We start from the raw sequence: 57,671 nt of genomic DNA, 5'->3' as shown, positions 1-57,671 counted from the left end.
TACACGAATCATCTAAGCCGATGATTAGCAGTACAAAAGTAAGTTTTGTCAGCTTTTACTTATTTCCTCATTTTTTCAATTAAATACATAAAATCTGAACTAAACTTACCAAAAAGTAATTCTATCGTTTTGATTAAATATTTAAATAACTGAGAGATTTCATCGAAAAATAATAATACCAAAAATTAGCGTACGAACTTGTGTGGTTGCTTATATTATTGAAACTAAGGGTAAAGTCTTGTTTCTATATTATATAAGTACAGCAGCCACATACATGGCTTCTGTACTTAATCTTTAATAAGATGTCCCTTGAACAGTAATTGAACCTACTATGGAACCATCGAAGCGGCTATCGTCATTTGCGGATTGCCACCACAAATTCAGTTGTTCCTTACTCATTGGCTTACCAAATAAATAGCCTTGCATATAGTCACAGCGGTAGGCCGATAACCATTCATGCATCACATTGTGCTCAATACCTTCTGCGGTGACCGTTTTATTTTGAGCGTGGCATAGATCGATGATGGGTTTGATTACATGACCGTTGTTGGTTTTCATCAATGTAACGAGGAACTCTCGGTCAAACTTGATCTTTTGAACTGGATATTGAACAAGTTGAGTCAGCGATGTATAGCCAGAGCCAAAGTCATCAATGGCGAGACGATAGCCACGCTTCGACAGCTCATCAAGTAATGCTGTACCTTGTTGTTCTGTGGCAAAGGTTTCTGTTATTTCTAACTCAATACATTCTGGCTTCACACCGTTTTTGCTTGCTTGGTCATGAATATAATTCGCCATTTCGATGGAGTTAAGTTCTGCTGAAGAGAGGTTGATCGAAAGGACAATGTCTTTGCCAAAAATATTTCTTAATTGGTGATATTCCGCTGTCGCGTTGGCGAAAACCCAGCGATCAATTTTATCAAATAAGCCCGCCTGTTCCGCGATTGGGATAAACTCTTTCGGAGGCACGGGACCAATGCCTTCCGCTTCCCAGCGCAATAATACCTCTAGTCCTTCAATCTCGTTGTCCCGATTATTCATATAGGGTTGAAAAACGAGATGGAACTCTTCTTCCACGTTGCTTTTTCTGAGCGCTCGCTCAAGCTGACTGCGTCTTTGAGACTCAACATTGAGAGCTGCTGAGTAATAAGCGTACTGGTTTTTCCCGGCTCGTTTGGCTTGATACATTGCCGCATCGGCACTGGAGAGTAATTTCGCGACGTCTGTACCGTCTTGAGGGTACTGAGCGATACCTACGCTTGCAGTCACGGGGAATGAATTACTCCAAGATGGACTGAGATTGCTAATCGGTTTTAGCAACTCTGAGGCCAGCAAGTCGGGTAGGCGTTGTGCATCCTGATTTGAGCTCAATAAAATAGCAAATTCGTCACCAGACAATCTTGCTGCAAAACAGGGACTATCGTAGTCGTGCGAGAATTTTTGACAGACATTTTTGATGTGTGATGAAAACACCTTTAATAAGTTGTCTCCCAGTTCATGCCCGTATTTGTCATTAACGTACTTAAAGTTATCGAGATCGACATAAATGACCCACAAATGCAGCGAAGGGGAGACGAGTTCACGAGTTGCAAGTTCATGGAAACGATGACGATTAGCGAGTTGCGTTAGGTGATCCGTTTCAGCCAGGCGTTTTGTCTTCTTATATATGACGTTGAGCTCTTCATACATATCAAAAAAGCGTGAGGATAAGCGTCCTATTTCATCGTTTGTTTCTAGCTTTTCAATGTTGCCGCGTTGATTTGTTTCCAGCTCTTGTAGCTGTTTATCGAGGCGAGAAACGGGGTGTAATACATAACGATACAAAACCAAAACAATTAAGGTGATGGTGCAAAACGCCGCCACACCAAAGGAAAGGGCCAGTTCTAGCCACACTTTATCGACTTTATTCCACATCAAATATTCAGCAGGGGATAGTACCGCATAAAAGTGTGGCAATAGTTCAATCGTCTGAGCGAGAGGAATATCGAGATAAATAGGCTTGTCGGCAAAAGTTATCACGCTATGCGTGTCGAACTCGATTTCGTGCTTGATCTCATTGAAGGCTTCGAGCGATACCGATACCACCACGAAAAAGACATTTTGCGGATCAAAACTTAGAGGTTGTGTCCCTGTTCGTTTGTCGATGAGTTCGTATTGCAGAAGAATACTTTGCCCGCTGGAATTGTAAATAAAGCCAGTATGGTTAAACGCTTCTCTCGTACTAAAGCTTCGCGAGATGTAATCCAATACCTTAGGGTCGACTACACCTGATGATTCGTAGTATTTATTTTCTGTGTAATAAAGAAGGTTTTGTTTCCCGTCGAGAATCGCCATGCTTGCATCGCCTGTATAGCCATGGCTTAACACATCTGCGGTTTCATCGAGTCGGTTAAATAACACGCGCTCACGATACGGATTGTTATGATTCACCAAGTAGTCTTGCAATACATCACTTTTGCTTAATGTGTATGCATAACTATTGAGGAATATGTTGGCTTGTCGGAACTGCCCTGCGAGCTTTTCCATTTGCAATTGGATATAGCTGTCTTCTCGCTTGATGAGCGTTACTTTTTGAATGCTGTAAATAATATAACTTGATACCAGCGCGCTTAATAAGATCACTGGCGCGACAAGCAAGATGACTCGATTGCTTAACTTCATTATGGCTTTTAGTTTCCGTTTGTGTCCCTACAAACGTCGCATACCATATAAGGTACTGAACGGATGATGTGTTTTGCAAATTGTAACCAGATTGTAAGGTGAGCGTTCTCCAAAATCAGACAACCATCCAAGAACTGTGATGATGTGTAAGGTTTCCATCTCATTAACTAGAGTGTTTCTCAGTAATGGGACGTATCTCTTTTTCAACTGTCTTTAAAAACCTCACTTCAAGTGTAGATTAATCCAGTCATCGAAACGTTTCGATGATAAAGTGTGACTCATGTACCTTTTTACTATTCGATGACCCGCTAATTACGGATCATTCTCACACCTTATCGATCTCACTCTGGTCAAATTACCACAACGAATTATTATTTCATCGAAACGTTTCGATGAGTTTTCTGTTAATAACGAAAACACTTTAAACAGGCGCTCATGGTTGTATGAACGTGTAACCGAAAGGTCGATGAGATGAAAAAAAGTACCCTAATTAACTCAGATATTTCTTACTTGGTGGCGACGCTAGGCCACACCGATGAGATCACGATATGTGACGCTGGCCTGCCAATCCCTGAGCATGTACAGCGAATTGATTTGGCGCTAACGCATGGCGTACCAAGTTTTCTTGATACTGTTCGCGTGATTCTATCTGAGTCGCAAATCGAAGGGGTCATCATTGCGGAAGAGTTTTCTGATGTAAGCTCTGTTTTGCATCAAGCATTGCTTAACGAACTGAGCAAAGAGAGCGAAGAAACGGGTAAATCTATCGAGATCAGCTACGTGTCACATGAAGCATTTAAAGCACGCACAGCACAAAGCCGCGCTGTCGTTCGAACTGGCGAATGCTCGCCATACGCGAACGTTATCTTTCAAGCGGGCGTGGTTTTTTAAGCCAGAGATATTGAGGACAGATTATGACTCAAGCCATTCTACAACTGAGCGACATTGAGAAAGCGTTCCCGGGCGTAAAAGCACTGGACAAAGCGAGCCTGAATGTTTACCCAGGCCGTGTCATGGCGCTCATGGGAGAAAATGGAGCAGGCAAGTCAACATTGATGAAGGTGCTGACTGGCATCTATCACATGGATGCGGGTAGCATCCAATATCAAGGCCAACCTGCCGCGTTTAAAGGGCCGCGTGACTCACAGGAAGCGGGTATCAGCATTATTCACCAAGAATTGAACTTGATCCCTGAACTGACGATTGCTGAAAACATCTATCTAGGTCGTGAATTGACCGGCACGATGGGGCGTATTCAGTGGGGCAAGATGTATGAAGAAGCAGACAAGTTGCTTCAACGCCTTAACGTAAAACACTCATCGAAAAAGTTGCTTGGTGATTTGAGCCTTGGTGAGCAACAAATGGTGGAGATTGCGAAAGCGCTTTCGTTTGAATCAAAAGTCATCATTATGGATGAGCCAACCGACGCGCTGACCGATACCGAGACGGAGTCACTATTTAAAGTGATCAACGAACTTCGAGAGCAGGGCTGCGGCATCGTTTACATCTCACACCGTCTTAAAGAAATCTTTGAAATCTGTGACGACATTACCGTGCTTCGTGACGGTAAATTTATCGGTGAATGCAAAGTAGCAGACACTGATGAAGACGGCCTGATCGAAATGATGGTTGGTCGTAAGTTAGAAGAGCAATACCCACGTATTGATGTGCGACATGGCGAAACTTGCCTTGAAGTGATTGGCCTGACTGGATCTGGCGTTCACGATGTGAGCTTCACACTGAAACGCGGTGAGATTTTGGGTATTTCTGGTTTGATGGGGGCAGGCCGCACCGAACTGATGAAAGTGATTTACGGCGCGTTGCCAAGTGAGCATGGTGTTATCAACCTCGATAACAAAACCATTAACCCGGTTAGCCCACAAGATGGCTTAGCAAATGGCATCGCTTATATCTCTGAAGATCGCAAAGGCGATGGCTTGGTGTTAGGTCTCTCGGTTAAGGAGAATATGTCACTTTGTTCTCTCAATCATTTGACTAAAGGCTTCCAAATCCAACATAGCGACGAAGTGATTGCCGTGGAAGATTTTATCAAGCTATTTAATATCAAAACCCCTACGCGCGACCAAATCATTGGTAACTTATCCGGCGGTAACCAACAAAAAGTGGCGATCGCGAAAGGGTTAATGACCAAACCTAAAGTTCTGATTCTCGATGAGCCAACACGTGGCGTCGATGTCGGTGCGAAAAAAGAAATTTATCAACTCATCAACAAGTTCAAAGCCGAAGGCATGAGCATCATCTTGGTGTCTTCCGAGATGCCAGAAGTGCTCGGTATGAGTGACCGCATTCTGGTTATGCATGAAGGTCGTATTACTGGCGAATTCGATGCGAAAGACGCCGATCAAGAAAAATTACTCGCCTGTGCCGTAGGCAAAAAGATCAATGAGGAAGCAGCATGAGTACTAATACCATGAGCAAACCAACCGAAGCTAGCAACAAGAAGTTGTTCACAAAAGAGTGGTTGATTGAGCAAAAATCACTGATAGCACTGATTTTTTTGATTGTTGTTGTGTCATTTTTGAACCCGAACTTCTTTACGGTCGACAACATTCTCAACATTCTTCGTCAAACCTCAGTGAATGCCATTATCGCGGTAGGTATGACACTGGTTATTTTAACCGCAGGCATCGACTTGAGTGTTGGTTCCGTACTGGCGTTATGCGGTGCCTTTGCGGCAAGCATGATTGCGCTTGAAGTCCCGGTGCTGGTGGCGGTTCCGACTGCTTTAGTCGCAGGTGCAGCGTTAGGTGCAATTAGCGGCATCATTATTGCGAAGGGCAAAGTACAGGCTTTTATCGCTACGCTGGTTACCATGACGTTACTACGCGGTGTGACTATGGTGTACACCGAAGGTCGTCCAATCTCGACAGGTTTTACTGACACAGCTGATGCGTTTGCATGGTTTGGTACCGGCTACGCGCTAGGTATTCCAGTACCTGTTTGGTTGATGGTAGTTGTATTCGCTGCGGCTTGGTACCTACTTAACCACACTCGCTTTGGTCGCTACGTTTATGCACTAGGTGGCAACGAATCAGCGACTCGTCTATCTGGTATCAATGTAGACCGAGTGAAGATTGGTGTGTACGCCATCTGCGGTATGCTGGCAGCGCTTGCAGGTATCATCGTAACTTCTCGTCTATCTTCCGCTCAGCCAACTGCAGGTATGGGCTACGAGCTAGACGCTATCGCAGCGGTTGTTCTTGGCGGTACCAGCTTGATGGGCGGTAAAGGCCGTATCATGGGTACGCTAATTGGTGCGCTGATTATCGGTTTCTTAAACAACGCTCTTAACCTACTAGACGTTTCCTCATACTACCAAATGATTGCCAAAGCAGTGGTTATCTTGCTCGCAGTACTGGTAGACAACAAAAACAAATAATCCATAACCATTAAATCCTGAATACAAACCGAGCCAGTGGGCGTGTGCTGGCTCACCCTACACAAAGGACTAGAACGATGAAAAAACTTGCAACTCTTATCTCTGCTGCACTTCTTTCTTCCACTGTATCAGTAGCGGCACAAGCCCAAGATACGATGGCGATTGTGGTTTCGACGCTAAACAACCCGTTCTTCGTAACGATGAAAGACGGTGCGGAAGCTAAAGCGAAAGAATTGGGGTACGACTTAATTGTACTGGACTCGCAAAATGACCCGAGCAAAGAACTGTCGAACATCGAGGATTTAAGTATTCGCGGCGTAAAAGCAATTCTTATCAACCCAACGGATTCTGATGCTGTGTCTAATGCGATTCGTATGGCGAACCGTTCTAAGATCCCTGTATTGACACTAGACCGTGGCGCAAGCCGTGGTGAAGTCGTGAGTCACATCGCGTCCGACAACGTGATTGGTGGTGAAATGGCAGGTCACTACATTATGGAAAAAGTTGGCGAAAAAGCAAAAGTAATTCAGCTTGAAGGTATTGCGGGCACATCGGCGGCGCGCGAGCGTGGTGAAGGTTTCATGAATGCCGTGAAGGGCAGCGATATGGATCTTCTTGCCAGCCAACCAGCAGACTTTGACCGTACTAAAGGCCTAAACGTGATGGAAAACCTACTCGCGGCTAACCCTGATGTACAGGCGGTGTTCGCACAAAATGATGAAATGGCGCTGGGTGCACTTCGCGCCGTTCAAGCTTCTGGCAAAGACGTCGTTATCGTTGGTTTTGATGGCACGGAAGACGGCATTGCGGCAGTTAACCGTGGCAAACTAGCAGCAACCATCGCGCAGCAGCCAGATCTTATCGGTGCTTTGGGTGTTGAAACGGCTGACAAAGTCTTGAAAGGTGAAAAAGTAGAAGCATACATTCCGGTACCACTAAAAGTAGTGACTAAATAAGTTTGACGTTCAATAAAGCGTCCTAATTTTTGCTCTCTCCTCCGTTTATATCTGTCGTTTAGGAGGAGAGGGCAAACATACCCAAGAGACTTAAAAATGCAGGGTATAGATGCCTTTGGCTTTTTATCGTGACTCCTTCGTTAGGAAGAGAAGTTAAAGTCATCTAATGTATTTTCCAAAATAGTTTTTCAAAAAAAGGGTTCATTCAGAACCGAGGATAACCGTATGAATAAGTTAGTGGTGTTAGGTAGTGTAAACGCTGACCATGTTCTTCAAGTGCCTTCTTTCCCTCGCCCTGGCGAAACGCTACATGGTCGCAACTATCAAGTTATCCCAGGTGGCAAAGGTGCCAACCAAGCTGTTGCTGCAGCTCGACTCAAGGCTGATATTGGCTTTATTGCTTGTGTAGGCGATGACTCGTTCGGCATCAATATTCGTGAAAACTTCAATATGGACGGCATCGACATCACAGGTGTGAAGATGCAACCAAACTGCCCAACTGGCATTGCGATGATTCAAGTGTCGGATAGTGGTGAAAACAGCATTTGTATTTCAGCAGAAGCGAATGCCAAATTGACAGCAGAAGCGATTGAGCCAGATTTAGATCGCATTCGCCAAGCGGATTACCTGCTGATGCAATTAGAAACGCCGATGTGCGGCATTGAGAAAGCCGCGCGAATCGCGAAAGATACCAAAACCAATGTCATTCTGAACCCAGCGCCAGCTCGTGAACTGTCAGACGAACTGCTTGCTTGTATTGATGTCATTACACCAAATGAAACCGAAGCTGAAGTGTTGACGGGGGTAACGGTAACGGATAATGACAGCGCGCAAGAAGCGGCGAATGTGCTTCATAGCAAAGGTATCGAAATTGTCATGATCACTCTCGGTGCGAAGGGTGTTTGGTTAAGTCAAAATGGTAGAGGTGAGCTCATCCCGGGGTTCCGTGTTGACGCGACTGATACCACCGCAGCAGGGGATACGTTTAATGGGGCATTCGTCACTGGCCTGTTAGAGGATTTACCTTTAGAATCAGCAATTAAGTTTGCACATGCGGCGGCTGCAATTTCTGTGACCCGCTTTGGCGCGCAGACGTCGATCCCAACTCGCGAAGAGGTGGACGCGTTTCTCGCTGCACAATAGGGCTTAAACGCCTCATTAATTAGGAGTAATAACATGGCGACGATGAAAGACATCGCAAAACTGGCAGGGGTTTCCACTTCAACAGTGAGCCATGTTATTAACAAGACGCGTTTTGTGAGTGAAGAGATCTCCGAACGCGTCAATAATGCCGCAAAAGAACTCAACTACTATGCGCCATCAGCTTTGGCGCGTAGCCTCAAAGTCAATCGTACCAAAACCATTGGTATGCTAGTGACAACTTCAACCAACCCATTCTTTGGCGAAGTCGTAAAAGGCGTCGAACGCAGTTGCTATCACAAAGGCTATAGTCTCATTCTATGTAACACAGAAGGTGATAATGAACGCATGCGCCAATCCATTAATACGCTTTTGCAAAAGCGTGTCGATGGTTTGATCTTGATGTGCTCCTCGCTAGAAGGGGAGCGTATCGATGTATTTGAGCGTTATCCTGATATCCCAGTCGTGGTGATGGATTGGGGGCCAATGCTGTTTACGAGCGATAAAATTCAAGATAACTCGCTTCGTGGCGGTTACCTAGCGGCGAAATACCTGATTGATTGCGGCCACACAGAAATAGGATGTATCACCGGCCCTTTGATTAAACACCAAGCACAAATGCGATACGAAGGTTACAAACGTGCGATGAACGAAGCTGGCTTGGAATTTAATGCTAACTGGATAATTGAATCGGACTTCGAATGTGAAGGCGGATATCAAGCATTTATGAAAATGGCGCAGCGAGGCACCTTACCCAGCTCGATTTTCGTTTCCAATGATATGATGGCGATGGGTGTGATTAACGCCGCAAATGAGCTCAATATTAAAGTCCCGGAACAGATTTCAATCATCGGTTACGATGACATACATATCGCGAAGTTCATGTCGCCATCACTCACCACAATTCACCAGCCTAAATACCGTCTTGGGCAAGCTGCCGTGGAAACGCTTGTCCGAAAACTGGATGATAAATCAACAGAAGCGCAAGTCGTGCAATTAGAACCTACCTTAGTTGAACGAAAAAGTGTCAAGATATTAAAGTCAAGCAGCACTAGATGACCTGTGATGTTGAGCTAAAAAATCAAAAAAGTCGTTTCTCTTTATACTATAAAGCCTTACTATCACCATTGATTATAAATAAAAATATTAATTGTTGTCTGGCGGATTAGTTAAATGTTATCAAAAGGTTACGCTAAGTTCTCCGTAAAGCATCCTTGGTTTCACCGAGTTAATGTTATTGCGGTCATACTGATTTTTTTTGTGAGCTGTTATCAGCTCTTGGTGAATGAAGCATTCGAGTACGCAATTGGGTTTGTTATTACACTTTTGGCGTCAGCTTTATTTGCATCAGCTTCCGCATTCAAAAAGCGCTATTTAGGTTTGGATTCTTAGGCGTGTTAATTTCCAAGCGGTTCAATTGAGTCATTTATTGCTTTCAAGCAAATATTGAACTGAATTATGATCGAGTGCATCAAGAGGGGGACAAATGTCCTCCTTTTTGTTAGGTGTCACGCCCTAATATAGGCATATTCCCAAACAAAATAATAAAGGACATCGACATGGACCTACTTGCCTTACTCGATATAAACAACACACTGGTTAACATTCCAATTGGCGGCGGTTACGCAATGAGTTGGATCGAAGCTTTCGGTACGGTTTTTGGATTGCTTTGCATTTGGTTTGCTAGCCAAGAAAAAACCATCAACTACTTATTCGGTTTGCTGAATGTCACTCTTTTTGCCGTTATCTTTTTCCAAATTCAGTTATACGGATTATTACTTCTTCAACTGTTTTTCTTCTGTGCGAACATTTACGGTTGGTATGCGTGGACTCGTCCAAACGCGGAAGGTGAAACGCTGGAAGTACGCTGGTTAAACAAACAGAAACTCATCGCCACTGCTTCTATTAGCGTTGTGTCTATCGCGTTGTTAACCATCTACATCGACCCTTTTTTCTTTGCATTAGCAAACATTGCTGTTGATAGCTTGAATCTCTTTGGTGCAGGTTTGGCTGATCCGGTACTTGAACCTGATGCGTTCCCGTTTTGGGATGCAACCATGACAGTACTTTCTGTTGTTGCACAAATTCTGATGACACGTAAATATGTGGAAAACTGGATTCTTTGGGTTGTGATTAACATCATTAGTGTTGGCATCTACGCGACACAGGGTGTTTATGCGATGTCCGTTCAGTATGCGATTTTGATGTTCATTGCTGCCAATGGTACGCGTGAATGGGCCCGTAGCGCCAAGCGCAATGGCGATAAAACCTTAGCTCAAGCTGCAGCATAAGGAACGAAAAATGGCTAAACAACCTCATATTGGTGTTGATGAAACACAAGTCGCTCCTCTCGTCATTGTATGTGGTGAGCCAGACCGAGCTAATCGTATTGCCGCATTATTGGATGATGCAGAAATGATCTCGGAAAATCGCGAGTACCGTGTTTTTACTGGCAAATACAAGGACCAGCCTGTTTCAGTATGCAGCACAGGCATCGGCGCTCCATCGATGATCATTGCGGTAGAAGAGCTAAAACAGTGCGGCGTAACTCATGTGGTACGTGTTGGATCGGCCGGTGCGATGCAATCTGGGATTCAGCTTGGCGAGCTAATCATTGCCGAAGGTGCGGTAAGAGATGAAGGCGGCTCCAAAGCGTATGTGGATTCGGCTTATCCGGCGTACGCAAGCTTTTCCTTATTAAAGGAAGTTGAGCGTTACCTGTCAATACAAGAGGCGCGTTATCATTTCGGTGTGGTACGTTCTCACGACAGTTTCTATACCGATGACGAAGATGCGATATGCCAATACTGGAACAAGAAGGGCGTCTTAGGTGCCGATATGGAAACCTCAGCTCTGTTTGCCGTTGGCCGATTACGTGGCCTTCATGTGGCTTCGATCTTAAATAACGTCGTTTTGTATCAACAAGATGTGAAAGAAGGGGTTGGCCAGTACGTTGATGAAGCGAAAGTAATGATGCAAGGTGAGAAGCTTGCTGCAATGACGGCGTTAGAAGCGCTGATTGCTCAGAGATAGTCCGTACTAACTTCAGTAACTCTTATAAATCAATGAATGTAAAGCGACAGGCCACTGTCGCTTTTTTATTTGGTGTTACGGGGTACAATCCACCTGAGATAGTTATCAGTAACTTTTCCGAGAGAGCAGAGAATGAAAATCAGCCCGTATCCAACTGGCCGCTTCAAAACATACCTTGAAAAAAAGAGCGTTGCCTTTCGTGAGATGATCTATCAGTGTCAAATTAGTACGCGTTACTTTGATGCTGGGGAAGAAATTCTCCGCCAAGGTGAGCAACTTCAGTACTTATATGTTGTGCCGGTAGGTCGAGTGTCAATGAGTATATTGGCCGCGAATGGGCGACGCTTTCAATTAGGAGAGGCAAACTGCGACTACCATATCTATGGTGAAATGGAGTACTTCACTCAGACTCCTTGCCAATGGAATGTGATTGCAGATGAGCACATGCAGGTTGATGTCATCTGCATCCAAAAACTAACTGAAGCGCTACAAAAGCATCCAGAAATGATGGTGTTCTTTGCTTCAGCGTTGGCCGAAGATTATCAAGATTCTATGGATATCTATACCAATCGGTTATTGCATCCCATTACTTATAATATTGCGTATGATCTTTTCGTCCGTAATCAAACCAACACATTGCTCGGTGGCTTTGACAAAGTAAATCAAGAAGCTGAGCGATTTGGTACTTCTGGTCGTGTTTATCGACGTGCAGTTAAAGATTTGATTGAAAAGGGATTGATTGCAAAAACGGAAAACGGGTTGGAGATTATTGATGAGCTTGCACTTAAAGCATTTATCGAAGCGCATGAATGATACACCTAGATATTGCAATGAATGGTTTTTATAAGTCTTTGATATAGTTGAAGCTCGAATAAGCGTAACTAATGTAAAGTACCTTAAATTTTGTTGAATGCAGTAAAGAGTAACGTTATATTGCGAACGCGCATGATAATAGATCTCATTAAGGCTTAACAAAATGAAAAAATTCGTCGGTGCGGCTATGCTGTCGCTATTTACTGTTTCTCCTTCTTTCGCTGCTAAGGTTGTGATTGACCATTACATGGGGCAAACCGAGCTAGAACAATCACCAGAACGCGTGGTTGTGATTGGCTTTGGACCGCTAGATGCGCTGGACAACTTTGGTATCGATCCTGTTGCAGTCTCTAACTCTTCTAATCTGCCTAGCTACCTTTCAAAATACAGCAAAGATAACTACACCTCTGCGGGTAGTTTGTTTGAACCTGACTTTGAAACCATTTACATGCAAAAACCAGATTTGATATTGGTTGGTCCGCGAGCGTCTGCGAAATATGAAGAGCTGAGTGAAATTGCTCCTACGGTCGTTTTTGCTGCGAAAGAGAATCAAGGTTACTGGGAAGGTACGCAAGCACAGTGGCGCAATATTGGTAAAATCTTCAATATCGAAGAAAAAGTAGAGCAGAAAATTGAAGCGCTAGATGCTCAATTCAAAGCAATCCGTGACTACAACCAATCAAATAACAATGATGCGTTAACGATTTTAAGCATGGGTGACAACATCAGTGCGTTTGGATCTCAATCGCGATTTGGTGTGATTTATAACGATTTCGGTTTCTTGGAAACGGTTGAACACGTGAAAACGGGCACTCACGGAGATGTTATTTCTTATGAATTTATTCGTGAAGCTAACCCGAAAAATATACTCGTAGTTGACCGCAATTCGCTAAAAGGCACGCCAGATAACGATATTCGTAAGTCCATGGATAACGACTTAGTCAAAGCAACCGCCGCATATAAGAATCACAAAATCACTTATTTAGATGTGGACGCGTGGTACTTGTCGATGTCTGGTGTGACTGCAACAGAAAAAATGGTCAGTGAGATCAAGCAAACCGTTGAACTGTAATCCAAGATAGCAGAGGTTAACTTTGAAAAAGTTATTGCTAACCCTTGTGGTTTTAAGCACGGTTTCGTTGTTTGTTGGGGTGGCAAACATGACGCCCCAACAGTTATTTTCGGGTGATGAGAAAGCGTTGGAGCTTTTCTTTACCAGCCGTATACCACGTTTATTTGCCATATTACTCGCTGGTGCTGGCTTGAGTATTGCGGGTCTTGTCATGCAGCAAATCAGCCAGAACCGATTCGCGGCACCTTCTACAACTGGTACGATCGAATGTGCCATGCTGGGCTACGTACTGAGCGTGGTTTTCTTTGGTAACGACAATCACCTTTGGCTCGTATTCGGCATCTCGGTGTTTGGGACGCTAGCATTTATTTTCTTTATTCAACGCATTCAATTTAAGAGTGTGGTCTTTGTGCCACTTGTCGGAATTATTTTCGGCAATGTCATCCAATCAATGACTACATTTATTGCTTACAAATACGATGCGTTACAAAGTCTAAACGCGTGGACGGTAGCGAATTTTGCCAACATCTTACGTGGTGACTTTGAGCTACTGTACATCGCGGTACCAATGGCTATTCTCAGCTATCTTTTTGCCGCAAGGATTTCAGCCGTGGGTATCGGAAAAGATTTCGCGGTTAACTTGGGGTTAAATTATCAGCAGGTTGTCACGATTGGCGTGCTGTTGGTGTCCATCATGTCGGCAAGTGTCGTGATGATTGTTGGGCAGCTGCCATTCCTTGGTCTGATTGTGCCGAACCTCGTTAGTCACTTTTATGGTGATAACCTCAAAAAGAACATTCCGCTTACGGCCATGTATGGGGCGACTTTAGTGCTGTGTTGCGACTTGGTGAGTCGTTTGATTATCTTCCCTCATGAAATGCCAATCTCTATCGTGATCAGCATATTGGGTGGCGTGGTATTCATCGCGATGTTGTTGCGAGGTAAGCAACATGCGTGATTCAACGAAAATCCTACTGCTAGGTGGCATTGCGGTACTTTTTGCATGTTTGTTTATTGGTATTGGGCTAACGGCTGACAACTACCAGTATTTTTTATCTCGTAGAGTTCCTAAAGTATTGGCGATAGTGCTAGCGGGTGTGGCTATTGCTCAGTCTTCACTTGTATTTCAAACCATTACGCACAACCGAATTTTAACGCCAAGTATCATGGGGTTTGATGCGCTGTATGTGTTGACGCAAATTTTGATCGTGCTGATTTTTGGTGGTTTGAGTACTTTAGTTCTTAACTTGTATGTCAATTTCGCGATTGCCGTAATTGTAATGGTGTCGTTTTCGTTATTGTTGTTTGGTTTTTACTTTTCTAAAGGAAGCAAGAACTTGATTACGTTGCTATTGGTCGGCTTGATCTTTGGTCAGCTATTTTCCAATGCGGCGTCATTTTTCTCTTTGCTGATGGACCCAAATACGTTTGCAATCGTTCAATCGAAACTTTACGCCAGCTTTAATAATGTAAAAGTGAATTTGGTTTACTTTAGTGCACCAGCTTTGATGTTTGCATGTTGGTTGCTATTTAATATGCATCGCACTTTAGATGTGTTTTGGCTCGACCAAGACAATGCGAAAAGTTTGGGCGTCGACGTACCTAAGGTGACGCGAAATGTATTCATTATCTCGGCGGTTCTGATTGCTATTTCTACGGCTCTAGTGGGACCAATTATGTTCTTTGGTTTGCTGGTGACCAACTTAAGCCGAGAAATGTTCCGAAGTTACCAACACAAAACGCTACTGGTTGGTTGTTCGTTTCTCTCCATCAGCTCGTTACTGGCTGGGCAATGGATTATCGAGAACGTGTTCAGTTTTGAGACGACGTTGAGTGTCGTTATTAACTTTATTGGTGGTGCGTATTTCTTATACCTACTACTGAAAAACAAAGTTGTATAAATATGATAGTGATAGACAAATTAACGAAGGCCTTCGGTTCAAACAAAGTAGTTGATGAGGCCAATACTCAGTTTGAAAAGGGCAAGGTAACATCGATTATTGGCCCGAATGGCGCGGGAAAGAGCACGCTGTTATCTATGGCTTCGCGCTTAACGGAGCGGGATGGTGGTAGTGTTATCATTGATTGCAAGGAAATTGCGGAATGGGACACTAAAGAGTTAGCGAAAAAGCTGGCGGTACTTCGTCAAGCCAACTCTATTACCATGCGATTTACCGTGAAGGAGTTGGTCTCTTTTGGCCGTTTCCCATACTCCAAAGGAAATCTGACCAAAGAAGATCATGCGGTGATTGAACAAGCGATCGACTATCTAGATTTACAAGGTATCCAAGACAAATATTTGGATGAATTAAGTGGTGGTCAGCGACAGCTTGCGTTTATTGCCATGGTGATTGCACAAGATACAGACTACGTTTTTCTTGATGAACCACTTAACAATCTAGATATCAAACACTCTCTTCAGATCATGAAAGTCGTGCAGCGGTTAGCTCATGACATGAACAAAGCCATGGTGGTGGTAATTCATGATATTAATTTCGCAGCGTGCTACTCGGATGTCATATTGGCGCTTAAGCAAGGCAAAGTTGTGGCAAGTGGTGCGGTGGAAGAGGTGATTCAGGCGTCTACGCTAGAGGATATCTACGAAACGCCGTTTAACATTATCGAATTAAACGGCAAGCGCATGTGTACTTACCACTAATCGAATCTCTGGCTAATGAAAGCGATTCCTCAATGAGGATAGATAGGCGAGTTTACTTGGTGAGCTCGTCTATGATTGGGCATCGGCTTTCAGCGTCTCCCGGACAAGAAGAAACCCAACCTTCGAGTTGCGTTTTGATCTCCATGAGGTGCGCGATTTTTTCTTCAACCTCTCTCAGCTTATCCATGGTTCTTGCTTTTACTTCGCTGCTTTTTCGGTTGGGATTATGGGCAAGTTGCACAAACTCTTTGCATTCTTGCAATGAAAAGCCTGCGTTTTTTGCGCGTGATACTAAGTTAAGCTCTTGAATATGATTATCTGAATATTCGCGATAGCCAGAGTCACTGCGCGCTGGTGGAGATATGATCCCTTTGTCTTCATACAATCGAATCGACTTAGATGAAAGCCCAGTAAGCTTTGCGACAGCACCAATATTCATGTTTAACCTCCATAACGTTTAAGGCGAGTATATACCGATGTTGTGGATAAGACACTCCTAAATAACAGTCAGTTACCTGGGGCCTCTTTACTCTTTTATCACTTCATGCGGTGGTACACCAAATACCTTTTTGAAAGCGCAGGTGAAGTTGGAAGGGTGGTGGTATCCGGCTTCATAAGCCGCTTCCGTGATCGTCACTAGGCCACGTTCCAAGTGTTGCCTCGCAATCTCAAGGCGACGAAAGCGAATATAACCATTTACGGTCATATTCAGTGATTGTTTAAATCGGCGCTGCAGGTTTGAAACGCTCATTGAAAACACGCTTGCCAACTTTTCTAAGCCTAGTTCTTGCTCAAGGTGAGTTTCTATATAGCTAACAATATCCTCTATTCGACCATCTGTGTGCCGTTCAAGGTTATTTTTATTAGCACTGAAGTGCTTGGGGATTTGTTCAGTCGCTTGATGCAAAATTTGATAGATCAAGCTTTCAACTTCCAACTTATCTTGGAATTCTTGTGGTGTTTCTCGGCTTGTCAGCGTTTCAGCTAGTTCGCATAACGCCTGGTTAAGCTCTAGAGGATGAAACGCCTGATGAGAGTTAAAAAAGGACCGATGACGACAGGTTTGGTCAAGGCGAGCCTCTAGCCACTGGGGCTTAACCAATATGTTGATCTTATTAATGAGGTTATCTTTGAGCAGTGAACGACGAAAGTTTGCAGGTTTGAGTAGGTTCACCACGACACCTTTAGGGCCGTCGCTTGCGTCTAAATCAAATTGCAAATCGTCGTAGCCAAATGAGAGCTTACCTTCTAAAAGAATAGTGACCAACAGTGAGGCGTGGGCAGTAGAAACAATATGTGAATCAACAAGCTCTAGGCAACGTCCTCCATGAACAAAGATTTGATCATTGTACTGATATGATAGGAATTTGCCTTCTGCCAGTTGAGTTTGACAAGGTTGACCTTGAGTGACGATCCACTGCTTTTCTGTGGCTTCCAGTTTTTGGGTTAAAGCGATCTTGGCAATTCTAGTTCGTTTTGGTGTGACTTCCTGCATTTGACACTTCCTCATAACACTTGTGCGATTTCGCATAATCAAATCGCCTTTGTATTTATAAAACTCATGCTTATTATACCTGAGAATTATTATCATTAATATTTAGGAATGAAGTTATGGAAAGCCCTGCTTGTTCATCTATCAAGCTTTCAAGCCTTTGCCTTGCAGTGGGAATGGCGCTATCAAACCCTGTTTTAGCTCAAGATACCGAGTCACATTTTGAAGAAGTCGTTGTATGGGGAACAAAAGTTTCTAGCAATACTGAGTCGATGTTTGCGGACGACATGTCACTGAAGCAAGCGGATCATATGTCTGATTTACTGCGCGATATTCCCGGTGTGGATGTTGGTGGAACACACTCTGTGAATCAACGTATTACCATTCGTGGTTTGAGCGAAACCGATTTGGACATTCGTCTTGATGGTGCTTCTCAGCATGCGAGCATGTTCCATCACATTGGGAACTTAACTCTAAACCCTGACATTCTCAAATCTGCCGATATCCAGGTAGGTAATAACTCTGTGACTCAAAATGGCTTAGGCGGCTCGGTTTATTTTGAAACGAAAGACGCTCGTGATTTACTTCGTTACGATGAAAAGTTTGGCGCTCGTGTTTATGGCGGTTATGCATCCAACGACAACCAACAAGGCTCGTTGACACTGTACGGGCTTTTGTCCGAAAACATTGATGCGATGGTTTATGGCCATTACGTTACGCGCGATGACTTTGAAGATGGTGACGGCAACAAAACCTATGGCGCTGCAGGTGATGTTTACAACATTCTGGCTAAGTTGGGGTATGAACTAAACGACATCCATCGTTTTGAGCTCTCTTATGACATGTACCGAGACAGTGGTGATTACAGTCCGCGTCCTGATATGTCGGGTAGTGCGAACAATGGCTTATCGAGCACGTTACTTATTCCTACGGATTATGACCGAGATACCGTTACCTTGAGTTACGAGCTGCGAGGCGAACAGCATAAAGGTAACGTCACACTTTATAATACCGAGACAGAAATTAAACGGGATGAGAGCGTTATGGCTCCTCGCTGGCCTTCGAACCGTTTATCGAAGAACACCGCTAAAAACCAAAACTTTGGTTTGAATGGTAAGTTCCAGTCGGATGTTATGTTAGGTGAGTTTGATAATCGAATCACCTATGGTTTCGACTACATGGATAAGACATCTTCAAGTTACTACGGTAGTCGTAAGTTCATGGATGAATCGGCCATTTCAACCGCATTGTTTGTAGAAGACCAGTTCTTCTTCTCTGATGCTTTCTTTGTTACCGCAGGTATGCGTTTTGATGATTACAAACGTGAAGCTGAAACGGGGAAGAGTAACTATGATGATGTGACCTGGGCCCTAGCAGCAGAATGGGCAGTCACTCAGGATTGGACGTTGTTTGCGAGCGCACGCTCTCTATTCAAAGGCCCTGAGCTGATGGAAACCTTTATTGCCTACCAAGACGTTGCATTTTTAGAGGATGGACTAAAGCCTGAAACGGGATTGAACACGCAGGGTGGTGTCCGTTTTGATAAAACCTTTGATAAGCATTTCTTTGGAGCGAATATTACGGCATTCCAAACGGAAATTGATGATTACATTGCAGACCAGTACCAAAACGCGACTCAAACTTACCTGATTTACAACTTAGGTGATGTTGAGATTAAAGGCTTTGAGGCAAGTGCTTCTTATGGCTACGACAAGTTTAACAGCAAACTTTCTTACTCTAAGTCGGACACCAAAAACAAGAATACTGGTGGTCCTGTTGCTGGGGGCAATGGGCGTAGCATTGATATGGGTGATAGTATTGCTCTAACTTTGGATTACCAGTCAGACGCTTTAGAAACGATCTTCGGGTGGAACTCAATGTTTGTTCTAGAGGAAGGCAACGTCTTTGATGGTCAGCCAAAGAAAGCAAGCTATGATGTACATAATCTATATGCTCAATGGGTGCCGTCTAATATTGATGGACTGTCGGTGACCTTTGGTATTGATAACGTATTTGACGAGTTGTACAGCTCTCATGCGTCTCGTTCGGGTACGGCACGTGGCTTCACGCTTGATGACTACGAGCCGGGTCGCAACTTCAAACTTTCTGCTGCTTATCAATTCTAATAGAGCTCCCGAGAGGGGGCGCTTCAAAACACGAGTAAATTCATGATTAAAGAAAGCACCCGAATAGATAGCGAACACGCTGACAAATACTTAGTGACGCTTTGTCGGCATTTTGGACGAAAGGTTCCTTCTACTTGGAATGAACACAGCGGTTTGGTGACATTCCCGACGGGAAAAGCGGAGTTTGCTCTTTGCGAGTCTAGCTTGACCATTATTTGTGAGGCGGATTCCGAAGAGAAACTGAGCACAGTGAAGGCGATAATCTCATCGCATGTAGACATGTTCTCTCGTCGAGAAACATTAGCACTTAACTGGGTTCGCTAGAGCTATTGATGAATGTGCAGAAAATGAGAGCGCATTAAAAGCAAAAAGCCCGCGATCTTATCATTCGCGGGCTTTTATTGTTCGAATGCTATTGCTTTTTAGGCTCTAGATTCTAGGCTTTTTTTTTCCTGTTGCATTTTTGCTAGGAAGTAGATATTAACGCAAGCAATAAAGCCGTTAGTTAATACTACAGGCCAAGAATCAATCATTAGTCCGTAAGCAGTAAATAGCGCACAACCAATAAAGTTAAGGATACGAAGCTTAACAATATCTTTCATAGTTAGCGAAATTGCGACCATGATTGAAGCTGCATAACCTAAAATCTCAACCATATTCATGTCCATTTTTTGACCCTCTTAAAATCTGCCGAATTTTGTCGGTACCAATTCTTCTCATCTTGAGATTAATGAGGAAGCTCCATGCCTCGAATGGTCTTTTTTTGTTGTATGGACGCACTATATCAATGGAAAAACCGTGATAAAAGCCTCAAATCAAGGTTAAGAGAAGGTTAGCGATTACGCAAACGTTTAGGACGGGAATTACTGATAATTTTACTTATTGTGTTGATTGATAATAACGATGGTATTAATAGCTCTCACATCATTGAAAGTGGGGGAATATTTACATATGATTGAAAATGATAATTATTTTCAAGTGTGATGTTTATGTATTTTCTTATTAGCTTGCTCGTATTTTTTTTACTGTATATCAGGACAAAGCCGAATTCGTGGTGCTCGGGAATTCATATTGTGAGCCACATTTTCATGGTTATATTTTGTCCAACGATTTATGTCATTCAATATTTAATCGTCACGTTTTTCTCGTCACCAATATTGATTAAGTTGTCATCACGTTCAGGTGTATACAACATTCTTATTGCTTTTCTTCCATTATTGATCGCAACCGGCAGTCTGGCGTTTAGCTGAATGATTTCATCTCTCTTCTTTTCTTAAAACAACTACACTTAATCAGAATAAGGTATCAATTTCATATAATTATTCGATATCTACGCGTCAGCACATGTGTCACATTTCTGTGACTACGAGTAAGTTTTACTTATGTTGCTTGGTAGTAGGGTATTTATCGATTGTTTAATGATTCAATACTTAGTTTAATCGTATAAAGGTGTGCAGTATGCCGCACTAAATTAATAAGAAATTATCTAAAAAGGTTAATGGGAAACGTAAGCCATTAGCGGAGGTCAGATGAGTACGCACACGGTACCGCAGAGCGCGATTGTAAATGCTGTCAAAGGTGAAGTTTTGGTTTTGGGCCTGGATGGAAACGTTAAGGTCATAAAAGCGGGGGATGAGTTAAGACCTGGCGAGATTATTATCACAGAAAATAATGCTTCTCTCGACGTACAGATACATAATGAGCTGTATCTGGTTGATGCTAATTGTGTCGCGTGCCTTCCAGAACCTTCTTTTGAACAACCAGAAACCTTGCTGCAATCTCCAGTTAATGGCCAGGTTACTTTCGATCCAACAGCTATCGAAGGTGCTAACTTTGACGCTAATGATGTCGCGGCTATCCAACAGGCCATTTTAGATGGTGCTGACCCGACTGCTATTTTGGAAGCAACGGCTGCTGGTGCTGGCGCTGAAGGCTCAGCCAATGCTGGCTATGTGACCGTTGAATATAATAATCCGGAAGTACTTGCCTCCACCTTTTTTGAGACGTCAGCGACTCGTAGCGGTGTAGAAGAACGCGATGAAGCTGATGATTTGGATGTCACTATTTTTGCCGATGGCGGACAATCATTGCAATCTAGCGTAACAGAAGGCTCAATTTCTCTATCAAGCTATCCGCAAACCATTTCTTCTAGTGTGCTGGTTGAAGCAGGGGATCTCGCACTTGATACCGCTTCATTTGTACCTGAAACGTCCTCATTAGAGTCTTTGTTAACCGAGTTAAATAGTGATATTACCTCTGCTGGTCAGCCAGTGGCGTTCGTTTATGACGAAGCGCAAAATGCCATTATCGGCACTCAAGAAGGTAACGAAGTGCTTCGTATAGAGATCGAAGCGACATCTTTAGGCCGTAATTTAGAGTTAGAGGTCGTTACCACGATTAGCCAGGGCATTGACCATGTCGCTTCTGTTGCTGATGGTCAAGTTTCCATCTCCGGTGATCAAATCAATATTGCTTTTGACATTACAGGCGCAGATATTGGTGGTAACAGTATTCAAGCACCTATCGATTTCACGACAACCGTTATTGATGGCGATGATCCGGCGCCGCAAAACGTTACTTTCGAAAACGTTGAATCTTCTTCTACTCCGATTACTGGCACCTTTGTTGATATTGGTAGTGATCAATTGGCAACGGTCACATTTAATCAAGAAGGACTTAGTCAATTTGATGGCCTATTGAGTGATAATCAGGCAACAGAGGCGGTACTCTCTGAAGACGGCAGCACTATCACCTTGTCCATTGCTGGCTCGAATGAAACCGTCTTAACCATCAGTCTGAATACTGATGGTACCTACCAATTTGAGCAATTTAAGCCGTTAGAACAAACAAACGGTGAAGATACGATTGAGCTCTCTTTGCCAACCACAATCGTTGATTTCGACCAAGATACGGCAAGTAACACCTTTACGATGACCATCCTTGATGGCGATAATCCAGTGATTGAAACCGTGACGGGATTGTCTTTAGACGAAGCGGGTGTTGACCAAGGTTCACAGGAAGGCGCGGTAGTAACAAGTGGCTCTGGGTCGATTACGACAGCGGTCGGTAGTGACATCATTGATCACTATGAGTTGGAACCTACAGAGTTTAATGTTGGTGGAGAACTCCAATCTCAAGGGCAGGTTGTTCAACTGGAACTAGCGTCTGAGAGTAACGGCGTGCGCACTTACGAAGGCTTCATCGAGTTGGATGGCGTGCGTATTACCGTATTTGATGTGGCGATCGATGCCCCTGCATTGGGCGAATATCAATTCAACTTGTATGAACAACTCGACCATACGGGTGCTAATGATGATGCGCTCACTTTCTCACTGCCAGTTTACGCGGTAGATGCGGATGGCGATCGCTCCTCGATTACCCAAGGTTCGAACACACCAGAAGCGGCGCAAATTGTCATTCAAGTTCAAGATGACGTTCCTACGATTGATGGCGTTGATGCGCTAGCCGTCGATGAAGACGATTTATCAAGCATCGGCTCCGATCAAAGCGATTCTGTGCTCGCGCAAGGCAGTTTCACGACGACTCAGGGCTCAGACCGTGTTGTAAGTTATCAATTAGAGAGCGGCACTGATCCACTCAATGGGTTGGAATCACAGGGTCGATCTATCTCTCTGACGGAAACTGTCAACTCAGATGGCAGCTTTACCTATTCTGCAACGGCAGAAGGGGACGCTATCTTCACCTTACAAGTGAACCCTGATGGTTCTTATTCATTTAGTCTTGAAGGCCCAATCGATCATGCTGTGGGTAGCGATAGCTTAACTCTAGACTTCACTATTGTCGCAACGGACTTTGACGGTGACACCAGTTCACTTGTTCTACCGGTAACCATTGCTGATGATGTGCCAACCATTAACGACGTTGTTGCTCTTACCGTCGATGAAGATGACTTAAGTTCGGTAGGCTCCGACCAATCACAGCCAACGTTGGTTGAAGATCAGTTCACGACGACTCAGGGTTCTGATGGCGTCGTACAGTATCAGTTGGATGCAAATGCAGATCCTTTAAATGGCCTACAATCTCAAGGGCAAACCGTCTCCATCGCCGAAACGCAAAATGCAGACGGCAGCTACACCTACAGCGCAACGGCAAATGGCAGTGCAGTTTTCACATTAATTTTGAATACCGACGGCTCGTACAGTTTTGAGTTGCAAGGTCCAATCGACCATGCGGCAAATAGCGACAGTTTAACTCTTGATTTTAGCGTTATTGCGACAGACTTCGATGGTGATACAAGCCAAATCGTGTTGCCAGTTACCATCGTGGATGATAAGCCAACCATTACCGATGTCGATGCGATTACCGTTGATGAAGATGACTTAGCAACAATTGGCTCAGACCAGACTGATCCGATTTCAATTGATGGCAACTTCACCACCACACAAGGCTCGGACCGAGTGGTGAGCTATCAGCTCGATGCTTCTGCAACACCAGTTGACGGCCTTACATCACAAGGCGTTGCAGTCACGCTAACTGAAACCGCAAACGGCGATGGCAGTTTTACCTACCAAGCAACAGCAGGTACTGAGTCGGTCTTTACACTGACAGTGAACACTGATGGTAGCTATAACTTTACGCTTGAAGGCCCAATCGATCATGCTGTCGATAGCGATGAGTTAACGCTCAACTTTCCAATCATCGCGACCGACTTTGATGGCGACACCACAAATGCCACGATCCCTGTGACGATCGTGGACGATAAGCCAGTGATTACTGACGTCGACGCCATTACGGTTGATGAAGATGACCTAGCTTCAATTGGCTCAGACCAAAGCAATCCAATTTCTATTGATGGTAACTTTACTACCACACAAGGCTCTGACCGAGTAGTGAGCTACCAACTCGATGCTTCATCAACACCGGTTGACGGTTTAACATCTCAAGGTGTGGCGGTAACGCTAACAGAAACCGCAAATGGTGATGGTAGTTTCACTTATGAAGCGACAGCGGGTTCTGAAGCGATCTTTACGCTGACTGTGAATACTGATGGTACTTACAACTTCACGCTTGAAAGGCCAATTGATCATGCGGTTGATAGTGATGAGTTGACACTGAACTTCCCAATTATAGCCACCGACTTTGATGGCGACACAGTAACTGAAATCATTCCAGTCACGATTGTTGATGATGTACCGACTATTACAGCGGTTGATGCGTTGAGTGTCGATGAAGATGACCTTAGCGGTGTGGGTTCCGACCCAGGCGGCGATCTGTTTGTTGAAGGCGCGTTTACAACTACTCAAGGCTCTGACCGAGTGGTGAGCTATCAACTGGATTCAACCGCTGATCCTGTTGCGGGGCTGACATCTCAAGGTGAGGCGATTACCTTGGTGGAAACCGCTAATGGTGACGGCAGCTTTACCTATGTGGCGACCGCTGACGGCAATCCTGTTTTCACGTTAAACGTCGCAATAGATGGTACGTACGATTTTACGCTTCAAGGACCAATCGACCATGCGGCCAACAGCGACAGCCTAACCATTGATTTCCCGATTATTGCCACCGATTTTGATGGTGATACGGCTACGGCAACTATTCCAGTCACGATCACGGATGATGCACCAATCATCGATAATGTCGTGCCTCTGGCTGTAGACGAAGATGATCTATCAGGTATTGGCTCAGACCAAAGTGACGCTGTTTATGTAGAAGGTGCGTTCACGACCACTCAAGGCTCAGACCGTGTGGTGAGCTACCAACTTGATTCAACGGCTGATCCTGTTTTGGGGTTAACTTCGCAAGGCGAGCCAGTTACTCTGGTAGAGACTGCGAATGCCGATGGCAGCTTTACTTACGTTGCTACCGCGGATGGTAACCCTGTCTTCACCATGAATGTGAATGCAGACGGTACATACAACTTCCGTCTGGAAGGGCCGGTCGACCATGCGTTAAACAGCGATGAGTTAGTACTGAACTTCCCAATCATTGCAACAGACTTTGATGGCGATACGACGACTGCGACCATTCCAGTCACGATTACTGATGACATTCCAACCATTGATAACGTTGTCCCACTGACAGTAGACGAAGATGATCTCGCCTCAATTGGCTCAGACCAAAACGATGATGCGTTTATGTCGGGTTCTTTCAGCACAACTGAAGGTTCGGACAGTGTTGTTAAATACCAGCTTGATGCAACCGCGGATCCAGTAGCAGGGTTGACCTCTCATGGTGAATCTGTCGTGCTTGCTGAGACGGCAAACGGTGATGGTAGCTTTACTTACACTGCCACAGCAGATGGCAATGCCGTATTTGAATTAGTGCTGAAGCCAGATGGCAGCTACACCTTTACTCTGCAAGGTCCACTAGACCATGCGATGAACAGCGACAGCCTACAAATCGATTTCCCGATTATCGCAACAGACTTTGATGGCGACACTTCAACTAAAATACTGCCTGTCACTATTGTTGATGATCAGCCAAGTATCACTAATGTTGATGCGATCAGCGTGGATGAAGATGACTTGGCGACGATTGGCTCTGATCAAAACGAGTCCGTGTCGATTGATGGTCACTTTGTCACGACGGGCTCTGATCATGTTGTGCGTTATCAGTTAGACGCGTCCTCTAACCCTGTTGATGGCTTAACCTCACACGGGGTAGTGGTGACAATGACGGAAAGCGCGAATGCGGATGGCAGTTTCACCTATACCGCTACCGCAGGATCAGAAGCCGTATTTACCTTGACGGTGAACAGCGACGGCAGTTACAACTTCACGCTTGAAGGTGCAATTGACCATGCAACAGGTAGTGATGATCTGACGCTGAACTTCCCAATCATCGCGACGGATTTTGATGGTGATACCACCACAGAAACGATCCCAGTCACCATCGTCGATGATAAGCCAACTATTACCGATGTCGATGCGATTACCGTTGATGAAGATGATTTAGCCACGATTGGCTCAGACCAAACTGACCCGATTTCAATCGATGGCAACTTCACCACCACGCAAGGCTCTGACCGAGTGGTGAGCTATCAGCTTGATGCTTCTGCAACACCGGTGGCTGGACTCACATCACAAGGCGTGGCAGTTACATTGGCTGAAACCGCAAATGGCGATGGCAGCTTTACTTACGAGGCGACAGCGGGCTCTGAAGCGGTCTTTACGTTGACAGTGAATACTGATGGCTCTTATAACTTCACGCTTGAAGGTCCTATCGACCATGCTGTTGATAGCGATGAGTTAACGCTGAACTTCCCAATCATCGCAACAGACTTTGATGGCGATACCTCTGCTGAGACAATTCCTGTCAAGATCGTTGATGACAAACCGACACTTGGTGGCATCGAAGCAACAAGTGTACAAACGGTTGACGAGGACGATATCCCAACAGTCGGATCTGATGGTACACAGTCGAATAGCATTGCCGGTAACTTCATCGTGACTGATGGTTCTGATGGCATTGTCGAGTACGGCGTTTCTGACCTAACGACGCCAGTACAAGGCCTGACCTCTGGTGGTCAATCTCTGGTTTTGGTTGAAGTATCAAACGCAGGTGGCGTTTCAGTTTACGAAGCTCGTATTGATGGCACGACGACACCAGTATTCCGTGTGACCCTCGATGCCTCTGATGACAGCTACACGTTCGATTTGCTTGCTCCTCTCGATCATCCAAATGCTGATGGCCAAAATGAACTGGTCATTAATTTACCGATAAACGCGACGGACTTTGATGGAGACGTGTCGAACAACATCACCTTACCAATTACGGTTGTGGATGATGTTCCGACCATTGATGGTTTACTAGCAGGCAGCGAACAAACCGTTGATGAAGATGATCTACCAGCAGGTACGGATGCTGCAAGTGCAGAAGATACTGTTATTTCAGGTACTTTTGATATCACCGAGGGTGCTGACCAAGTTGCTTCTATTCAGCTGAGTGACCTGACCACGCCTGTTGCGTCACTGACTTCAGATGGTGACGCTATCACCTTAGTTCTGTCTTCTAGCGCAAACGGCGTGAACGTATACCAAGGTGTCGCTGGCAATCCTGCTGAAGTGGTGTTCGAACTGACGTTGGATGCAACGAACAACACCTACGAGTTCGATTTACAGAAGCCGCTTGATCATCCAGATGGTAATCAGCAAAACGAGATTGTTATTAACCTCCCTGTGACGACGATAGACAATGATGGTGATACTTCACCAGCCTTCACATTGCCAATTACCGTTGTGGACGATGTTCCAGTTGTTACCAATATTGAAAGTCTGCGTGTCGACGAAGATGACTTACCTCTTGGTTCTGATGGAACGAAAGAGCCATTAACGGTATCAGGTGAGTTCGAAGTTACTAGCGCAGATGGTATTGATGCGTTCGAATTGGATCTGAGCTCAAATCCTATTCCGAATCTGAAATCGGGTGGAGAAGAGGTAACACTTTCTCAAGACGTTGGCGCTTCAACTGCTGACGCGCTTGTTTACGTGGGACAAACTCCGGGTGGAGTGACGGTCTTCACGTTGACACTTCATCAAGATGGTAAATACGACTTTGAGTTATCTGGTCAGTTAGATCACGCGGTTAACTCTGATGAGATTTTGTTGAATCTACCTGTGAAGATTACAGATGGCGACAACGATACCATCACTGCGACCTTGCCAGTGACGATCGTAGATGACAAGCCAACCATTGATGCTATCAGCTCTGGTAGTACCTTGTCTGTGGATGAGGATGATATTCCAAGCCAAGGTTCGGACGACACGCCAGAATCCAATATCATTGGTGGCAACTTTGACGTTACTGATGGTGCCGATTCTATCGTTAGCTTCCAGTTGGATAGTTTAACATCGCCTGTTTCTGGCCTTACCTCAGGTGGTCAACCGCTTGAGTTGGTTGAGTTTTCAAATTCAAACGGTGTGATTGAGTACCGCGCTTATGTACAAGGTACGACGGAAACCGTCTTTAAACTGACGCTAAATGGTTCAGCAGACAGTTATGAATTTGAACTGTTGGGTGCACTTGATCATCCTGCGGGCAACGATGAAAACTCGTTAGTCATCAACTTCCCAGTCAACGCGACCGATTTTGACGGCGATGTGTCCAATAACATCACCTTGCCGATCACAGTGGTGGACGATGTTCCAACGATTGTGAAAGTGACAGACTCTAGCCAACAAACCGTTGATGAAGATGATCTTGCTGGTGGCTCTGACACGACAAGTAGTGATTCAACGGTATTAACTGGTGGATTTGAAGTCGTTGATGGCGCGGATGAGATTGTCAGCTACCAAATTTCTGATCTCAATGCAGTTGTGTCTGGTTTAACTTCGAATGGCAGCAGCATCGAGTTGAATGTGGTGAGCTCGGTTGGTGGTGTAACCAGTTACGAAGCGGTGATTACTGGCACATCAACTAAGATCTTCACGCTGTCTCTTGATGCGAATAACGACAGTTACCAATTTGAACTGTTGGGACCAATCGACCATGACGCTGTTCAAGGTGAAAACAACCTTGTCATTGATATCCCAATTACAGTTACAGATTTTGATGGTGACACGTCATCATCACTGAATCTTCCAATTACCGTGGTTGATGACATTCCCGAAATTAAATCAGCAGATGCTTTGGCTGTTGACGAGGATGACCTCGCTAATGGTTCTCAGGCAACCAACAAAGACAGCCTAGAAGCAACGGGCAATTTCGATACGGTGGAAGGGGCAGATACCGTTGTCTCTTACCAACTGGACCTGACATCTAACCCGATCTCAGGAGTCACTTCAGGTGGCCTTGCGGTGACGTTAGTTCAAACCGCGGTAAGCAACAATAACTTTACTTATCAAGGTCAAACACCTGATGGTAACTCAGTGTTCACGCTAGTTTTGAACGCTGACGGCTCTTACAAGTTTACGCTTGAGGGTGCTCTAGACCACTCAACCCAAGGCGAAGATACACTCATACTTGATCTCCCAGTCTTCGCGACCGATGTCGATGGCGATACGGCCGGTATTAACTTACCAGTGACGATTACCGATGATGTTCCAACCTTGTACGATGCATCTATTTCACGTGTTGAGGGACAAGGCAGCCGCACGGTTCACTTATTCCAAGACCCTGTAGAAGGTGATGACGATCTTGGTGCTGACGGCGCACAAGTGACTTCATTTTCGGCTGATGATTCAGGCATTTACTTTAAGCAAAACGGTGTTGATTCTGATTCTGTCGATTTGAACGGCAGCGACCAAGTCGTATTTGTTCACAAGGTTCTTGACGGAGTGGATACTGAAATCGGTCGTTTGGTTGTTCGAACTGATGGCAGTGTGTCATTCCGTCCGAATGACGATCTTGACCATACAGAAACCGACTCGATTGATTTCACCATCAACGTTGTTGCAACCGATGGTGATGGCGATATCGCAGATGCCGATGTGGATATCTCGATAAGAGACCGCAATGCGCAAATTGACACGTCTACCGTTACTGCGTTCGAGGACCAAGGGCGTGATGGTGTCGTTGTGGGCGTTGACTCTGCAAATACTCAGGATAACTTGTCGACGCTGGATGTGACGCCGGCGAAAGTCGATTTGGTTATCGATTTGCATGATATCGATCGTAACGAAAGCTTAGGTGATATCACTATTCGAGATGCAAGCACGCACAACGGTACTTTCTATTACCGAGATGGGAGCGGTAACTTCATTGAACTGACACCAGTAGGCGATACGGTTGTTCTCGATGCGTCGAATGTCGAGCAATCATTTAGTGGCGAGCTGGTCTCGTTAGATAACTTGTACTTCGTACCAGATCGTCATACCTCGACCGATGCTTCTGGTATCGATCCTCGTATCCGTGTGGAAATTCTTAACAATGGTACGCCAGATCATACGATTAATGGTCGTTTAGACATTGAAGTCGCTGCCGTTGCAGATATTGCAACGTGGACGGCAAACAGTGAATTTAACTACTCGGTTGATGAAGATGGAAATAATGTCGCACTTAATATCACGGCGGAAACTCAGGATATTAGCAATCCTGAAGATATAGTCTACGAGCTCGTCTTTACACAAGGGGAAGGTAACGCAGAGTTAGTGTATTCGGATGGTAGCGCGATTCCAAAAACTGGTGGTGTTTATCTCGTAGATGCCAGCCGAATTGGTGACGTTCAAATTGATCCAATCGATAATTTCTCGGGCGAAATCAAGATTGATGTAACCGCGATTACGACAGAAAACAATAATCCGTTATCAGGGAAGGAAACGGCACGTTCAGAGACAGAAACTATCATCATTGATGTTAACCCAATCGCGGACCCAGGTAGTTTTACAGTCAACCGAATCAATGTCTTTGAGGATAACGCTCGAACTCAAGACACCGTCAATCCTGTCACGGATCATGATCCACTTCAGTTAAGTGAAGTGATTACCATGAAGCCGTCTGCGGATTTAGATGGTTCTGAAGCACTATTTGTGCGTATTTCTGACTTCTCAATTGATGGCGTTACGTTAGTGTGGCTTGATTCAGCAAACCCAAGTCAAATCGTGGAAGTGACCGATTCAAGCGGCAATGTACTCTATTACGAAGTGCCAGAATCTGAGTTAGCCAACGTCGAAGTGCTTCCTCCGTTGCACAGCAATGATGACTTTACTTTCAACGTTGAAGGTATCGTCAAAGACACGGCATCGTTATCTAATGGGGTTGCCGAAGATATGTTGTCACTAGGCAGCAAAACAGTGATCGTCGGTGTGAAAGGCGTAGCTGACATACCATTTATTGAGCTGAATGATAAATCAGGGATCTGGCATGAGTTTAATGACGGTAATGTAAGAGGTATTGAGACTAATATCGATGAGAATGGTCAAGTAGAGTTGGGCTTTAGTGTCATCTCTGGCGAGTTACCAGATAACCCGAATGACCACTCAGAGTCGGTTACGGTTCTGCTGTCCAATATTCCTGCAGGTGTTGAGGTATTTGATAGCGATGGTGCATCCGTCGATCTGACTTTTGTCGGCTATGACGCGCAAAATCAGCCAATCTATGAAGCCAACATCACCACGGCGAATATTAATTCTGGAATTGTTATTAAACCGGAAGCGTCATCGACGGAGAACATTCATATTACAGCGACGACGATCGTCACTGAGAATGATGGTCACAGTCGAACCTCATCGGGTGAGATCCGAATTATTGTCGCTCCTGTCATTGATGCGCAAGATAACTACACGATTCAATCAGAAGGTGATGAAGATACACGCTTTAATATTGATTGGAAGCCAACGTTGGCTCAAAGCCCTGATACAGACGAGTTCTTTAGTGATGTAACGATCTCTGGGTTTCCTCCAGGCAGCACGGTTTATGTCGATGGCGTAGCACAAACATTGGTTTCTGGAACATTAACACTTTCGCCACTAGCGAACGAGTCGGAGCAAGACTTTTCTGCTCGAATCTCTCAAAGCGGGTATGTCCAGGTGCAATTAGAGCAAGACTCTAGTACTGACTTTGATTTGAATACTACGGTGACGGTGAAAGAGATTGACCACGAATATGTCGATGCTTCTAATCCAGGGCAGGGAATTGCAGAAAAAACCATCAATGGCATGGTGCATGTCCAAGTCAATCCAATCGTTGAGCCAGAAAATACAACAGGATCGCTAGACGCCCAGACACGTTTGCTTGTTACTGAAAGCACTGGCGTTGTCACTGACATCGTGAAGTCAGACGGTCAAGGGAACATTGATTTTACGATCAATACTTCAACGGGTGGGGAGTCTGGTGCGAATATCATCAAATACCAAGAGTTTGACGCCTCTTCAGATGAAGTGGTGACTCAGCTTGTTGTTCAGTTCCACAATGTCGACCCTGAGATTCTCAATCAATTGGTCATTGTTGGTGCATTGAACGAAGGCGGCGGTCGATGGACAGTCATTGACGAAGAAAACTTCTCAATTAAAGCGCCTTCGGGTCTTGATTTAACGCCAAACGACGACAGCGATGATGGTGACAACGGCGGTCTATCTCAAATTGGGTTAACCATCTATGCCGAGGTCAACGATTTAGGTGAAGATGCCGTTGAAAAAGACGCAACAGTAGTAAGAGAAACTGACGTGACACTTGAGTTTCCGACGGTTCTCACGCCGAAAACGAGTGTTGCCGCTGAAATTCAGGTGGCTGATGACGTCCAAATTGAAGAATCGGAAGACAATGCGATCGACCTTGGTACTCAATTGACGTCGAAAGTCGATGCGATTAATGCGGATGGTGTGGAAGATGTTTTGACTGTTGTTATTGATCCATCTGCACCCGGTATTCCTCCAGGCTTGGTGATAACAGGTACTGATATCGATTTTGTCAATGGTAAATACGTTTTCCAAGCAGATATTGATGCTAGTGGCAATATCACAGGTTTGGACGGTTTAACGATGCACTTGGCAGAAGATTACGCTGGTGATTTCGAATTGCCTGTGAGGTTTGTCACCAAAGACACAGAGTCTGGCGACGAAAAAGAAAACAACGTGCGAATTCCAGTTCAGGTTTTACCGATTGCAGATGTTCCGAGTTCGGCGGGTGATCAGCCATTAGATGGTGATGTTACACCAAATGTGACAGTGGATATCATAGGTACTCTCGGTTTAGACGCTAACAAACAACCAGTTAATGACCTAAATAACGATGTACCAACGGCGGATGGTGTGGGTTATGAAGATGGTTTAATCCAACTTAATCTAAATGTCGATTTTGCTGACCGTTATAACAATATCCAAGGTGGTCAGGAAACGCTAACGAATATCAAGTTAGAGCTCGATGACACAACACTGGGGGAGTTTGTTGACGCAAATGGCAATAGCTTAGGGACAAGTATTGAGTTTAATGAAGCTGAGATTTTAGCGGGTGCGCTTGATAATGTTCTGTTTAAGCCGAAAGAAAATTATCCCGTAGGTGGGGGACAAAACACCGTCAAGATTAATATCGAAGGAGAGATCACGGACGAGGCTGTATTTGATCAGTCTATCCTAAATAACCCTGGCGATAATATCGATATAAGAACTTTTACTGATGACGTGACATTCGAAGTTACGCCAGTGGTGGACGATATTACGATTACAGGTGCCGATCCTACGAAGCCAATTACCGTGGTTGATGACGAAGATACTTTAATTTCGTTGAATCAATCGGGCTCAGGGGTTTCGATCAGCTTAAACGATAATGATGGCTCTGAAAGTTTCGTTTCACTCAAGTTAACAGGGATCCCTGATGACTTTGTCGTTCAATCCAATTCCTCTGATTATGTTGTTAAGAACAACGGCGGAGGAGAATGGAGTATTCAGCTAAAAGACCTTACTCAGACATCCGTTGATTTGAGTGACATCCAAATCAAACCGCCGAAAAACTTCAGTGGCGAGGCAGAGATTGGCATTACCGTGTTCATCCAAGAAGAATTGTTACAAGTACCAACTGAGCGAACTAATAACTTTACGCTGGTTGTGAATCCTATTGGCGATGATGTCGATGTGAATCCTGATACTTCAGTTGCGGGGAATGAGGGAGAAGATATTGTTATCAACGTTAATGCGTTGGTGGTTGATAACAAAGAGTCCATCGGAGATGGCGCAACCTACCAGGAAAATGATCCAGAGACGCTGAGAGTTGAGATTTCAAATGTCCCTGATGGGGCGAGTGTTTCATTACCTGATGGAACGGTGTTTACTGACCAAGGAAGTGGCGTCTTCGTATTAGAAATCGATGCTCAAGATTTGGATCAAGTGGTCTTTAATTCTGGTGATCGAAACGATAACTCATGGGGTGGGTCACTGCATTTCAAAGTGCAAGCGGTTGATACCGGGCTCGATGGTCGCCAAAATTTAGGTTCAGCCGAGGAGTTTGACGTAGCTGTTGATGTTGAAGCGGTGAATGATCGACCGGACTTCGTGAATGTCATTGACGTTGAAACACCAGAAGACAACGCTATCCTGCTGGATACATTTGGTATTTCGGATGTGGATGCGGTACTTGATGATCCTACCGCAGAGTATGTCTTGAATATTGCTGTCGATAGCGGTTACTTGGCGCTCAATCCATCGATTATTGCCAATTACGGATTGACGGTTTCAGGAGACGGCACGGGTTCAATTGAACTGAAAGGAACCGTATCTGACCTTAACGCCGCTATCGCTGATGGTTTAGTGGAGTTTAACCCAGCGCTTAACTTCTTTGGTAACGTCAATGTCGACATCTCTGTCGATGACCAAGGCAACGAAGGGATTGTGATTAGCGGTGTTGACGAAACACTCAATTCAAATAGCAGCCAATTTGTAATTGAAGTCACAGAGGTGAACGATGCGCCAACAACATCTGAAGTGACGTTGACAAGTATTGATGAAGACAGCGGCGCTGTTATTATTACCGCAGCAGGCTTGCTGGTTAATGCGGTTGATATTGAGTCGGACAATTTAACCGTTAGCAATGTTACGCTTGTCGACTCTGCAGCAGGGACGCTTACTCAACTGAGCTCAACGGAGTGGAGCTTTGAACCTGCTCCTGATTTTTACGGGGATGTAAGCTTTAATTACGATATTACGGATGATGGCATGACCAATGGCGTCTCGGATCCGAAGACCGTCAGTGGCTCAGCCGTGATGACAGTGCAGGCGATTAACGATGCTCCGGAGATTGATGGTTCAATGGCCACAAATACGATTATGGAGTCATCGGATCAAAAAATCTCAGGTATCGAAATTACCGATGTTGATTTTGCAGGTATTCATGAGAATGAAATCATGACGGTGTCACTCAGCATCGATGAGGGTGATATAAGTGTCCTTGTCCCGGCTGGGAGTGGCATTACTCAAGGCGTTGGTTTAGCAGGTGAAACTGTACTGATGGGGACCTTGTCTCAGCTTAATAGTCTTTTCGCTTCGACGGATCCGGATGCCGGTGTATTTATTGATGCCAGTGACGTGAACAGCAATTCTATTGCGCTTACCGTTACCGCTGATGACAACGGTATCTTCTATGACAACTTAACGGGTACCTCACTACAAACATCAGAAACGTTTGATATTAATGTAACGCCGGTCGCTGACGTACCAAACCTAGCCATTGATCAGAACTTTAGTTACATTCAAAGAATTAGTGCGAGTCAAAGTGCAAGCCGTCAAGGCATCGCGCTGGTGGGTATTATGGCGGCGTTGACAGATGTCGATGAAGTACTGGCCTTAGAGCTCACTGGCGTGCCAAGAGGAGCCACTATCACGAGTGAAGCTACAACATCGAATATCAGCTTTGATGGTACAACATGGACTGTTCCAGAAGATGAAATTGATACGCTACACATCAATAATGCGATCCCGGGAGATTACGATATTACATTGACTGCGGTTTCTACTGCATCAAATGGTGATCAAGCGTATTCAACGCCATTAGATATTAATCTAAACGTTACGCTAAATAATCAAGATATTGATCAGTCCGCTGAAAGTGAAGACAGCTATCTTATTGGTAGTGATGCAGGCATTACTTTAGCAGCAGGTACGGGAGATGATTATATCCTAGGAGGAGATGGAGACGACGTGCTTATCGGTGGACTAGGCTCTGATATTCTGACTGGTGGTGCGGGTAGCGATATCTTTAAATGGACAGAAGACACGGTGGATAATGGTGCGATTGACACCATCACTGACTTTAGCGTTAATGAGGACACCATTGACCTCAAAGACGTGATCGCTGATTTGAATGATCCAACGGCAGGTATTGATGATTTACTTGCGCACATTCAAGCCGATTACGACGCATCAACAGAAAATGTTTCTCTGAACATTACGACGGATGCAAATGTCCAGCAAACCATTGTTGTGGAAAACTTAGGTACATCGATAGACTTCAACGGTCTTAGCTCCAATGAGATTGTAGAGTCATTGCTGAATCACGGTGTTATTGATAACGGATAAATTTGGATTCAACATAAAACGGGCGGCTTTAACAAGGCGTCCGTTTTTATTGGGAGTTATTGGTTTTTATCGAGACTTATTGAATCGAAATAGCACAACATTAGGTAGCAAAAGAGGGCTTGTTACGGATTTGTAGTGACAGGTCGGAACTAAGAAGTTTTAGACGTGAATATCGAGTAAGCTGCCAATGACTTCATTGTTTTTCTCAATGACGGACGCACCCACTCGGTTGTAACCTGCAGCTTGCGTAAGGTTGATGAGTGATTCAACTTTTTGAGAAGGGAGGCTAGGAGTTGAAGCGGTTATTGCGATATCTGCCACTTTAGCCAAATCGATGTTGTGAGAAGCGATCTCTTCTTTCACTTTACCTAAATTATCATTAATGCCATGCGCGGCTTTTTCAGCCATCTGCTGTGACATCTGAAGAATTTGGTGCCCAGATTGAATTCCTGATACAGGCATATCACCACTCCCAATACTATGCTAATGAGAGCATAGGTGGAGTTTATAAAACGTTCAAGTGTTTTATATCAATGATTTGATTAAGCAAACAGTTTAGAAAGCATTTCTCTTTCTTCAACAGAAAGTACTGGGTTTTGTGTTTTGTTTAACTTTACGCTTATCTCACCCTGTAATGATTTCAACTGACTCGCCGTTAAATCACTGAGCTTTTGTTTAAGTTCATTAAATTGTTGTGCGTTCATCTCAATACCCTCGTTGTAATTCGGTTTATCCTTCATTTCCCGAAATTCTTCGTCCTTTGGATACAACATATTTATTCAACCTAGATAGATTAGAATTTGATCGATTGCTTTTTGTCCGAACATTGTCAAGGTGTGTTAAGTGATACGTCAGATTTTTCCTATGAAGGTACATAATTACCCACTTTGGGGTAGATAGAAAAGTAGAAAGAAAAAAGGAAGCGACAATTCGCTTCCCTTTTATATGCGTGTGTTACTAGTTCACCCTCACTGCAAACTTACTGGCAAGTGAATGTAGCTCTGGGAGCATGCGATAGATAAGGTGAAGTTGCTGCAGTACCATGCGAGCGGAACTATCATCTTCATCTCGCCACTCATTCAAGCGTTGCTCAAGTCCTGCGTCGTCAATATTAGATAAATCGCACTCTTCGCAATGCTGGTGAAGCTGTTTATGGAGGACGTCTAAATGCTGATGAATACAGCGGTGTGCATCTAAAACGAGCTTATGAATTGACTCATCTTCAATGCGAGTTCGGTGCGCACCAAGAGCAGAAATATAGTTCAGCATTGCGTGATTTAACGTTAAGAAGCGGAAGCTCTCATCAACGGCAGCACGATATTTACCAGGTTCCGCAAGCATTGTACTGATGGCAGAAGAAAGTGAGGCATCACTGTTATGGGCCTGACGACGAGCAATGCGATAGCTCAAGTTGTCCTTTTTACCAATTCGATACTGACCAATGATCTGATCGAGATACTGTTTGTTAGCCTCTATCGCATCCGACATGACTTTGTGCAGCCTTCTCGATTGCCAATCTGGCAAAATAACCAGTACGGCTCCTACAGCAAGCACACACCCGATGAGGGTATCGGCCAGTCGAGGAAGCACAACCGCGTAACCTTCACCTAACTGGTTGAATAAGAAGAGGACCAGTAGCGTTATAAAGCCGGTTGCGTATCCGTAATTGTTCATCCGAAAGGCGAAAAACATCACGCCAGAAATAACGATGAATACTAACTGGCTTTCTTGAGAAGGGAAGAAAGTCAGTAATGGTACGCCAATTAACAAACCGGCTAATGTGCCTACGACTCGCGCTGTCAGTTTTTGACGTGTTGCGCTGTAGTTCGGCTGACACACGAAGAGAGTGGTTAAGAGTATCCAGTAACCTCGGTCGATGCTGAACACTTGAATGATTCCATAACCAATCGTCAAGGCAATCGACATACGCAATGCGTGTCGAAACAGCATCGAATCTTTGTGTAAATTCGCGGATATACGCTGCCACATGGCTTTTAATGTGTGCGGGTTAGTATCGGCGAGCGTATCTTCCTCTAGGCCCTCAACATCTGGGTTGTTAATGTTATTCAGTTGCTTTTCTACCGTCGCTAAGTTATTGAATAAATATGTTAACTGCATTAGCAGACGTTTCCAGTGTCCTTGCTTTTGTTCTTCTAAGTAAGCAAGTGAATTTTGCACTTCAGCTAAGGCCAAGATGGACTGATCGGTATGTGAGTATTCATTCCCTAGCTGAATCGCTAATGCAATATCACGACACGCTTGAGCTTGAGATTCCAAAAGATATTTAAAACGAAACAGCACATCAGAACGTTCAAATTCAGTTGCTAAATCTTGATAGCGGTAATGGCTAGAGCTGACTCGTTCGTGGATGTCTTGAGCGATGAAGTAGATATTTAAGAATCGGTCACTAGGACCATCAATGTGGCCGCGTTTCGAGCGGTTTAGTAATGTGGCTTTGCAAGCGTTTAGCGCCATCACCGTCGCTGCGTTGCACTTGGCGGCTTCAATCCGAAGTGGCTGTGGCGTTAGGTTGGTGACAGGGTGAAAAAGCTTGGCTTTCGCATCGAGATAATTTGCCATTTGGAAGAACACATTGGCTAAGCTTTGTTGTACAGGCTGAAGAGGCCAAAATATCTGCCAAATCATCGACATGAAGTAATACCAAGCCGCACCAGTTAAAAGCAGCAGTGGCTGAAACCAAATGTTAGTACTCTCATGTGCGCCAAGCATGGTGTAAATGGCGATCAGCAAAGAGCCAAAAGCAATGCTCGCATATTTAGGACCTATCGCCCCAAGAATGATAAAACCAAAGGTTGAGATAAATAACCCTAATGCAAATGCCCAAGGGGTGTCGAACAAGATTTCAATTGAGAAAGCGGCGAGCGCAAAACAGAGAAAGGTCAGAATCAGCGCTTTGATGCGCCCAGTGAAGCTGTCATCACTCTCTGCCAAAGCAGCAGCAATAACGCCCAATATTAGCGGCGTGATCAGCGTGTTTTGCTCGAAGTACCAAGTCGGGATAACCACACCCAGTAAGGTGATTAGGATAAGAACGCTGTAATTTATGGTCTTGTTTGCCCAATAGAGCCGAAATTTAGAAGTTGCTTGCACAATGCGCCTTATGTTTCCGATGAAGAACGGGGGAATACTACCAAACCCACTATAGCGCGTTTATGATTTACTTTAAGAAAAATTCGTTGTTGCTGATAAAATCAACAGGGATGTCATTGACTTATACTAAAGCAGCCACGCAATGTGTCTATAATTGTAAAGTCAGCTTCAAATAGAATGAGCTTTAGGTTACTAAATCGACAGTAATGTGAATTTTATTAAAGAATAAAAGAAGATGCTTACTTAGGTGCTCGCCATTGCTACAATTTGGCGCCTTAAAATGATATAAATCGACAACTTCTAAATTAAAAGGCGCACGTTTCATGCAGCTCACTGCCACTAGCAAAGCACAGTTTTTTATTCAAAATGAGTACCATCACGTCGAAATAAAAGAGAACAGTGTTTTATTAAGCTCAATAGGCAGTGAAGAACATATTCCTTTTACGATCTGGAATGGCAAAGTTAGCGTAAAGCGTGGGTTGTTATGGAGCTCTTTGCAGTTTTTTGCTCATGAGCACGAAGGCAAACAACAAAGTTGGCTAGTACAAGGGCTACCGTGGCCACAATGCCGTAAGTTTGCTCTTGAAGCTGTTCGTCAGTATCAAGAATGGCACAATACTCAGTGCCGAAAACTGGCTGAGTATCTACCTAAGTGGGAAGAAGAGCTCTACAAACTTAAGCATCTTCCTGCCTATCTATCGCACTCTCAAGTGGTCTCCTGGGTGGAAAGTCTTAACCAAGAGTTAAGCGAAATGAAAACCACTCTAGAAGAAGCCAAAATGCGGATGCCGAATCGCATGGCGGAAATCGAACCTTGGCTTATTGATACGTCTGCGACGCTTGGTGAGCGTAATCGTGATTGGCTTGAGGAAGAACGTCCGAATTGGGAAGTGCTGTTTAATCGCATAGAATCTTCGCCTTTAAACTTATCCCAGCAATATGCGGTGTTGCTTAACGATGATCACAACTTAGTCCTTGCTGGCGCAGGCTCTGGCAAAACCAGTGTTTTAACGGCTCGAGTTGCATACTTGTTGCAAAGCCACCAGGCTCAAGCAGAAGAGTTGCTTATGCTGGCTTTCGGTCGTGATGCCGCGACTGAAATGAAAGAGCGTTTAGTGGATAAAGTAGGCATGGCCGCAGACGGTGTGCGTGTGAATACGTTCCATCAACTAGGCTTATATATACTCAATCAAGTTGAGCAACAGCCTGTTGAGATCAGTCCGTTGGCGTTAGATGACAACCAGCGAACAGCATGGTGTGTAGATTGGCTGAAAAAGCATTGGATGACGCCTACTAACTTTAAACGTTGGCAAAAACATTTAGACAAATGGCCGATTGCCTATTTAAAAGGGGACGATGAGTTAGGAAGTCACTCAGAAAACCCAAAACTGATCGCGTGGCTAGACTCTCAGTTGTCTCACTTAGCTGCGGTAGGGCTAACCAAAAAGCAAGTGCAAGAAAAGTTGGTAAATCACCAAGACTATACTCGTTTAAACAGCGAACTCGCCTTGTGTTGGCCATGTTTTACTGCGTGGCAGAAAATGCTTAAAGAAAGCAATCAAGTGGATTTCCCTACCATGATCAGTCGTGCGACAGATTATGTAAATAAAGGGAAATTTGTATCCCCATGGCGCTTCATTATGGTCGATGAGTACCAAGATATCTCTCCAGACCGTTTAGCTCTGATTGAAGCACTGTGCGAATCTACACAGAAACAAGCGGGTGCGACGTTGTTTGCGGTTGGTGATGACTGGCAGGCCATCTATCAGTTTGCTGGTGCGGACGTCGATCTTATCACTGGGTTTAAAGAGCGCTTTGCTCACTCTACCGTTCATCATCTAGATACGACTTATCGTTTCAACAATCAGATTGGTGATGTGGCAAACACTTTTGTTCAGCAAAACCCATCGCAATTGCCGAAAACACTAAATAGCCACAAGCAACGTAAGCAGAAGAGTGTGCATACCGCACCGAGCAACCAAGTTGAAAAGATCTTGGATCAATTGAATCAACAAGCCAAGCAAACCAAGTCAGTCTTATTGTTAGGACGTAATCATTATCATAAGCCCGACTTGTATGACGATTGGTTGCGACGTTTTCCTAATCTCGATATTCGTTTTATGACTTGCCATGCGAGTAAAGGGCGAGAGGCTGATTTTGTCATTATTCTTTCTGTGGATGAGGGGCAATTCCCTGCGAAGAAGAAGCAAATTCACATTGATGGCGCATTGACCGAGTCTAAAGACAAATTCCCTCACGCAGAAGAGCGCAGGCTGTTTTACGTGGCGATTACGCGTGCGAAAGAGAAAGTTTGGATTACGCACACTGGCGCTGGGTCCGCATTTGTTCAAGAGCTCGTCAATGGTGATTATCCGATCATCACTTCGCGTTGAAGGTTGAGTTCTGAATTTTAGAAATAATAAAGGCGATACTCAGTATCGCCTTTACGTTATTCGGTTGGCATCAAAGCTTACATGCGTTCAGCAAGATACGCTTCGTAATCCGGTACTTCAATATCCACTTCTTGCTCAAGAAGAGGGGAGTTAAACAAGAACTTAGCGGTGGCTCGGTTCGTTGCCACAGGAATATTCCAAACGCTAGCAATACGAAGAAGCGCTTTAACGTCTGGGTCGTGAGGTACGGCGTTTAGCGGATCCCAGAAGAAAACGAGAACGTCGATCTTACCTTCTGAAATGAGCGCGCCAAGTTGTTGGTCACCGCCCATTGGGCCACTGATCATGCTCTTAATCGCCAGTCCAGTTTCTTTGCTCAACATGTGTCCGGTTGTGCCTGTCGCGTAAAGAAAGTGACTCTGCAGTTTTTCTTTGTTTTCTTTTACCCAGCGAAGTAGCTCAGGTTTGCAGTTGTCATGGGCAACCAAAGCCACATGTTTGTGGGTTGGCATGGTACGAATGGTTTTTTGCATCAAGATGTTTCCGTTTGTATGATTTTAAAATTGTTGTTATTCAATAGAACACGTTTTTTGTCTTTCAATCAACAGCCTTAACACGGAATGTCGGCCTATATTCTGACGGAGATAACGATTCTTCGATCGTATCGTCATGAAGTGTCTTCGGAGTCAGTGGTTTGATGGTTGGTGAGGCATGTTTGTCATACTCTTTGCCCCTTAAGTAATGTGCTGCTTGCATGACGGAAAGCCTGCCTTGCTGCACCATTTTATCTGTTGGTGCGAAGAGCACTTTGTTACGCAATAGTCCTCGGTAAACACCATGACTTAAGTACACAGAAACCAAACCGATCTCCTCAGCTTTGCCTGCGCTACGCAGTTCACTGATAGCGGCTTCAATCGCAACCGCGCTGCCAACGATATAATCTATATTTCCCATATCAATCACACGTTGAACCAGGTTACGCTGTAACTCTTTGTCGTTGTCTGCCCAAAACGAGTCAACGATGTTGATATCACTTCCTTGGATCGCTTCATAAAATCCGGCAGTCACGGGCTTCGTACCTCCACGAGTACGCGGCCCCAAAAGTAAGGCAATGTTTGTTTTTCCTGATCCCTTTGGATGACGAGCAGCCAGATATTTTCCCGCTTCGTATCCCATCCAGTGCCAGTCAACACCGACCGTACCTTTTAACAGCTCACTTTGCTCTTCATCCAGATCGAGTTGGTTCACAGTAGCAAAGACAGGAATGTTTCCGACCCAATTCTTAAGCGAATGTTCATAGGCCTGTGGGTCCACTGTCCCAAGGACAATCGCATCTGCTCCCCATTGGCTGCACAGTGCGAGTTGTTGCTCTTGACGCGTTTTGTTTGGGTAGCCACCCGCTTCAAGGACTCTCAGCTCGACGCCTTCTTTTTTCGCTTCGGACACCATTCCATAGTTTACTGATAACCAGTATGAATCCTTTAGGTGAGGGTAAATGGCACATACTTTTTCTGCTGCAACCACTGGTAAAGAAGCGACAAGGGCTAATGTGACTGCAGAATGTTTGAAAATTGTGCGAAATGCGTGTTGATTTTTAACCATGAAATGAAGTTCGTTGGCATAGATTAAGTAAACACTGCAAAATATAACGTAATATGTCGCTGAACACGAACATTAAGGTCATGAAAATATGTTGCTAGCAACCGCAAGCATCGGTCGTAAACTCTTGTTGTCTTTCATTGCGATGGCAATGCTGGTTATGTTATCGGCACTTATTGGTGTGTCTGGATTTTCTTTAGTTGCCAAGACGGAAAGAAATGTCGTGGATTCTGCAATTCCCGCCATGATTGAAGCGAGGCAAGTCTCTGAGTTGAGTACTCGCATCATTTCGTCTGTACAACTGTTATCAAACGCAAGAAACGAGCAGGAAAGAAAAGAGTCTGGGCGTGTGCTTTTCGAACAGCTCGAATCATTGCTTACTCATATCAAAGAGCTGGGGAGTGAGTCGTTTGATTCTCAATTGCTAGAAGATCTCGAGAATAACGTCCAGAACGTTATCGACAACTTGGCAGAACTTGGTGTTTCGGTTGAAAGAAAGCTGTGGCTGGCAAAAGAGATTGATACTCGTGTCGAAGAGATGCGCTTACTGAGTGAAGAGTTGGAACAGCTAACTCGGACGCAAGTTCAGAACACGAGCACCATTGCCGTTGCTAACGTCACACATATCTATGACTTATTAGAATCGAATAAAAAATCGCAAGTTTATCAGGCACTAGATGCGCTGGTGGAAGTGGATCTAGATCTGACAGAGCGATTGCATGAGCTGCACTTATTGGCTTTTAAAATGCTGAATCAAATTGAAGAAGCTCGCACATTAACCAATATTGAGCGAATCCAGCAGGTGCAAAGTGATTTTGAAAGTAATCTCAAAATCATGAAGCGCCGTGTGCTTGCCGTAGAAGATCCCACTCGCTCCAAACAAATGAGCCAACTACTAACAGAGCTCGGTAAGCGTCAGGTCGTGTTCACTATTTTGATGCAGCAGTATGAGAATAACGAACAATCTCAACAACTGATGCAAAAGACACTGGAATTGTTTTCGGAGCTGAATGGTACCGTAAACAAGTTGGTTGATGATTCAAACAAAACGACAACCGTCGCTGTGGATGAATTGACGAGCACGCTGAAATTCGCTCAGTGGTCTCTAACGGTGATTTCAATTGTTGGTTTGATTGTGTTGGTGCTGATTTTATGGCGTGTTGTATACCTTTCTGTGGTTAAGCGATTGGCAGAGTACTCTGCCGCGCTGCTTTCTGTGGCGCAGGGTAACTTAGCCGTCGAGCTGGAGGTAAAAGGCAAAGATGAGCTAGCGCATATGGGGCAAGCTATCATCACGGCTCGAAATACAGCGCAAGCGCTAAAAGTGGTCGCAGAGGGAGAAGCTCAAGCCAAGCGAGAGCTCGAAGAGCACAAAGAGCATTTGGAAGAGCTCGTTGAGCAACGCACTTCACAGTTAAAACAAGCGAACCGCCGTTTGAATGAAGAGGTTTTGAATCACGCGAAAGCTCGTAAGCAAGCAGAGCAAGCGAGTCGAGCTAAATCAGCATTCTTGGCGACCATGAGCCATGAGATCAGAACGCCGATGAATGGAGTACTCGGAACGGCACGTTTGTTGATTGATTCAGGCCTCAACCCTATTCAAAAGCGTTATGCGGAAATCATCAACCGCAGTGGTAAAACGTTGCTCGCGATTCTGAATGATGTGCTGGACTACTCCAAGATTGAAGCAGGGCATTTAGAGATTCGCCACATGGGCTTCGATTTACACCAAATGGTTGAAGACACTTTCCAGTTGATGAACAGTCGAGCTCAAGAGAAGAAGCTGTTGTTTTCCTATCATATTGAAAGTGATGTAAGTCGCTATTGGAAAGGGGATGTCACCAGAATCAGTCAGGTGCTGAACAACCTTGTCGGAAACGCGATTAAATTTACTGACGAAGGTGAAATTGATATCTACGTTAGCCTCAACCCAGAGGATGAGTCGCAAGTCCTATTTGAAGTATCAGACACCGGGATAGGTATTGCCAAAAAAGATCAGAAAACGTTGTTTGATGCCTTCACGCAAGCCGAAGGTGGGATGAGTCAAACTGGAGGAACGGGTCTTGGCCTTGCCATCAGTAAACGAATCATTGAAGCGATGGGCGGTATTTTAGAAGTCGATTCTGAAGAAGGACATGGCAGTCGATTCTGGTTCTCCATTCCATTAGAGGAAAGTGAACCTGTTGAAACCGGTGCAGTGGCAACCGCGCGCTGCAAAGTGAAAGCGAAAGTCTTGTTGGTAGAAGACAATGAAGTAAACCGAGTGGTTGCGGAAGGCTTTTTAGAAAGCATGGGCCACCAGGTCGTGATGGCAGAAAACGGCTCACAGGCAGAGCAACTGATCAGCACGCAGGATTTTGATATCGCTTTAGTCGATATCAACTTGCCAGACTGTGATGGAACCGAGTTAATCCAACGTTTAAAACAAATTGAATGTAACAAACCAGCTAATAAAGCCCTTGCTGCTACGCCTATGATTGCAGTGTCTGCGCACGTTTTTGCCGAAGAAGTTGAGCGCTATTTAGCTGCAGGTTTTGACGGGTATTTACCTAAACCATTGGCAAAAGAAGCCCTAGCGGCATTGATTCAGGATGCGCTGGATGGAAAACCGTTGTTGTTGCCACAAAATGCCGACTGTACCCCGTTTGATCAAACTTCACCTCAAGAACAAGCGATACAATCAAAGGTTGTTCAAGTCCCTAAAGCAGAGGAATCAGATGTGGTCATCATTAACCCGAGCGTGATTGAGTCCGATATGAAAATCTTGGGCAGAGAGAAGATGTTGCACATCATTAATCTGTTTAGAACGACCAGTGCCGATGTACTAAGCAAGCTGCAAGCGTCTGCTGGTGGTAATGACAGTAAAGAAGTGAAGAACCTTGCTCACAAACTAAAAGGCAGCGCAGGGAGTTTAGGGCTTACGGCATTAATGAACTCTTGCCAAGAAATTGAAGCTGCGCCTCAACCTTTAGATACCTACATGGCGACTAAAGATCAATTGGTGTCTCAAGTGTCTGAATCAATTCAAGCTCTTGATGAGTTGATGGCGAAGTAAATCAATTGCATCCCAAAAACAAAAACCTCCGGCAAGCCGGAGGTTTTTTCTATTCGGTCATGTCATCTTCCCACTCGAATCGAGTGTCTAGGGCATAAGGGTCGTCATCAAAAGGATGCTCCACTTTGCCACGCAAGTATTCGAGTTGATGCTCAAGCATGTTGACCGTTTCGTAGTCTCCCTCAGAACAAGCAACGTAAATCTGTTGTTCAAGAGCGGCAATGTTATCTCGGATACCCATGAGAACCCCCTTAAATCATCATCGATTCTCAAAACGATTATAGTCAAGTAATCCAAATTCGATCGGTTGTTTTGTACGGTACCAATTGTGCAGACGATCGCTAAACGGCCAGAATTTTTCTGAGCTTCTGCGAATCGCAAAATTATCCAACAACTTAACGTAATCGGATTCATTTTGGATGGCACTAAATTGATCGACAAATTCTTTTACTTGATTTTCGTTGATCGAGAAAAATGCCGCTGGGTAGCTTCCAACAACGCCACGTACGATGGTCATATCATCGTTAGCAAAGTCCCGGTTGCTTTCTTCATCAAACAAGCTAGAGATATTCGTGTGTGCATTATTGTGAAGTAAGGTGAACAACTCATCTTTTCCAGATTGGCTTCTCACCATAAGCATGGTGATTTGCGGAACGGTTTTTAGGCCTTCTCCACGAACTTGGCCAATACGTTGGAGCTGTTTTTCACTTTGAACAGAAAGCTCAGTATCTTTAAGCTCGTAGCGCGGAAGAAGAACATCTGAGACTCGTTCTCTAAGCAATTCGACTAACTCTGTTTTTGGATCGTCAGTTTTGAACTCGACGCTGGTTGGTTGGTTAAATGGCTTCACGTTGCGTTGTAAAAAGTCACTTAACTGTGGACTTTGATCTTTATACCAGCTTGATTGCAGTTCATGACGCATGTCGGTTGGCAGCAACGAGATAAAGTTACTTTCGCCTTCCAGACGCAAGAAGTCCATGAACATTCGTGTCATGAGTTGGTGGCCGAAGTTGCCGTACACATCAAACCCAGCAACGAGCAAATAGTGGATGCGTTCTAGTAACGCGTAGTCAAGAATCCATACCGTTTTCGGCTGCTCGCCAACTAACCCTTGTACGACTGACGCGCTGTCAAAGTGGCGGAAAATCGTTAATGCCGCATTGTGGTTGGTGCCATTACCGTCCCAAATTACGTCGGTGGATAGGTTTTCGCCTTCCTTAAACCAGTTATTGGTAAATTCAGACTTGGCTTCTAGGTAGCGAGCTTGCTGACGCGCGTATTTAACCCAGTTGGTAACAGGCAGAGTGTTGCTTTCCTGCTCTGCTGGCAGTCTTAGGTTATCAGCCTGAGAGCGGTAAAACTCATTTACTTCAGGGATATCTGCTTTATCTGGATCTAGAAAGAATATCCAAAAGCGATCATTGATAACGTTCAGTGCAAGTTGGCCACGACAAACAGGCCCTTTAATGTAAGCCATGATCGTGTTTTGCGCGTTGTCCAACATAAACTTGAAGCGTGATTTAACCGGAAGGTCGATAAATGATGTCATCGGGTTTGCAGCAACTTCAGGTTCATAACTCGGTAGTTGATTAACTGTGTAATCAGCATCGATAAACCATGTGTTCCAGTTTTCAATACGTTGCTTGTTTAACGCGAACGGCATGTGCGTTTTATCTACAATCGTCCCTTGTTCTGGAATAATTCGATAAAACACGCGCTCAACCCCGGGATCATCGTACGGGCGACGTGTTGAAATACGTTTTACTGGTTGCCCCGGTGGAGTAGAAGAACGAACTAACGTAAAGAATCGAGGATCTTCAGTGAGTTCTGAAAAGTAGAGGTGAGACAAAAACAAATGCTCGTAAATATAGCGAGCCATCAGTTGATTTTTTAGATCAGCGCGATTGAGCAAAGTCTCATACTTGTCAATTTGAGCTTGCTCTTGTTCACTAATTGGTTGGTGAACGTTCATTATCGCGCCGTTTTCCAGCCAAGTCATCAGTGTGTGATATTCACTGTTTGATAGGTTTGGCATACCAAAAGGCATTCCCCAGGTTGGGTTATCTTTTTCGTACTGTTCGTACTCTTCAATTGTTGGACAGGTTTGTTCTCGGTCTATCGAAAAATCAAAACCTTCTAACTGGACTTGATCAGGCAGCGGGTGGCGTTCTTTTTGTTGTAGCAAACGTGCAATGAGGCCTGCATCAATGTTGGCCGCCATGCTCTGATCACGTTCGTTAAGTACCGGATGAAAACCCGCATCGCGCCACTCTTGGGTTGTTTCTGCATCTTCGAATAAGCGTGTTGGCGCGGCGGCAGTAAGTCTTGTTCCTTCATATACCAGTGCTTTGCTCGCGCCACGGTCAATACCCTCAACGGAAGAAAGCTTAAGCTGGCATGGTGCATCGTAGCACGCATGACAGACGACACAGCGGTTATCCATAATGGGTTTGACTTCGCTTTGGAAGAAGTTTGCTTGAGGTGTAGCCACGTCCGCCGTACGTTCACGAACGAGCTGTGGACCAAACAGTTGGTCATAGTTAAGGCCCGCATAGGTTGCACAGCCAGCAAACAATGTAGCAATGCAAAGTATAAAAATTAAGCGCAAATTCATTGAGTTATTTTACGTGATTAGAATTTGCATTAATTAAAGCAAAATAAGCGGTCAATTACCAAAAGTTGGAGCAATTCGCCGCGATTTCTTTACTTTTTCGCATGCTTAAATACATAACCTTGTCGATGAACGGTCTGAATTCGATCCGCGTTAATCCCTTCGCTAACCAGTCGTTTTCTTATTCTACTAATGTGCATATCGAGTGCGCGGTCATGCTCTGAGAACGTGCGCTTCAGTACCGTTTCATAAAGGAAAGGTTTGCTAAGCACTTGATCTTGATAATGAGTCAGAGTACGGAGCAGCTCAAATTGAACGCTTGTAAGCTGAACTAACTTTTTGTCTGACGGACGATTTATCATCACAGTATGGCTGTGCTTATCCAGTACGAGCTCATATTCATTATTGAGACCGTTATCGGAAGCTGCCGTCTTAGGAGCAGACGAAAGGGTATACTCAAACATATTGGCATTTTAATTATTAATGATAGTAAAAACTATTATCATTAATGCTAACGTGAAATCAATGCTGTATTTTATTTGTAATGCAATATGTCGGAGTCATATCAAAATTCTGATATGGAAGAAATAACTCTACGACGGAAAGAGCACCAATTTAAATCGCCAAATCAATAAGTACTACCACAATTTCTAAAGCAAATAATCAGCTATTTTGGGGAATAGAGCAGCTTTTAATGTATCTAAAGTTCTTATTTCTAAGATTCGCTTATCCACTATTTCTAGACTATACATTCTGTTGCAGGAAGCTCTTTTCTAATACACACAGAGGTTTATATGACAGCGAAATATGGCGTAAAACGTCGATTAGCGATTCTTGCCGCCGCCTTAATTGGCGCGACAAGTAGCAGTATCGCGGCAGAGAAACCTAACATTCTCGTCATTTGGGGTGATGATATTGGCCAATCCAATCTCAGTGCTTACACCTTCGGTTTGATGGGATACAAAACACCAAACATAGACAGCATCGCGAAAGAGGGAATGATGTTCACGGATTATTACGGTGAACAATCTTGTACTGCGGGCCGTTCTACTTTTATCACCGGCCAGACCGTCCTTAGAACGGGTTTAAGTAAAGTAGGGCTTCCTGGCGCAGATCTTGGCTTGAAGGAAGAAGATGCCACCATTGCAGAAATGTTGAAGCCGATGGGCTATATGACGGGTCAATTTGGTAAAAATCATTTAGGCGACAAAGACGAACACCTGCCTACTAACCACGGCTTCGATGAATTTTTTGGCAACCTTTATCACTTGAACGCCGAGGAAGAACCAGAAAACGTCGATTACCCTAAAGATCCAGAATTTCGTAAAAAATTTGGTCCACGAGGCGTTATTCGCTCGTACGCTGACGGCAAAATCGAGGACACCGGGCCTCTGACTCGCAAGCGTATGGAAACCGTGGATGAAGAGACGTTGGATGCGGCACTCGATTTTATGGATCGTGCCGTCAAAGCTGAAAAACCTTTCTTCGTCTGGTGGAACGCAACGCGTATGCATTTCCGCACCCACGTGAAAGAAGAGAATTCGGGAAAAACAGGTATCAGTGAGTATGCAGATGGCATGGTCGAGCATGATAATCATGTCGGCCAACTACTGAAAAAAGTGGACGATTTGGGCATAAAAGACAACACGATAGTCTTTTATTCAACCGATAATGGTCCACACATGAACTCGTGGCCAGATGCTGGCACAACGCCATTCCGTGGAGAGAAAAATACTAACTGGGAAGGTGCGTACCGAGTTCCTGCAATGGTACGTTGGCCGGGTAAAATTAAAGCTGGCTCTGTCTCGAATGATATCATGCATCACATGGACTGGATGCCAACGTTCGTTGCTGCCGCGGGTGATGACAGTATCAAAGAGAAATTACTCAAAGGCTATAGTACGAATGGTAAGAAATTCAAAGTGCATCTCGATGGTTACAACTTCCTGCCATATTTAACTGGCAAAGAAGAGAAAGCACCGCGTGAAGAGATTTTTTACTTCTCGGATGATGGAGACTTAACCGCGCTTCGTTATAACAAATGGAAACTGGTTTTCATGGAGCAACGAGCAAAAGGTACGCTGCGCATTTGGGCGGAACCATTCACCACACTTCGTGTTCCTAAGATCTTCAACTTACGTATGGACCCTTACGAAGTGGCTGATATCACTTCCAACACCTACTATGATTGGATGTTAGACCGTGCTTACATGCTGGTTCCTGCACAAGCTTACGTAGGCAGATTCCTCGAAACGTTTAAAGAGTTTCCACCAAGGCAAAAAGCGGCAAGCTTCTCGCTCGATCAAGTGATGGAGAAATTAAAAGAGAACCCAAATAAGTAGGCTAGTGCTACGTAAGCAATACGATACAACCATATAGAAAAGAGGCTCATATGAGCCTCTTTTTCCGTCTAATAAAAGCTTTAAGAGCAACGAATGGCAAAGAAAATGCGAATCAACAAGGCCTACAAGGAAACTGGCTCGTAGTGCGCAGCCGTTAAGTTCGCTTTAATTTTTTCACGTAGCGCAATATGAGCAGGGTTGTTGATCTCTCGCTTGTGGTAAACAAACTTGTAAGGGATAGCGCATATAGAAATAGGGCATTGCAGAACTTGAAGCTTAAGGGCTTTACTCCATTTGTTTGCAAAAGATTGAGACACTAAGCCTAAACAATCGCGTTGCGCGACGTACAACGCCATACCAGCAAGCGAAGATGTGATCAAATCGACTTTTCTCTCTTGAATAGTTTCTTGGGATAGCTGTTCAAAACCGCTCATGTTGTTCCATTTCCCTGAAAACAAACAGTGAGTTTCCTCATAAAACTGTTCTTTTGAGAGCGAGCCTTGCACGCGGGGATGATTCTCACGACAGATAATCACCGCCTCTTCTTCGTAGGCATCTTCAATAATAAATGCGGCATCTTTTGTGATAACAGTATCAATGACAAGATCGACTTTTTGTTGTCTTAGAAGCTCAAATAATAAGAACTTTTCGGGTGGCGATTCATAAAAAATAGTGTTCTTTATCGGGTCCATAATGTGCAATAAAATTTCGGAACAACACACTTCAAAATGATTCTTATCGGATATCGCATTGTCAATGATATTAACCGCTTGCTGGAATTGCGGTAGCAGTTGATAGGCGGTGGATGTTAGTGCAATACCTCGCCCTTTTTTGACAAATAATTGCTTATCGACCACTTGTTCTAAACGCTTTATTGCAGCGCTCACAGCAGGTTGCGTAAGCCCCAATTGTTCCGCGGCTTTTGTATAAGATTGGAACTCCGCGACAACAAGAAAAGTTTGGATCAAATTCAAGTCCATAACGTTACTCATAAATTTAATTTATAGGTTAACTAATTCTGACTGCATTTATCGCCTGAAATTAGTGCTTTATCTTATATCAGCAATGGTATTGAAAAGCGAATACCATTTTTACGCACTAGCGAACTCTTGGAGATAATATGAAAAATGCGACCAAAACGAGCAGTAAAAAACTCGTACTTAACGCATGTACGTTAGCATTAGGCGCTGCATCTGCAGTTGCACACGCAGCGGACAAACCCAACATTCTTGTCATCTTTGGTGATGATGTTGGTTACTGGAACCTTAGTACCTACAACCAAGGCATGATGGCGTACAACACGCCGAACATCGATAGCATTGCTAAAGAAGGTGCGAAGTTCACTAACTTCTACGCACAGCAAAGTTCGACAGCAGGCCGTTCTGCATTCATTACAGGTCAAATGCCAAAACGTACTGGTCTATCAAAAGTGGGCTTACCAGGCGCTCCGCAAGGTATCTCGGAAAAAGATCCAACGATTGCAACTGTGCTCAAGCAAATGGGTTACGCAACCGGACAATTTGGTAAGAACCATTTAGGTGACCGAGACGAACACCTTCCTACCAACCACGGTTTTGATGAGTTTTTCGGCAACCTATATCACTTGAACGCGGAAGAAGAGCCAGAGAACGTGGATTATCCTAAAGATCCAGAGTTCAAGAAGAAATTTGGCCCTCGTGGCGTAATCCACTCTTACGCTGACGGCAAAATTGAAGATACCGGTCCACTTACGCGTAAGCGTATGGAAAATGTTGACGGTGAATTCCTTGATGCCGCGGAAACCTTCATAGAAAAACAAGTAAAAGCGGATAAGCCGTTCTTTACTTGGTTTAACACCACTCGCATGCACAACTTCACGCATGTTCCTGAAGAATACCAAGGTAAAACAGGCGCTGGTTTCTACGCGGATGGTGTTAAGCAGCACGATGATCAAATTGGTCAACTACTTAACAAGATCAAAGAGTTGGGTGTGGATGACAATACAATCATTGTTTACACCACTGACAACGGCCCTATGGTTGATTTGTGGCCTGATGCAGGGATGACACCATTCCGCTCTGAGAAAAACACTGGCTGGGAAGGCAGTTTCCGTGTGCCGATGTTGATTAAATGGCCTGGAAACATCGAAGCAGGTAAAACGTTCAACGGCATGATGTCATTAGAGGATTTCTTCCCGACATTGGTTGCTGCAGCGGGTGACACCAAAGTTAAAGATGAATTACTAAAAGGTAAGAAAGTTGGTGATATGGACTATAAAGTTCACCTAGATGGTTATAACCAACTGCCATATCTAACGGGTAAATCAGACAAATCTGCTCGTAATGAGTTCGTTTACTGGAGCGATGACGGTGATCTTGTGGCATTACGCCAAGGAAAGTACAAGTTCCACTTTATGATTCAAGAGAATGAAACGGGCATGGATGTATGGCGCAAGCCGTTTACTAAACTTCGTGTTCCATTGATCTTCGACTTGAGTATCGACCCATTCGAACGTGGTGACCAAGGTATGGGTTACTCTCGTTGGATGTACGAGCGTTCATTCTTAATGATGCCAGCGATGGATACAGTGAAAGAAGTGATGGGTACATTCAAAGAATTCCCACCTCGTATGGAAGCAGGTTCGTTCGTACCTAAGTCTTCTAAGTAATTAATATTATATAGCGCTTTTCGGAGCGCTATATACCCAAATAGCTTCAATTCCTGCTGAAATGTGATTACGAGGTTATTTGGGTATATTAAATAGTGAGAAACGTATGAGTAAGATTTCCCCTCGCCATTCTACTACTATGCCTATTGTTCCTCTTAAAACGGCGTCTAAAGCACCGATTCCGGGTGCGTACGATCGTCGATTCCATGTGATGGCAAAGCCAGGCGGAGCAAAATGCAATATCGATTGTCAGTACTGCTTTTATCTGCATAAAGAAAATCTACTGCACCAAGAAAAGCAGCCAAAAATGGACGACGCAACATTGGAAGCGTTCGTGAAAAGCTACATCGAAAGTCAGGATGGCGAAGAAATTGTATTCTCATGGCAGGGTGGGGAGCCAACGCTGCTTGGGCTGGACTATTTCCGTAATGTCGTAGCTCTGCAAAAGAAACATCAGCCGAAAGGCGTTCGCATTGAAAACGACCTTCAGACCAACGGCATTTTGCTAAACGATGAGTGGTGTGCGTTTTTAAAAGAACACAACTTCCTAGTTGGCTTGTCGATTGATGGGCCACGAGAGCTGCACGACAAATATCGCAAAACCCGCAGCGGTAAGCCGACGTTTGATCTGGTGATGAAAGCGGTAGATAAGCTCCAAGCGCATGGCGTGAAATTCAACGCGTTGGTGACGGTGAATCGTCACAATGCGAAATACCCGCTCGAAGTGTATCGATTTTTAACCCAAGAATTGGGTGTGACATACATTCAGTTTGCACCGGTGGTTGAAGCGAACGACTTCCAAACAACCGCACCGCAGTTTTGGAACGGACAGATGATCCCAACCAAAGGCAGTGATCTGGCGAAACCGGGTCATCTAATGTCTGTTGTGACGGATTGGTCGGTCGATCCTGAAGACTGGGGACGCTTTTTAATGGCGACCTTTGAAGAGTGGGTGAACAACGATCTTGGCCGTGTACTGGTTAACCTGTTTGAAACCGCGGTAGCGCAAGTAATGGGGAAACCGTCTCAGCTTTGTGTGACAGCTGAGTTTTGTGGCAAAGGCTTGGCGATTGAGCACAATGGCGACGTGTTCAGTTGCGACCACTATGTATACCCAGAATACAAACTCGCCAACATTCATGAACACTCATTGAATGACATGGCCTTCTCTACACGACAATACACCTTTGGCATGGCAAAACGCGAATCTTTGCCGACGTATTGTAAGCAGTGTCCCTACTTGCCTTATTGCTGGGGCGAGTGTCCGAAAAACCGTCTGATCAAAACGCCGAATGGCGAGGCTGGACTAAACTATCTGTGTTCGGGAATCAAAATGTTCTTTGATTACGCGTTACCGATGTTGGTTGGTCTTGCACAGCTTCTCCAATCTGAAGAACTGCAAAGATAACATAGTGAATATAACCTTAAGTTATTTCATTTGTTCTTATACTTAACTATTGAAAAGACGGCTTAAACCACTGAAAAGGTACCCTATGAACCACGCACAACAAGCGATAAAAGAACTCATCGAACAAACAGAAAAAAGCGTCATTGGACAAAGCCACGTGGTTCGAGCTTTAGTCATCGGGTTATTAACGAACGGGCACATTCTTCTAGAGGGTTTGCCGGGAACGGCAAAAACACGTTCTGTAAAATCGTTGGCCAACTTGTTAAACACCAGTTTTGGTCGAATCCAGTTTACGCCAGACCTTTTGCCATCGGACGTGACGGGAACCGAGGTTTATCAAGAGTTGGATGGCAAGCCGCAACTCCATTTTCAACCAGGGCCAATTTTTAACAGCATAGTGCTTGCCGATGAGGTCAACCGCGCGCCAGCCAAAGTACAAGCAGCACTACTTGAAGCCATGGCCGAAGGCACAATCACGGTAGGTGATAAAACTCACGTATTACCAGACTTGTTTATGGTGCTTGCAACGCAAAACCCAGTAGAACAAGAGGGCACGTATCCGCTGCCAGAAGCGCAAATGGACCGTTTTATCATGAAGGTTACCGTCGATTACCCAGAAGACGACGCTGAACGTGACATCATTCGTTTGGTGCGCAGTGAAGAATTAGGTGCGGAAACCAGCAGCGAAATTATTACGCCAAAACACATCGAGCCAGACGTGGTGCTAGAAGCGCGCCGTCAGTTACCAAACATCGTGGTATCAGACCTAGTGGAAAACTACATTGTCGCGTTAGTGATGGCGACTCGTAAGCCAGAGCGTTATGCCGATTCAAACTTAGCAAAATGGATTGAGATTGGCTCTAGTCCTCGTGCCTCCATCGCACTAGACAAATGCGCTCGTGCGTATGCGTGGATGCAAGGACGTGACCATGTCACTCCTGACGATGTGCGAGCCATGGTTCCGTCTGTACTGGGCCACCGTTTTTCTTTGACCTACGATGCACTAGCAGACGGAGTCGATCACCAACGCGTCGTGCAAGAGCTGCTAGATTGTGTAGAAATTGGGTAAGCGGGAGGCATTATGGCTAAGCCAACTCTTGCGCCAAAATCACAGGGGATGGATCCCCGTTTGTACTGCGATTACGCTCGTTTAGTACGTCTGCAAGCACAAGCAGAATCATTCAGTTTACTTCCTCATCTAAAAGCGGGCAGCGTACTCTCAGGCCGCCACAATTCGCTGTTTCGCGGTCGTGGATTGAACTTCGAAGAGCTGCGCCATTATCAACTGGGTGACGACATTCGTAACCTGGATTGGAAAGTCACGATGCGCACAGGCAAGCCGCACGTGCGCAGCTACACCGAAGAAAAAGATCGCAACGTGATCGTGTGTGTCGACCAGCGCAGCGCAATGTTTTTTGCTTCGACGCAAGTAATGAAATCGGTTGTCGCGGCAGAAATCGCGGCCATGTGCGGGTGGCGCGTGTTAAAAGATGGCGACCGAGTTGGTTTTGTCATCGCATCCCAACAGGCGCTGTTTCACAGCAAGGCGCAGCGTTCGCAAAACGATCTTCTGGCTCAACTTAAGCGTCTCGCTAAAGCCAATCAATCGCTCAATGTGGACTCCCGCAATTCCGAAAAAGTGACGTTCAGTCAATGGATTGAGCTCATTAAACGCATGAAGCTCAAACAATCCACATTGATTTTTATCAGCGACTGGAGCGACTGCGAGGAGCACCACCTTGATCACCTTAAACAGCTACAACAGCACAACGATGTTCTCGCAGTGATGGTCAGTGACCCATTAGAACAAGCGCTACCAGACGATTTGGCAAAATCGAAATGGGTGGTTGGTGATGGGCAGTATCAACTCAATTTAGACAGCAAAGCAAAGGTAGAAGCCGCGAGCGCAAAGCTTGAGGCTCGAACTAGCTTACAGCGTCAATCACTCTCTCAACTTATGGCGATGAAACACCTTCCGCACATCGAACTCGATACGGCAGGCGAGCACATTAAACAATTTCAAAAACTGGTAGGGGGGCGTTAAATGAGAGGTCTTCCTACGCCTCCGAGTACCTACATACTCAGAGAGCTACATGATGTGGCCGTGCCACCAAGCGTGAGTTGGTATCCGCAAACTATTGGCTGGAAAATTTTAGCGGCGGTTGCGCTCATTGCACTGGTGTATGTCGCGTATCGTTTGGCTCAACAGTGGTGGTGTAACCGCTACCGACAAGAAGCTCTGTTGACGATTT

37 protein-coding genes (1 of these 37 cut by a window edge) are annotated in these 57,671 nt (G+C 44.7%); 24 read left to right on the top strand and 13 right to left on the bottom strand.

The features are described from left to right. Window positions 1-294: 294 nt before the first annotated feature. On the bottom strand, window positions 295-2,661 hold the full coding sequence (locus FKN16_RS00940; RefSeq protein ID WP_170901774.1) for an EAL domain-containing protein: 2,367 nt from the start codon (window positions 2,659-2,661) through the stop codon (window positions 295-297). 471 nt (window positions 2,662-3,132) lie between these two features. Here FKN16_RS00940 and rbsD point away from each other — a divergent pair, with 471 nt between their 5' ends. From rbsD to vctC, 13 genes are all read left to right on the top strand, one after another. Beyond that, window positions 3,133-3,552, top strand: coding sequence for a D-ribose pyranase (gene rbsD / locus FKN16_RS00935; protein WP_170901773.1), 420 nt, complete (start codon window positions 3,133-3,135; stop codon window positions 3,550-3,552). Window positions 3,553-3,575: 23 nt separating this feature from the next. After that, window positions 3,576-5,081 carry a ribose ABC transporter ATP-binding protein RbsA gene (gene rbsA / locus FKN16_RS00930; RefSeq protein ID WP_170901772.1) on the top strand — a complete coding sequence of 502 codons (1,506 nt, stop codon included), beginning with the start codon at window positions 3,576-3,578 and terminating at the stop codon, window positions 5,079-5,081. After that, a complete protein-coding gene (gene rbsC / locus FKN16_RS00925; protein WP_006741011.1) occupies window positions 5,078-6,061 on the top strand; it encodes a ribose ABC transporter permease in 984 nt (327 codons plus the stop codon). The genes rbsA and rbsC overlap by 4 nt, the downstream gene beginning before the upstream one ends. A 77-nt stretch (window positions 6,062-6,138) precedes the next feature. Next, window positions 6,139-7,017, top strand: a complete 879-nt coding sequence (gene rbsB, locus FKN16_RS00920; protein WP_006741010.1) for a ribose ABC transporter substrate-binding protein RbsB — start codon at window positions 6,139-6,141, stop codon at window positions 7,015-7,017. 225 nt (window positions 7,018-7,242) lie between these two features. Continuing rightward, window positions 7,243-8,160 carry a ribokinase gene (gene rbsK, locus FKN16_RS00915; protein WP_170901771.1) on the top strand — a complete coding sequence of 306 codons (918 nt, stop codon included), beginning with the start codon at window positions 7,243-7,245 and terminating at the stop codon, window positions 8,158-8,160. Between the two features lie 33 nt (window positions 8,161-8,193). Further along, the gene (locus tag FKN16_RS00910; RefSeq protein ID WP_005397164.1) at window positions 8,194-9,216 is read left to right on the top strand and encodes a substrate-binding domain-containing protein; all 1,023 of its coding nucleotides are present in this window, start codon (window positions 8,194-8,196) and stop codon (window positions 9,214-9,216) included. 500 nt (window positions 9,217-9,716) lie between these two features. Beyond that, the gene (pnuC, locus tag FKN16_RS00905; protein ID WP_005397168.1) at window positions 9,717-10,448 is read left to right on the top strand and encodes a nicotinamide riboside transporter PnuC; all 732 of its coding nucleotides are present in this window, start codon (window positions 9,717-9,719) and stop codon (window positions 10,446-10,448) included. Window positions 10,449-10,458: 10 nt separating this feature from the next. After that, window positions 10,459-11,190, top strand: coding sequence for a nucleoside phosphorylase (locus tag FKN16_RS00900; RefSeq protein ID WP_109169875.1), 732 nt, complete (start codon window positions 10,459-10,461; stop codon window positions 11,188-11,190). Window positions 11,191-11,322: 132 nt separating this feature from the next. Next, complete coding sequence (locus FKN16_RS00895; RefSeq protein ID WP_006741007.1) at window positions 11,323-12,003, top strand: Crp/Fnr family transcriptional regulator; 681 nt, start codon at window positions 11,323-11,325, stop codon at window positions 12,001-12,003. A gap of 163 nt (window positions 12,004-12,166) precedes the next feature. Further along, window positions 12,167-13,075: a siderophore ABC transporter substrate-binding protein gene (locus FKN16_RS00890; protein WP_048624947.1), complete on the top strand. Its 909-nt coding sequence runs from the start codon at window positions 12,167-12,169 to the stop codon at window positions 13,073-13,075. A gap of 22 nt (window positions 13,076-13,097) precedes the next feature. Continuing rightward, complete coding sequence (vctD, locus tag FKN16_RS00885; RefSeq protein ID WP_104972467.1) at window positions 13,098-14,033, top strand: iron chelate uptake ABC transporter permease subunit VctD; 936 nt, start codon at window positions 13,098-13,100, stop codon at window positions 14,031-14,033. Then, on the top strand, window positions 14,026-14,976 hold the full coding sequence (gene vctG / locus FKN16_RS00880) for an iron chelate uptake ABC transporter permease subunit VctG (protein ID WP_046875986.1): 951 nt from the start codon (window positions 14,026-14,028) through the stop codon (window positions 14,974-14,976). The genes vctD and vctG overlap by 8 nt, the downstream gene beginning before the upstream one ends. A gap of 2 nt (window positions 14,977-14,978) precedes the next feature. Next, window positions 14,979-15,734 carry an iron chelate ABC transporter ATP-binding protein VctC gene (gene vctC / locus FKN16_RS00875; RefSeq protein ID WP_005397181.1) on the top strand — a complete coding sequence of 252 codons (756 nt, stop codon included), beginning with the start codon at window positions 14,979-14,981 and terminating at the stop codon, window positions 15,732-15,734. Window positions 15,735-15,786: 52 nt separating this feature from the next. On the opposite strand, the gene cueR is transcribed toward vctC, so the two are convergent. Then, window positions 15,787-16,173: a Cu(I)-responsive transcriptional regulator gene (gene cueR / locus FKN16_RS00870; RefSeq protein ID WP_012842332.1), complete on the bottom strand. Its 387-nt coding sequence runs from the start codon at window positions 16,171-16,173 to the stop codon at window positions 15,787-15,789. An 87-nt stretch (window positions 16,174-16,260) separates the two neighbouring features. After that, window positions 16,261-17,229: an AraC family transcriptional regulator gene (locus tag FKN16_RS00865; RefSeq protein ID WP_065645903.1), complete on the bottom strand. Its 969-nt coding sequence runs from the start codon at window positions 17,227-17,229 to the stop codon at window positions 16,261-16,263. A 116-nt stretch (window positions 17,230-17,345) separates the two neighbouring features. Between FKN16_RS00865 and FKN16_RS00860 the strand changes: the two genes are divergently transcribed. Together FKN16_RS00860 and FKN16_RS00855 are read left to right on the top strand one after the other, a co-directional pair. Further along, the gene (locus FKN16_RS00860) at window positions 17,346-19,352 is read left to right on the top strand and encodes a TonB-dependent siderophore receptor (RefSeq protein WP_170901770.1); all 2,007 of its coding nucleotides are present in this window, start codon (window positions 17,346-17,348) and stop codon (window positions 19,350-19,352) included. 42 nt (window positions 19,353-19,394) lie between these two features. Beyond that, complete coding sequence (locus FKN16_RS00855; RefSeq protein WP_170901769.1) at window positions 19,395-19,676, top strand: DUF2218 domain-containing protein; 282 nt, start codon at window positions 19,395-19,397, stop codon at window positions 19,674-19,676. Between the two features lie 98 nt (window positions 19,677-19,774). Here the strand turns inward: FKN16_RS00855 and FKN16_RS00850 are convergent, their stop codons facing one another. Then, a complete protein-coding gene (locus FKN16_RS00850) occupies window positions 19,775-20,020 on the bottom strand; it encodes a YgjV family protein (RefSeq protein ID WP_005397186.1) in 246 nt (81 codons plus the stop codon). Window positions 20,021-20,881: 861 nt separating this feature from the next. Here FKN16_RS00850 and FKN16_RS00845 point away from each other — a divergent pair. Beyond that, window positions 20,882-36,253, top strand: coding sequence for a retention module-containing protein (locus FKN16_RS00845; protein WP_170901768.1), 15,372 nt, complete (start codon window positions 20,882-20,884; stop codon window positions 36,251-36,253). A 159-nt stretch (window positions 36,254-36,412) separates the two neighbouring features. On the opposite strand, the gene FKN16_RS00840 is transcribed toward FKN16_RS00845, so the two are convergent. From FKN16_RS00840 to yccS, 3 genes are all read right to left on the bottom strand, one after another. Further along, window positions 36,413-36,715, bottom strand: coding sequence for a hypothetical protein (locus tag FKN16_RS00840; RefSeq protein WP_170901767.1), 303 nt, complete (start codon window positions 36,713-36,715; stop codon window positions 36,413-36,415). Window positions 36,716-36,795: 80 nt separating this feature from the next. After that, complete coding sequence (locus tag FKN16_RS00835) at window positions 36,796-37,026, bottom strand: hypothetical protein (protein ID WP_041853076.1); 231 nt, start codon at window positions 37,024-37,026, stop codon at window positions 36,796-36,798. A 184-nt stretch (window positions 37,027-37,210) separates the two neighbouring features. Continuing rightward, entirely contained in the window at window positions 37,211-39,364 is a 2,154-nt protein-coding gene (yccS, locus tag FKN16_RS00830; protein ID WP_170901766.1) for a YccS family putative transporter, read from the bottom strand. Between the two features lie 323 nt (window positions 39,365-39,687). Here yccS and helD point away from each other — a divergent pair, with 323 nt between their 5' ends. Continuing rightward, window positions 39,688-41,757 carry a DNA helicase IV gene (gene helD / locus FKN16_RS00825; RefSeq protein WP_006742784.1) on the top strand — a complete coding sequence of 690 codons (2,070 nt, stop codon included), beginning with the start codon at window positions 39,688-39,690 and terminating at the stop codon, window positions 41,755-41,757. A gap of 77 nt (window positions 41,758-41,834) precedes the next feature. Here helD and FKN16_RS00820 read toward each other — a convergent pair whose 3' ends face one another. Both FKN16_RS00820 and torT read right to left on the bottom strand, forming a co-directional pair. Continuing rightward, window positions 41,835-42,290 (bottom strand): methylglyoxal synthase, encoded by a 456-nt coding sequence (locus FKN16_RS00820; protein WP_005376571.1) that lies wholly within the window; start codon window positions 42,288-42,290, stop codon window positions 41,835-41,837. Window positions 42,291-42,354: 64 nt separating this feature from the next. Beyond that, the gene (gene torT / locus FKN16_RS00815; protein ID WP_082244885.1) at window positions 42,355-43,404 is read right to left on the bottom strand and encodes a TMAO reductase system periplasmic protein TorT; all 1,050 of its coding nucleotides are present in this window, start codon (window positions 43,402-43,404) and stop codon (window positions 42,355-42,357) included. A 43-nt stretch (window positions 43,405-43,447) separates the two neighbouring features. Between torT and torS the strand changes: the two genes are divergently transcribed. Then, the gene (torS, locus tag FKN16_RS00810; RefSeq protein ID WP_170901765.1) at window positions 43,448-46,411 is read left to right on the top strand and encodes a TMAO reductase system sensor histidine kinase/response regulator TorS; all 2,964 of its coding nucleotides are present in this window, start codon (window positions 43,448-43,450) and stop codon (window positions 46,409-46,411) included. A 49-nt stretch (window positions 46,412-46,460) separates the two neighbouring features. On the opposite strand, the gene FKN16_RS00805 is transcribed toward torS, so the two are convergent. The 3 genes from FKN16_RS00805 to FKN16_RS00795 all read right to left on the bottom strand — a co-directional run bounded on the left by FKN16_RS00805 (window position 46,461) and on the right by FKN16_RS00795 (window position 49,486). Next, window positions 46,461-46,652, bottom strand: coding sequence for a hypothetical protein (locus FKN16_RS00805; RefSeq protein WP_005376565.1), 192 nt, complete (start codon window positions 46,650-46,652; stop codon window positions 46,461-46,463). Window positions 46,653-46,670: 18 nt separating this feature from the next. Next, complete coding sequence (locus tag FKN16_RS00800) at window positions 46,671-49,025, bottom strand: fatty acid cis/trans isomerase (RefSeq protein ID WP_170901764.1); 2,355 nt, start codon at window positions 49,023-49,025, stop codon at window positions 46,671-46,673. Between the two features lie 89 nt (window positions 49,026-49,114). Beyond that, entirely contained in the window at window positions 49,115-49,486 is a 372-nt protein-coding gene (locus FKN16_RS00795; RefSeq protein WP_243327909.1) for a winged helix-turn-helix domain-containing protein, read from the bottom strand. 330 nt (window positions 49,487-49,816) lie between these two features. Here FKN16_RS00795 and FKN16_RS00790 point away from each other — a divergent pair, with 330 nt between their 5' ends. After that, complete coding sequence (locus FKN16_RS00790) at window positions 49,817-51,364, top strand: arylsulfatase (protein ID WP_170901763.1); 1,548 nt, start codon at window positions 49,817-49,819, stop codon at window positions 51,362-51,364. 122 nt (window positions 51,365-51,486) lie between these two features. On the opposite strand, the gene FKN16_RS00785 is transcribed toward FKN16_RS00790, so the two are convergent. Beyond that, the gene (locus FKN16_RS00785) at window positions 51,487-52,344 is read right to left on the bottom strand and encodes a LysR family transcriptional regulator (RefSeq protein ID WP_170901762.1); all 858 of its coding nucleotides are present in this window, start codon (window positions 52,342-52,344) and stop codon (window positions 51,487-51,489) included. A gap of 140 nt (window positions 52,345-52,484) precedes the next feature. Between FKN16_RS00785 and FKN16_RS00780 the strand changes: the two genes are divergently transcribed. From FKN16_RS00780 to FKN16_RS00760, 5 genes are all read left to right on the top strand, one after another. After that, on the top strand, window positions 52,485-54,011 hold the full coding sequence (locus FKN16_RS00780; protein ID WP_005396660.1) for an arylsulfatase: 1,527 nt from the start codon (window positions 52,485-52,487) through the stop codon (window positions 54,009-54,011). Between the two features lie 106 nt (window positions 54,012-54,117). Then, on the top strand, window positions 54,118-55,419 hold the full coding sequence (locus tag FKN16_RS00775; protein ID WP_170901761.1) for an anaerobic sulfatase maturase: 1,302 nt from the start codon (window positions 54,118-54,120) through the stop codon (window positions 55,417-55,419). An 85-nt stretch (window positions 55,420-55,504) separates the two neighbouring features. Continuing rightward, window positions 55,505-56,488 carry a MoxR family ATPase gene (locus tag FKN16_RS00770; RefSeq protein WP_005376549.1) on the top strand — a complete coding sequence of 328 codons (984 nt, stop codon included), beginning with the start codon at window positions 55,505-55,507 and terminating at the stop codon, window positions 56,486-56,488. A 12-nt stretch (window positions 56,489-56,500) separates the two neighbouring features. Next, entirely contained in the window at window positions 56,501-57,463 is a 963-nt protein-coding gene (locus FKN16_RS00765; RefSeq protein WP_170901760.1) for a DUF58 domain-containing protein, read from the top strand. Further along, window positions 57,464-57,671 carry the start of a DUF4381 domain-containing protein gene (locus tag FKN16_RS00760; protein WP_170901759.1) on the top strand. Its footprint extends 371 nt past the window's final position, so only the first 208 of its 579 coding nucleotides appear in the window; its start codon is at window positions 57,464-57,466; its stop codon lies off the right edge, out of view.

The sequence above is a fragment of the Vibrio sp. 11-4(1) genome, from assembly GCF_013048625.1.
Taxonomy (GTDB): Bacteria; Pseudomonadota; Gammaproteobacteria; order Enterobacterales; family Vibrionaceae; genus Vibrio; species Vibrio diabolicus.
The sequence above is the reverse complement of the archived record's forward strand: the minus strand, read 5'-3'. Positions and strand labels throughout refer to the sequence as shown.

Coding starts and splice junctions, on each gene's coding strand:
- FKN16_RS00940 (WP_170901774.1), bottom strand. CDS start 2,661: ATGAAGTTAAGCAATCGAGTCATCTTGCTTGTCGCGCCAGTGATCTTA.
- rbsD (WP_170901773.1), top strand. CDS start 3,133: ATGAAAAAAAGTACCCTAATTAACTCAGATATTTCTTACTTGGTGGCG.
- rbsA (WP_170901772.1), top strand. CDS start 3,576: ATGACTCAAGCCATTCTACAACTGAGCGACATTGAGAAAGCGTTCCCG.
- rbsC (WP_006741011.1), top strand. CDS start 5,078: ATGAGTACTAATACCATGAGCAAACCAACCGAAGCTAGCAACAAGAAG.
- rbsB (WP_006741010.1), top strand. CDS start 6,139: ATGAAAAAACTTGCAACTCTTATCTCTGCTGCACTTCTTTCTTCCACT.
- rbsK (WP_170901771.1), top strand. CDS start 7,243: ATGAATAAGTTAGTGGTGTTAGGTAGTGTAAACGCTGACCATGTTCTT.
- FKN16_RS00910 (WP_005397164.1), top strand. CDS start 8,194: ATGGCGACGATGAAAGACATCGCAAAACTGGCAGGGGTTTCCACTTCA.
- pnuC (WP_005397168.1), top strand. CDS start 9,717: ATGGACCTACTTGCCTTACTCGATATAAACAACACACTGGTTAACATT.
- FKN16_RS00900 (WP_109169875.1), top strand. CDS start 10,459: ATGGCTAAACAACCTCATATTGGTGTTGATGAAACACAAGTCGCTCCT.
- FKN16_RS00895 (WP_006741007.1), top strand. CDS start 11,323: ATGAAAATCAGCCCGTATCCAACTGGCCGCTTCAAAACATACCTTGAA.
- FKN16_RS00890 (WP_048624947.1), top strand. CDS start 12,167: ATGAAAAAATTCGTCGGTGCGGCTATGCTGTCGCTATTTACTGTTTCT.
- vctG (WP_046875986.1), top strand. CDS start 14,026: ATGCGTGATTCAACGAAAATCCTACTGCTAGGTGGCATTGCGGTACTT.
- vctC (WP_005397181.1), top strand. CDS start 14,979: ATGATAGTGATAGACAAATTAACGAAGGCCTTCGGTTCAAACAAAGTA.
- cueR (WP_012842332.1), bottom strand. CDS start 16,173: ATGAATATTGGTGCTGTCGCAAAGCTTACTGGGCTTTCATCTAAGTCG.
- FKN16_RS00865 (WP_065645903.1), bottom strand. CDS start 17,229: ATGCAGGAAGTCACACCAAAACGAACTAGAATTGCCAAGATCGCTTTA.
- FKN16_RS00860 (WP_170901770.1), top strand. CDS start 17,346: ATGGAAAGCCCTGCTTGTTCATCTATCAAGCTTTCAAGCCTTTGCCTT.
- FKN16_RS00855 (WP_170901769.1), top strand. CDS start 19,395: ATGATTAAAGAAAGCACCCGAATAGATAGCGAACACGCTGACAAATAC.
- FKN16_RS00850 (WP_005397186.1), bottom strand. CDS start 20,020: ATGGACATGAATATGGTTGAGATTTTAGGTTATGCAGCTTCAATCATG.
- FKN16_RS00845 (WP_170901768.1), top strand. CDS start 20,882: ATGAGTACGCACACGGTACCGCAGAGCGCGATTGTAAATGCTGTCAAA.
- FKN16_RS00840 (WP_170901767.1), bottom strand. CDS start 36,715: ATGCCTGTATCAGGAATTCAATCTGGGCACCAAATTCTTCAGATGTCA.
- FKN16_RS00835 (WP_041853076.1), bottom strand. CDS start 37,026: ATGTTGTATCCAAAGGACGAAGAATTTCGGGAAATGAAGGATAAACCG.
- helD (WP_006742784.1), top strand. CDS start 39,688: ATGCAGCTCACTGCCACTAGCAAAGCACAGTTTTTTATTCAAAATGAG.
- FKN16_RS00820 (WP_005376571.1), bottom strand. CDS start 42,290: ATGCAAAAAACCATTCGTACCATGCCAACCCACAAACATGTGGCTTTG.
- torS (WP_170901765.1), top strand. CDS start 43,448: ATGTTGCTAGCAACCGCAAGCATCGGTCGTAAACTCTTGTTGTCTTTC.
- FKN16_RS00805 (WP_005376565.1), bottom strand. CDS start 46,652: ATGGGTATCCGAGATAACATTGCCGCTCTTGAACAACAGATTTACGTT.
- FKN16_RS00800 (WP_170901764.1), bottom strand. CDS start 49,025: ATGAATTTGCGCTTAATTTTTATACTTTGCATTGCTACATTGTTTGCT.
- FKN16_RS00795 (WP_243327909.1), bottom strand. CDS start 49,486: ATGTTTGAGTATACCCTTTCGTCTGCTCCTAAGACGGCAGCTTCCGAT.
- FKN16_RS00790 (WP_170901763.1), top strand. CDS start 49,817: ATGACAGCGAAATATGGCGTAAAACGTCGATTAGCGATTCTTGCCGCC.
- FKN16_RS00785 (WP_170901762.1), bottom strand. CDS start 52,344: ATGGACTTGAATTTGATCCAAACTTTTCTTGTTGTCGCGGAGTTCCAA.
- FKN16_RS00780 (WP_005396660.1), top strand. CDS start 52,485: ATGAAAAATGCGACCAAAACGAGCAGTAAAAAACTCGTACTTAACGCA.
- FKN16_RS00775 (WP_170901761.1), top strand. CDS start 54,118: ATGAGTAAGATTTCCCCTCGCCATTCTACTACTATGCCTATTGTTCCT.
- FKN16_RS00770 (WP_005376549.1), top strand. CDS start 55,505: ATGAACCACGCACAACAAGCGATAAAAGAACTCATCGAACAAACAGAA.
- FKN16_RS00765 (WP_170901760.1), top strand. CDS start 56,501: ATGGCTAAGCCAACTCTTGCGCCAAAATCACAGGGGATGGATCCCCGT.